Here is a 57671-nt window from a genome sequence, read left to right on the forward strand (position 1 = left end):
ATACTCCCGCCGTTGACGGGCATGGTGGGAGCCATGGTGTAGATGTAGTTGGTGAGTCCAAGGCAGAGGAAGGGGTGGCTCCGCTCGCCGCTATAGAAATTCAGCGCCGACCTCACCTGCGGCGACGATCCGCTATAGTCGATCTCGGCTTCGTCGCCGTCAATCGTCAGGCTGCAGTGAAGGAGGATAGGCTCCGAACCCTCGGCACCCTCGATGTAGTCGGCGAACGTGTACGTTCCGTCCTTCAACTGGCCGATGATCTCCCGCGCCTTACGTTCGGAGTACGAGAGGACTCCGGCGACACCCTCGCGAAACGCCGCGACACCCATCTTCTCGCACAGCTCGTTCACGCGGTTCGAAAGGAGTCTCATCGCGGACATGAGCGCCTCGAGATCGCCCCAGACGGCTTCGCCGATCCGGGAATTGTCCTTTATGATCCCGACGATATCCCTGTTGAGAACGCCTTCCCGTACGAGTTTCGCGGGACGCAGGCGCAGCCCCTCTTGGTAGACTTCGCTGAGGTCCGGCGAAATCGAGCCAGGGACCGCGCCGCCCACGTCCGAGGCATGGACAAACGACCATGCGTAGCAGACCAGTTCGCCCTGGTGGTAGATCGGTTGGACGAGATGGACGTCCATGATGTGGGTAGCGAGGCCTCCCGTGTTGAACGGATCGTTGGAGACGATCACGTCACCTGGCAGGATTTTCTCGTCGATCGCTTTCACCATGCCGCTGATTGAATCGCCCGATCCGTTGGTGACACCCGTCATCGTCGGATATGCGAAGAACTCGCCGTCAAGCGTGGCAAGCGCGACCTGGAAGTCCTGCGTCTGCTTCACGAACGTGGTGTGTGCCGTTCGATAGGCGACGGTGGACGCTTCCTCCGCCATGGCGGTGAAACGGTTCTTCATGATTTCTGTAAGGATAGGATCCATATCGAAAACCTCTGGATTACGTTAGTGGTCGCGCGTCATGACGATGTCGCCAAGAGGTCCGATCTCGACCCAGTAGTCGGGCGGAACGACCACCGTCGCGATTTCCTGCTCCACCATGGCGGGGCCTTTCGCGCGGAAGCCCGGTTCCAGCGAGCCCTGCGAGAAGACGGGTGCCTGAAAATACGTTTTGCCGTTGATCCGGAGACGACGATGGATGCGTGGTTCAACCGGGACAGACGGCCCGCTCCGACCCTTCGGCGCTGGCTTTTCCTGCTTTCCAGCGGTCCTGAGACGCAGCGCGTCGATGACCACGGGGAGGTCCGCGCTTGCATGGCCGAAAAGGCGCTCGTGCTCCGCGTGGAACCGCTCGAACGCGTTTTGCACCGACCCGATCTTGCCTTCGCTGAGTTCGAGTTCGACGGGTAGCGTGAACGACTGGGCGGCGTATCGCATTTCCGCGGTGAATGTCTGTACGATGACCGCCCCCGCCGAAATCTCGCCTTGGCGGGCGACCCACTCTTCTCCCGCTACCCTCAATTGCTCCGCGGCCTCTGCCAGGGCCGCGTCGGAAAGGACGGTGCCGTGCATGTTGCGCATCGTGTCGTGCAGGAGATCAGACACCAGGCAACCGAACGCGCAGAAAACGGATGGCACGCGCGGTACGACGATTCTCCTGACCCCGATCTCGTCCGCGAGAAGAGGACCGTGCACGGCACCCGCGCCACCGTACAGCATGAGCGTGCAATCGGTTGGGCCGACGCCGACCCTGGCGAGGAACGGCAAGAGCTTTGCCATCATGTTGGAGGTCGCCACCGCTATCGCACTTTCGGCAGCCTTCTCGACGCTGATGCCAAGCGTATCGGCGATCAGCTTGAAAGCCGTCTCGGCTCTCGCGACGTCGAGGGCGAGTTTGCCACCGAGAAGGCCCGTGTCGGGAAGGAGACCGCAGATAAGGTAGGCATCGGAAAGGGTCGGTTCGGTTCCCCCAAGGCCGTAGCACGCGGGTCCCGGTTTCGATCCGGCGCTTCGCGGGCCCACCTTGAGGATGCCGCCGTCGAGCCACACGACCGAGCCGCCGCCCGCGCCGATCGCTTCCACCGCCGTGGAGGGAACGAGTACGGGAAACTCACCGACCTCGGCCTGCGCCGAGATCATCGGGCGTCCGCCCTCGATGAGCGAGACGTCCGTCGATGTCCCGCCCATATCGAACGTGAGGACTCGGTCGAGATCAAGATACTCGCCGAGCGTTTTCGCGGCAGTCACTCCGGCGGCGGGGCCTGAAAGGAGTGTGTGTGCGGGTAGCGAGCGCGCTTCGCTGGCAGACATCATGCCGCCGTTCGACTTCATCACGAAAAGCTTCGCGTTTTTCAGCGACCTCGAAAGGAAGGTGTCGATCTTCTCCAGATAACCGTCCATCACGGACTTCACGTAGACGTTCAACAGCGTCAGGACGGCGCGCTCGTACTCCGATTGCTGGGGCCAGACGTCGCTCGACGCGACGACCTCCAGATCGGGATGATGCTTCGCCGCCAGCTCCAGAACGACTTGCTCGTGCCTGGGGTTCACATAGGAGTTCAGAAGGCTGACCCCTACGGCGGTCGCACCCTTTTGCCGTGCCGCATCCAGCGCCGAAATCACAGACGCCTCGTCAAGCTCCCGCTCGACCGACCCATCCGCGAGAACGCGCTCCGTTATCTCGAACACACGCTCGCGTGGGACCAGTGGCGTCACGCGGCGATTGAAGAGATCGATTGGCTTGTCGAGCCTCAGGCGCGCGATGCCGAGAACGTCACGGAAGCCCTTGGTTGTGAAAAGGGCGATCGGAGGCTGTGACCGCTCGATTACGGCGTTTGTGGAGATCGTGGTGCTGTGGACGACGAGAACGGGGTCGTCCACATTCACGCGGTGCCGTGCGACCACTTGGCTGATACCGTCGATAACCGCCTGCGAGAAGTCCGGCCGCGAAGTCGGTATCTTGAAGCTTTCTACGTCCGTGTAACCGTCGGTTTCCTTCTTCCAGACCGCGAAATCCGTGAAAGTGCCTCCGATGTCGATGCCGATTCTGAGCATAGTCTTCCCCTTGACGCCGTGGCGTCACTGCAACGAGATTGGTTATGAGGGTTGGGGCGGTGGCGTCAGCGCATGGCTACGCCACCGTTGGGATCAAGGGTTTGACCCGTGTAATGGCGACCGCCGGGACCTGCCAGGAACGCGATCGAGAGCGCAACGTCGCTCGGCTCTGCGAAGCGTCCAAGGGGCATGCGCTTGACCTCCTCGTCGTTGGCCCAGCCCTCGCGCTTGAACCGCTCGGTAGCGGTGGGGCCCGGGGAGACGGTGTTCACCCTGATGTGGGGCGCGAGCGCACGGGCCATCGCCTTCGTCAGCGTGACAACCGCACCCTTCGACGCGCTGTACACGCTATTCATCGGCAGTCCGATGTAGGCGGCGTCCGATGCGATATTGACGATCAGTCCATCCCCGCTCTGCCGCAGGAAGGGAACCGCGGCCTGCGAAACGAAGAAGGTGCCCTTGAGGTTCACGTCCATGATCAGGTCGAACTCGGCTTCGGAAACCTCTTCGAAGGGCGCTTTCACGCCGAAGCCACCTCCTGCCGAGTTGACGACGACGCTGAGGCCGCCCAATTCTTCGGCGGCCTGCCTGACCGCCGCTTTGCACTGATCGACAGACCGGAGGTCGACGGTGACGAGAGAGGCCTTCCTGCCCATCTCCACGATCTCCCTGCCCAGCGCTTCGGCCTCATCGTCGATGCGGACATCGAGAACGGCGATGTCGAAACCCTGACGTGCCAACTCCAGGCACGTCGCTGCCCCGATCCCGCGAACGCCGCCGGTCACGAGAGCCTTTGCACTAACGGTATCAAACATGTCAGTCTCCTATCCGTGATAGTCCGTATCGTTTGTTCAAATCACGCGAACGTCAGTCGAAGTTGCCCAACACCTTGCCGTTGCCGAAGGCATCGACGATCGCGCCGCGTACTGCCTTGGACGAGGGAGAGGCCAGGAAGGCGACCAGATTTCCGATGTCGCGTGGCTCGAGCCAGCCTGTCGTGTCGACGTCCGTCTTCATGGCACGTTCGGTTGCGACAGGACCGGGATTGACCATGTTGACGCGTATTCCGTGCTGCCCGAACTCCTGGTCGAGAGCTTTCGTCAGGCCGACGAGCGCGTGCTTCGAGGAGATGTATGCCGCCCGCCCCGGTCCACCGCGCGTGGCCCATATCGAACCGACGTTCACGATCTGCCCTTGGCCCGCGGGCAACATTCGTTCGATGGCGCGCTGGCTGCAAAGGAAGGCGCTACGGACATTGGTCGACATGACCATATCCCAGGTGGACACCTTGATATCCCCGAAAGGCTCGTAAGCCGTCGTGCCGACATTGTTGACCAGGAGCGACAGGGCCGCATTCGTCCTGTCGATTTCGGAGAACGCAGTAGAAACGCTGCGTTCGTCGAGTACGTCTATCTCCAGGGCATCGACTGCCATCCCGCGATCGGTCAGTTCGCGAGACAGCTCCTCCGCCTTGGCGAAGCTTCTCGATCCGACGAAAACCCGCGCGCCAGCGGCGGAAAGCGCTTCCACTGTTCCCCGCCCGATCCCGCTCGTACCGCCCGTCACAAGCGCGGTATGACCGTTCAGCGAGCCTGGAAGGATGTCGCCGGACATCACTTCGCGTCCTCGGGAAGGTAGGCGATGGCCTCGATCTCGATGAGGAGCTCAGGCCATGCGAGACCGGAGACTATGACCGTGGAGTTGGCAGGACCGTTTTGACCGAACAGTTCCACCTGGTGGCTTTGCACGTCCTTGTACTGCGAGGCATGCGTCAGGTAGGTGATCGTCTTGACGACGGAACTCAGGTCCGCTCCGACGCTTGCCAGAGCGACTTTCATGTTTTCGTACGTCTGACGCACCTGCGTCGCCGCGTCGCTTCCCGCCACGGAGCCATCCGCGCGGCATGCGACGAGCCCGGAAAGATAGACGGTGTTTCCCACGCGCACGACCTGATGCGCGCCTTTGAGTTTGTACAGTCCGTCGGGCGTATTGCGCTGTATTTCCATTTTGTCGGCTCCTTCTGCGGGTCCGGGGTCTATTTACGATCGATCACTGGATTCGCTTGAGAACCGTCAGTGTCCGAAGTTCTTTCGGCGGCTCCATGCGGCTCCCGACCAGCGACCACGAGGCTTCCCCGAGGTAGATCGTTCCCTTCGTGTCCACGGCTACGCCGTGCGGTGCGAGGAACTGGTCGGGGCCTTCCCCGCCATTCGGAGCCCCGAGGCGCGCCAGGCGATCACCGTTCATGGAAAAGAATGTCAGGCGGTTGCCCAGGTTCGGGAACTGTTTGAGGTACCAGAGCTCCGAGCAGAACTCGCCGACAAGCAGGGAGGGAGATCCGTTCAGAACCGTCGTCGCGAGACACGAGACGCGGTACATGTCGTTCCACTGCTCGATGAAAGCGCCGTTGCCGTCGAAAACCTGAATGCGGTTGTTTTCCCGGTCAGCCACGTAGAGCCTGCCCTCGTGATACACGAGGTTATGAGGCACAATGAACTGTCCGGGATCCGACCCGCTGCTCCCCCAAGATGCCACGTGACGTCCATCGGACGTAAATCGGTGTATTCGAGAATTGGCATATCCATCGGATACGAAGAGGTCGCCCGTAGACGGGTCGATGGCCACGTGGGTAGGCTTGTTGAACGGCTCTCCGCCGTCGAAGGCTGCGGGAGTCCCGGGTGTTCCGATCGTCATCAGGAGATCGCCGTGCGGCGTGAACCTCCGCACCGTGTGGTCCCAGCTATCGACCACGTAGACGCTATCGTCCTGACCGATCGCTATCCCGTGGGGTCCTTCGAATACCCCTTCGCCCCAGCTTCGGACGAAATTTCCGTCGCTGTCGAAAACGATCACGGGGTGTTCGCCACGCGTCAGGACGTAGACGTTGTCGGCGCTGTCGACAGCTACTCCGGACACTTCCTTATACGTCCACCCGGCGGGCAAATTCCCCCAGTCTGGGACCGCGCGGTACCGGACGCCGTTGTCCTCCAGATAGTCCGCGCTCACAGACCTGCCTCCTCGAGGGTGGCGAACTCCCGGGCGACATTGGGCGGCGCGACCGTCCGCTCGAGTGTCCCGTCTTCGAGGTAGGCGGGAAGCTCCGCGCGATCGATCACCTCGGCCTCCTGCCCCCGGTATCCCGTTCTCTCTTGGACGGACGGCTGCATGTAGTATGCCGCGCAGCACACCAGCAGGAGCAGATCCAGCCCCTTTCGATCATTCTCCAGCATCTCCCGAAGGGCGTGCGGGATTTCCCTGTCGCCAACGGCCGAAAGCGACGCCGCCAGTCTCGGCGCTAGTTCCGGCGCATAGGAAAGGACCCGGTCTACGGGCTTTCCCGAAAGCTCGATGTCGCTGGCCGACGGGAGGCCTTTCCAGCTCGGAAGCAGGACATCCGCGACCGCCGCCAGGGTCACGCGGTGTCCGGTTTCAAGAAGTTCTTCTGGTTGCGGTCTTACGGTCATGCTGTTACCTGATCCCTGCTGTTTTCCGCCAGATAGAGAGACGTGCGCTTCGCCAGTGCCGCGACGGTCGCGGCCGGGTTCACAGCTCCTGCAGTCACGAAGATGGAAGCGTCGATGATGAAGAGGTTCGGCACGTCATGGGTGCGGCCCCATTTGTCCACCACGGACGTCTCCGGGTCGTTGCCCATTCTGGCCGTCCCGAGGAGGTGCACCATTCCCGAGGTCGCCGGGTCTGAAACGTGGATTTCGTGCGCTCCCGCGGACTTGAGCGCCTCGGTCGCTCTCGCGACGTTGAACGCACGGATGCGGGAAGTGTTTTCCGATATGCTGTAGGACACTTTCGCGGCCGGAATGCCATCGGAGTCAAAGCCGTCGTCGCAAAGGGTGACCCTGTTGGCCTCCTCCGGAAGGTCTTCGGGGAGGATGTCCAGCGCGATACCGTGTCCAAGCTCGCGGTTGACGCGAAGATGCAGGTTCTCGCCCCATGGACTGTCGTCGTCGGGAAGGCTCAGGGCTGAATCCAGAGGCCCTCTCGTGGGAACCACTGCCCATTTCGAGCCCCGTACGAAGTCCCGGTCCGGGTCCGTACCGTAGAACTGCAGCGACGTGATGTTAGCGCCCGCGTGGCTGTGCCAACTCTTCAGGGGTTCGGCGAAGTAGCCGACTATGCGGACATATGGATGTCCCATGAAACGCTTGCCGACGAGCCCCGAAGAATTGGCGAGACCAGCGCCACTCCCCTTGGCGGTCGAATTCAGGAGAATCCGCGGCGTGCCCACACCTCCGGCGGCCATCACGACGACGCTTGCGTCGACGCGATGTTCCTTGCCGTCGCGGTCGAAGTACACCGCTCCGGTGGCCAGGCCGTTGTCGGACACCATAATTTCCCTGACCCTTGCTCCGGTTATGAGCTTCACGCCTTTCGCGACCGCCTTGCGCCAGTGCGTCTGGTCGGACGAGCTTTTGGCTCCTTCGCCGCATCCGGTCTGACAAGTACCGCGCAGAACGCATGGCCGCCGATCGTCGTAGTTTCTCGAGATGATGGCGTTCGAGCCGGGCCACCAGTGCCAGCCCAGTTCGTCGAACGTTTTCGCCATCCTTGTTCCCGCGGAACTCAGGGGCAGCGGAGGAAGCGGATAATCCTCGCCTTCGGGATATGCGGGGTCACCGCCCAGGCCCGAGATCCCGAACTCCCGATCCGTCATCTCGTAGAACGGCCAGATATCACGCCAAGAAATCGGCCAGTCGTCCGCCACGCCGTCGAGGGTGCGCACGCGGAAGTCTCCAGGTGTAAGCCTTGCCCACTGAGCGCCGAACAGCACGGAACTACCGCCCACGCCGTTGTACAGCATGATCGCCATATCGGATTCGGAGACGTCTATCGGATAGTCCGACGGCGCGCGACGAACATTCGGGTCCGCGCTCCATTTCGTCCTTCGTGCCAGCTCCCAGAACGGCGTACCGCCCGGATAAGCTGCGGGATCGGTCCATCCTCCCTGTTCGAGACAGGTGACCGTAAAGCCCTTCTCCACCAGGGTAAGCGCCATAACCCCTGCCGAAAGGCCACCTCCGACGATTAAAACATCACATGTCATGTCAAATTCCCCTCAGACCCAGACATTCGTCCGGCCCGGACTGCGTGCGGCTCGCTGGCCTGCGTCATCGTTTCCGCGAAATGGCATGCGACTGCCCGGCCATTTCCCATTCGTCTCAAGGCCGGGACGACGCGCGAGCAGACGGAGGCGTCAGGCATTCTTTGCTTCAGCCAGCACCGAGTATGGAAAGCGCATCCGCTCGGCGGGTTGACCCTCGACGGGACCTCGCCTTCCAGGACTATCTGTGTCCTGGCTTTCTCGAGCGCGGGGTTTGGCCTTGGGATCGCGGAGACCAGGGCGGCCGAATAGGGATGGAGCGGCGTCGAGCAGACGTCCCGGGATGGGCCTGTCTCGACAACCTCGCCGAAGTACATCACGGCCACGCGCTGGCTTATGTTCTGCACGATCGAAAGGTCGTGGGTAATGAACAGGAAGGACAGCGCGGTTTCTCGCTGCAGTCTGCGAAGAAGGTTGACGATCTGAGCCTGGATCGAGACGTCGAGAGCGCTGATTGGTTCGTCGGCCACGATCAGCTCAGGCTGGGAAGCGAGAGCTCGCGCGAGGCTTACGCGTTGTCTCTGACCGCCTGATAGCGCGTCGGGGTATCGCCCCGCGAAATCCGCGTTGAGGCCGACGGTCTGCAGAAGCTCCGCAACCTCTTCCCGACGCCTCTTCGGATTGCCGAGACCGTGAACGATCATGGGTTCCGCGACGGTCTCGCCGACGCTCATCCGGGGATCCAGCGTCGAGTAGGGGTTCTGGAAAACCATCTGCATGCGGCGGCGGACCCGGCGGCGTTCCTGGTTTGATAGCCGGGCCAGGTCCTTGCCGTCGAAGACGACTCGACCCGACGTGATAGGTGTAAGCCCCATGATCGCCCGAGCGAGCGTGGACTTTCCGGATCCGGATTCGCCTACGAGGCCCAACGTCTCGCCCCTCGCAACCGTGATGGACGCCTTGTTGACGCCACGGACGGTTCCGGGCGACTGAAAAAGCCCGCGCTTTTCCGTGAAATCGACAGTGACTTCGCTGGCGTCCAGAAGCGGCGCTGCATCATATGTGGTATCGAGCCGCATCTCAGCCTCCGACAATCGTGTTCTGAAGACCTGACGGTTCGAACGCGATCGCACTCCTGAATGCCTTCGTATCCCTTGACGGAGGCGGAACGCCGAAGCCATCTCTGAGAGGAACGCCGACTTCCGCTTCCTTGGAAAGCACCGGATTGAAGCACGCGACTTCGTGTTCGCCATGCGCGACGAGCGGTGGAACCTCATTCCAACACGAGGCCACGCGCCAGCGACAGCGCGGGGCGAACGGACAGAAAACAGGCATCTCCCGCTGATCCGGAGGAGACCCCGAGATCGGCACCAGCTCTTCGTCTTCGGATCCGATGCGCGGGACAGCTCGCATCAGTCCGACGGTGTAGGGATGCCGTGGTTCGGCGAAGAGCGTCTCGGTCATGGCGTGCTCTATGACGTGTCCCGCGTACATGACGGCAACACGCGAGGTCGTGCCCGCGACCACCCCGAGATCGTGCGTTATCATGACCAGGGCGGTTCCCGTCTTCCCGGAAAGGGTTTTGAGGACTTGCAGGATCTGCGCCTGGGTGGTGACGTCGAGTGCCGTTGTCGGCTCGTCCGCGATCAGGACCTTAGGCTCCAGCGCAACGGCCATGGCGATCATTACGCGCTGTCGCATTCCGCCTGAGATTTCATGCGGGTAACTGTCGAGGCGCATTTCCGGATCGGGTATTCCGACAAGCTCGAGCAGTTCCGATGCTCGTGAACGCGCGGCCGCTCTCGTCATTTTCTTGTGCGCTAAAAGCGTCTCGACAATCTGTTCCCCGATGCGCAGTACGGGGTTCAGGCTCGTCATCGGGTCCTGGTAGATCATGGCGATATCACGCCCGCGCATCCCAGCCAGCTTTGCCTCCGGAAGGCCCTGTATCTCGTTTCCCGCGACGATTATCCGTCCGCTTATCAGGGTGATTTTTTCGGGCAGCAGTCTCATCATCGCAAATCCGGCGGTGCTTTTCCCGCAGCCGGACTCGCCGACTATGCCGAGGGTCTCGCCCTGCGCAACGGAAAGCGTCACGCCGTTCACGGCGTAAACGGTCTCCTTTCCCGCGCGGAACTGGACACGGAGGTCCTCTATTTCCACGGCAGCATTTCGCCTCGTACCGCGCTGTGCGGTAGCAGTGTCGATGCTCATCACGAATCCAGTTCTTGAGAAGTGCGCTGTCGCGGCTGATGCCAGTCTTCTATCCGCGCTTCTGTTCCCACGTTTTAACGTGAGGGCATTAAAAACCTAATGTGTTGCTCTGTCAACAACTGAGTTGCCCTATATGGAACAAACGGTCGCTTTTCTGCGGTTGGCACAAGGAAAATGGGCGTCGACCGCGGCCAGCAGAGCCGGGTCAACGCCCATGTCCCTGGCGTCCTATTCTAGCGCGCGGATTGCGGATCGAACGCCTCTTGGAGACCGTCTCCGACAAGATTGAAGCTTATCGCGGTGATCACGATCGCCGCGCACGGAACGACGGTAAGAAGGGGCGCGACACGCATGTATGACGACGCGTTGGTCAGCATGGTTCCCCACTCCGGAACAAGCCTGTCGGCGGGTCCCAGTCCAAGGAACCCGAGCCCGGCAACCTGTACGACGGCCGAGGCCATCGCGAGCAGCGCCGCCACGATCAGCGGCGACACCGCATTGGGAAGCGTATGACGCATGAAAATCCGCATCTCCGAAGCGCCAACCGATCGTGTCGCTTCGATATATTCGCTGCGCGACACCTCTGCCAGGCTGGTGCGGAACAGCCTCGCGAACACGGGCACGTTCGTGACCGCGACCGCGATTGTTATCTGTACCAGGCCAGTTCCGAGCAGGGCGACGATGGCGAGAGCCAGCAACATACCGGGTATTGCCAGCCACACGTCGACCAGGCGCATGATGACCGCGTCCACTGTCCCGCGGAACGCGCTGGCCACGGCACCCAACACGCCACCAGCCAGAAGGGCCACGGTTACGGAGGAAATGGCAAGGAGAAGACTGGTGCGCCCACCATATAGAATGAGGCTGAGCTGATCCCTCCCCTGTTTGTCGGTGCCGAGCAGATGATCGACGCTGGGGGGCAGGAGCGCGTCCCCGAGCCCACCTTCATTTGGACCGTAGGGCGCGATCCATGGCGCGAGGAGACCCGCGGCGACGAACGCTAGTAGGAGAAGTGCTCCGATCACCGCCGGGGTATTCGCGAGGAAGCGAGACATGGCCTGCCTGAGGAAGGAGCTTTCCGACGGTGCTGCCTTCTCGGCTTGTGAAAGTGTGGTGACGCCTGTCATTCGAGTGCCAGCCTTGGGTTGAGAACAGCGTTGATCACGTCCGCGACGAGATTGACGAGCAGGAAGATCACCGCGAAGATGAGTATCGTCGACTGCACGACCGGATAGTCGTGCGAAGCGATCGACAGCACGACCCAGGACCCCACTCCATCCCAGGAAAATATCGTTTCCGTTATGGCTGCGCCGGAAAGCATCGTTCCGATCTGCAAGGCTATGACGGTTACGATCGGCGGTAGCGCGTTGAGCTGGATGTGCCTGCTGTTCAGGCGCGATCGGCTCAGGCCCTTGCCGCGCGCGGTCCTGACGTGCGGCGCTCGGCGGCTCGCGATGACGGACGAGCGGGTAATTCTGATAATCAGCCCTGCTGAGACACACGCCAGCGTTATCGAGGGAAGCAGTAGGTGCGTCAGTGCCGACCCGAAAGCGCTCAGGTTTAGCGAGAGAAGCGCGTCAACGGTGGCAAAATTCGTCACCTCCGGGAGGCGGTACCGTGGCCCGATCCTGCCGTCGACCGGCAGCCAGCGCAACCATACACCGAAACATAACTGGAGAAGCAGTCCGACCACGAATGTCGGCAGACTATGCAGAAAGACCGAAGAGGCGGTTATGCTGTAGTCCGTGATGGTATTCGCGCGGCGGGCCGACCAACGTCCGAGAGGCACCCCGACGACAACCGAAAGGATCAGCGCAACGATGCTGAGTTCGAGGGTGGCCGGGAAGCGGCTGAAAAACTCGGCTGCCACGGGTGTGTTGCTGACGTAGCTTGTTCCGAAATCACCGCTTGCAATGTTGGCGAGGTAGTTGAGATACTGCTGCCATATGGGCAAATCCAGGCCCAGCTGCCCGCGAAGCGCTTCGATTTGAGCCGCCGTCGCCGTCGGGCCGAGGATGAGCCGCGCGGGATCGCCGGGAACCATCCGGATGAAAGCGAACATAAGCACAGACAGGATCATCAAAGACGGTATGATCTGGAGTACTCGTTTCAACACAAAGGACAGAAGGTCTCCGGTCAGCCACAGCGGGGTGCGCCGCTTGCGCGGCACACCCTTCGACATGGTTTGGACTGTGTCTGATCCCTGCATTATCGTTCAACCGTAACGGTGCTGTACGTCTCCGCCACTCCAAGGAACGGCGATGTCACGAACCCCTTGACTGCCGTGGATGCCACGGCCGGGAAGTCGGGGCTCAGTAGCGGCATGAACGGAAGGTCTTGGCCGAGCCTGTTCTGGAAGGCGGCCCAGACTTTGGCTTCCTCGTCCTTGGTGGCCGAAGACGTCGCACTCTGGAGCATCTGTTTAAGTTCGTCGTCGCCATATCCCATCTCAGGCATCACCGAAGATCCAGCGGGGAAGCCAAAATACAGCATTCCGAAGAAGTTGTCAGGGCTCGGCCAGTTACAGACGTTGCCCAGCACCGACATCGGAACTTCACCCGCGAACACCTTTGTGAGGTAATCGCTCCAGGTCGTGGTCTTTGGAACGACAGTGAACCCCGCGGCCTCCAGGTCACGACGAGCCGAGTCGAATAGAGCCTGGGGGTCGGGCATGTACGGACGGGAGACATTCGAAGGATACCAGAATTCCAGCGTGCGCTGTTCGGGCTTGAGTGCCGAAACCAGCTCCTTCGCCCCCGCCGCATTGTAGGTCGGGATGTTTCCGGTCACGGCGAAGGGGAACCCCTTGGGAAGGAATCCGTCCGCAGCAGCCGCATTTCCGTCGAACAGCTTGTCGACCAGCAACTGCCGATCGATCGACGTCCCTACTGCCTGTCGGACCTTGACGGCGTCGAACGGCGGGAACTTCTGGTTGAAGTAGATCTGCGCCATGCTGCAGCCGTTACGAGGCAGAACCTGGAGCGTGTCGTCGTCCTTGGCGAGCTTGATGTTCTGGGGGCTTAGAATCTGGGCCACGTCCACCGAGCCGGACTGCAGCGCGTTGAGCGTGGCCGTCGGGTCGGTCATGATGCGGAAAACGAGTGTCCCGACGTTGCCCTGTTCCTTTGCGTTCCAGTATTCCTCGTTCTTCACCAGTTCGACTTCGGAGCCCCGCTTCCAGTCCTGGAAGACGAATGGACCGGTGCCGACGAGGGCCTTGTCCGATCCCTGGGCGTACGGGATGTTTGCCCGGTCGGTTACGGAGTTGTCCGCCTTTCCTTCACGCAGCGCTGCGGGGCTCGCGATCGCGAAAGCCGGAAGAACTTGGGAGATGAGGAACCCGGAGTTTCGCTTCTTGAGATGGATGGACACCGTCGTCGGGTCATCGACGACGACCTTGTCGACGGACTGCTGCAAGCTTCCGATTTTCCCGTACGAGTATCCCGTCAGGGTATCCGGCATCTTCAGCCAGCGGTCGTAGTTGAACTTGACCGCGTCGGCGTCGAGCGGCTCGCCGTCATGGAATTTCACGCCCTTCCGGATCTTGAAAGTGTAGACGAGACCGTCGTCGGAAACCGTGGGCAGGGCCTCGGCGAGTACAGGCTCCACCTCGTTCAAACTCCCCGGCTTCAACCTCACCAGGCCTTCCATAGCCTGGCGTGCGACGGCCTCGGTGCTGGAATCTCCAGAGAAGGCGGAATCGGTGCTCGATATGTCGCTAGGTAGGGCGACGAGAAGTGTTTCGCCCTCTTGCGCGAGCGCGGGTCCGAATGCCACCGAGCAGGCAAGCGCTGCTAAGAATCCTATCGTTTTTCTCATTTTTTCAGTTCCCATTATTTTATGCGTTGAAAACAACCCGTCGCGAAGACGCAAAGGGCCAGCCGTGCGACCCGTCGGTCGCACGCCATTCTCAGTCTCAGTACTGAACCGTTTTTAGGCTATGAGCGCTTCAGCGGCGGCCGAAGCGGCGTCCTTAACCTTGGTGGCTAGCTTCTGAATCTCGCTTCTCCGTTGGTCATTGGCCGGAAACGCCACCCCGAGAGCGATTTCCACACCCTTCACCCCGGGGATGGAGGCGGCAATACCGATCGCGCCCTGTGTTCCTTCCTCGTCCGACACAGCAAAGCCAGCGGCGCGGGCCTCCCTGATATTGTCCCGAAAAACATCCGGGCTGACGATGCTTTTGGGAGCCACCCTTGGAAGACTTCCGTCATCCAGCAAACTCGACTGGATGACTTTTTCGAAGTCAGCGTCTGCCATCGTTGACAGGATGGCTTTCCCGACCGCTGAAACGTGAAGGAATTGCTGGTCGCCCGGGCGGACGGCAACCTGAAGCTCCGACCTGCCATGATCCACACCGATGAAAACCACTCTATGGTCGGCTCTCATTCCGATTTGGGCGGTGCTCCTGGTTTCAACCGCTAGCTCGTGGAGGATCGGCTCGATCGCGTGTGCGATGGTCGCCGCCGAAAACCTGCTCGCAAGCGCCACGCACGCGGGCCCAACGAAGTACCGCCCGGTGTCGGCGTCGGCTACGAGAAAGGACGTCTGCTTCAAAAGCGCAAGGGTGCGCGAAGCGGTCGACTTGTTCACGCCGAGAGCGTTCGCCGCGTCTGTGACGCGGATACCGTTGTCAGCCCCAGGCTCGGTGAACAGTCGGAGCGCGGCTAGGATATTGTTCTCCGGTGAAGCCATCATCGATCTTTCGAGTTGCGCTGCATGCAACATTGTTGCGCTAAATCGTATAACAGCGTCTGCAGGCTCCGTCAATTGGGATCGCGTGAAGCGAAGACAACGCAGTATTCGGTGATGTGATTGCGATAGGGGCTAGCCTGTCGAGTGCGGTTGCTACACCGACCAAACCCGTGTGACTTGGGTCAGCATGGCGTAGAGGGCAGGCTGCCGAAAGCGCGGTGCGCCCGCGCCACGGACTCTTCGAAGATAAGCCAAGCTACGTTGAACACCTAATGCGGTTTATCCGAGCGAACGGAAGCACATCGTCGAGTTCGCTCGACCGAAATTAAGTCGCGCATTTGCCCTGACCTAATTGGTCGTTAATCGCGACGGCCCAACCGATACAAGGTGTGCACCTTGCCTTCCGCTTCTGCACCAACTGTTTCCGCGGACGCTGTGTTTTCGATCCGAAACTGGGACAGGAGGACGTTGAGCGAACCGGCTTCCGCTGTGAGCTGAGCGCCAGCCGCAGCGGACTCCTCTGCGAGCGCCGCGTTTCGTTGGGTCTCGCCGTCGATAGACGCTACCGCCTCGTTGACGCTGTCCAACGTTGAAGACTGTTCCCTTGCAGCAATCGCGATAGCCGCAACATGCTTATCTATCTCCGTGACATCAGCTATTATTTTCGTCAGCCTTTTCGCGGACTCGTCTACGAGCGTGACCCCCTTGCTCACTTGATTACCGGAACTTGAGATCAAATCCTTGATCTCACGCGCCGCCGAAGCCGAGCGCTGGGCCAGCTCCCTCACCTCCTGGGCAACTACCGCAAATCCGCGTCCGGCGTCCCCTGCTCTAGACGCCTCAACCCCGGCATTCAACGCGAGCAGGTTGGTCTGAAAAGCGATCTCATCAATCACCGAGATGATCGTCGTAATCTGTTGAGAAGACCGTTCTATGTTTTTCATCGCCGTGATCGCTGCCGTGACGACTTCTCCGGCAGCCTCCGCTTCCGACCGGGCTTGCGCAACGAACCCCGTTGCTTCGGAGGCTCGGACAGCGCTTTCCTGGACTGTCGCCGTTATCTCGCCAACCGCGCTCGCAGTTTCCTCGAGAGAGGCTGCCTGACGCTCGGTCCTGTTGGAGAGCTCACTCGCGGCCGAACTTATCTCACGGCAATTTCTGCCCATTCGCTGTGCGTTTTCACTGACACCGATAAGGGTGGCTAGAAGCTTCTGTACGGAGATGTTGTAATCGAGCCTGAGGCTATCCAGGTCAGCGCGGAACGGCGTCTCGATCTGGCCGAGTAGGTCGCCGTCGGCCAACCGTTTGAGCGCCGCCCCCAAGGTTGCAACGGCGTGCTTCGTTGCCTCCGCGTTTGCGACGTCGATCGCATCGCGGTTACTCCTCTCGGCATCGGCTGCTTGCCGCGCGAGCTCGTTCTCGCGCGTGAGCCGCTCGCGTTCCACTTCGTTGTCCCGGAATACGGAAACCGCCTTGGCCATACTGCCGAGTTCGTCGCGTCTTCGGACGCCGGGAACATCGGCTTCGGTCTGACCCTCGGCCAACGCAATCATCCGATCCCTGAGGCGAACGACAGGAGTTGTCAGGTATCTCGATGACGTGAAGATCGCCAACGCAAGAAGCGCGGTGAACAGGATGCTTATTACGACGAGGCTGTAGAGACTTGTGCGGTCCGCGTCGTTCGCAAGTTCACCGCTCTTTGAGTCGACCGTCTCGGTGAATGCGTCAGTCCAGACGCGCACGGCTCCAACCTGTTCGGCGATTAACGGGTCAGCCTTCCTCAAGAGTGCGTTGGCGGCGACGGCGTCGCCCTTCAGCGCAGCCTGAACTGCCTGATTGGAAAGCTTCAGTATTTCATTCGACGCCGCGATGAACCCGTTGATTTTCGTGCTCTCGTCCGGAACGAGACGTTTGACGAGGCGCAGCTCCTTGGAGAGCATTGCCTTGTTGTTCTCGTAGTACAGCGCGAATTTCTTTATACTCGGATCCGCTGTGTCGTACGACAGAACCTGATAGGCGTTGTAGCTTAACGCGGTGAAGTATTGGCTTGCGCGAGCCATATGGATCGCCGCAGCTTTGTCCTCCGCTATAAAGCTGACGTAACTTTGGGACGCGGCGCGGTACTTCAGAGAAACGAATGTCAGCCCGGCTATTCCGATCAGGCATATCGGAAGGATTGCCACCAATATTTTCGCTCGTATGCTCACGTCGGTTAATAATGACATCTCTTCCCCCGTAAAATGTCGTTTCGTCGAGCGGTGGTAGGTGACGAAGTTACACTTCGTCTTTAAGCGTCTCTTTCTGCGTGATCAGTCGAGCGGAGTGGTGTCCGGACACGAAGGCCCACAGCCAGCTCAGGGCTACGGCCATTCGGCTCCTCGTGCCGATCAGGAAGTAGATGTGGGCGAGCCCCCATATCCACCACGCGAGTGTCCCTTTGAGCTGGACCCGGCCGAAATCGATCACGGCCGAGTTCGGGCCGATCGTTGCCAGGTTTCCTAGATGCTTGTATTTGAACGGTGCCGGCGGCTCACGACGCCGGACACGCGCATTAATCACCTTGGCCACGTATTCGCCCTGCTGCTTGGCCGCTGGAGCAACCCCCGGCACGGCGGCTCCGTCTTCGGTTTTCACGGATGCGGTGTCTCCGATAACGAATATCTCCGGGTGACCGTCCACCGTGAGGTCTCTCCCCACGATCGCCTTGCCTGCACGATCCTTGTCGGCACCGACCCACGCGGCCGCTTTGGAGGCTTGCACGCCTGCAGCCCAGATGACGGTCCGACTCGGGATGAATTCGTCACCCAGAGCGATCCCCTCCTCGTCGCATCGTGTAACCGGATGTCCCGTTCGAACCTCGACACCCATCGCCGCGAGTGCCCTTGCGGCGTATGCCGATAACTGTTCCGGAAAAACGGGGAGCACCCGGTTACCCGCCTCTACCAGCAGTATGCGGGCGGACGACGTGTCGATACTACGAAACTCGTCGACAAGCGTCCTGTGGGCGAGTTCCGCTATGATCCCCGCGAGCTCGACCCCCGTTGGTCCCGCTCCGATGATACTAAAGGTCAGCATCGCCCGGCGGATCTCGGGATCGCTCTCGAGTTCCGCTCTCTCGAATGCCAGTAGCAGACGCCGGCGGATCGTCGTGGCGTCTTCGAGGGCCTTGAGACCGGGCGCGAACGGCTCCCACTCGTCACGCCCGAAGTACGCATGACGCGCCCCCGTTGCCAGAACGAGCGTGTCGTAGGGAATGGTGTTACCGTCCTTGAGGGACACGATGCGTGCCGCCTTGTCGACGCCCACCACCTCTCCGAGGAGTGTCGAGACGTCTTTCCGTCGACGGAAGACCGCTCTTATCGGCCATGCGATTTCCGATGTCGCAAGCACGGTCGTCGCGACCTGATACAGCAGCGGTTGAAACAGATGGTGGTTGCGTCTGTCGATAATCGTAATCGACGTATCGGGGCACCTCAGGTCCTTCGCCAGTTGAAGTCCGGCGAACCCGCCCCCGACGATAACGACACGATGCTCAGCCATTCCATGCTCCGTTCGCGAGTTCAAAAAAGCGCGCCCCGGAGATCGGAGCGCGCGCAGGGGCCCATGAAAGCCGGAAGCTCAGTCGCTGAGGCGGTTGTTGACGGTAATCGACGGGGAAGTGACAAGAAGCGGCAGCAGCGGTTCCAGGACGCGTTTGACGTTGGGATGTTCGCCGTGCGCGGCCGCCGCCGTCTCGTTCGCCCATCCGTCGAGGATGAAGAACGTATTGGGATCGTCCGACCGCTGGTAGAGGTCGTAGTATAGGCAACCCGTTTCCTCGCGCGCGGGTCCGACAAACTCCAGCAGAAGCTCTCTGACGCGGTCCCGATCCTGCGTCGTCGTCTTGAATTCGACGATGAGGTGCTGTTCCTCTGTCTTGATGGCCATGCGATTTTGCTCCTAGTTGAACACGATAACCGGCTTGATCACGCGGCCCGCTTCCGCGTCGGCGATCGCCTCGTTGATTTTTTCGAACGGATACTTCGTGATCAGCTTCTGGAAGGGGAAAAGACCCGCAAGGTTCAGCTCGACCATCTGCGGAATGAACAGCTGCGGAATTTGATCCCCGAGGATCGCGCCCTGGATCTTGCGGTTGAACACCATTAAATCGAGCGGGATCGGGATGTCCTTGCCGAGTGCGTCAAGGCCGAGAAGGACGACATGCCCGCCCGCTCTGGTGCACTTGATCGAGTTCAGGATAACGGGGATGATCCCGACCGCGTCGATCGCGAAGTCGGCACCGCCGCCCGTCAGCGCGTGGATCTGCTCCACGACGTCGGCGTCCTTGCCGTTGATCGCGTGGGTAGCCCCCAGTTCCCTCGCCATGTCTAGCCGCTGCTGGTTCAGGTCGACGATGATGATCTTGCTGCAACGACGAACCTTCGCCGCCATCACGGCTGCCATTCCGACCGCCCCCGCCCCGAAAATGGCGATCGTCGACCCGATCTCGGGTTTCATCGCGTTGATGACCGTCCCGGCACCTGTGGCCATACCGCATCCCAGTGGCGCGGCGTTCGTGAGATCGAAATTCTCCTTGGGCAGCAGCGCGGCGTTGTTCTCGGTCGCGAGGATATGGGTAGCGAATGAAGACTGTCCGACGAAATTGCTTCCGATCCCGACCTCGTCGCAGAGCAGCGCCTTCTTCCCGTTCGGCCTGAGCCCCGTGAGGTTGTACTGCGTGTAGTTCTGGCAGTTCATCGGATGGGAACGACGGCAGTCGGCGCAGAAGCCGCATGAGCTCTGACTGAGGGCGACGTGGTCGCCGACCTTGAGGCTTCGCACATCCGCTCCGACCGCTTCGACGACACCTACCCCTTCGTGACCGGGAATGACGGGAGCCGGTGGGCCGAAGATGCCGTCTCGAAGAAGGAGATCGGTGTGGCAGATGCCTGTCGCGACCGTGCGCACCAGGATTTCGTTGCCTTCGGGATCGGCGAGCTCTAGCTCGCGGAACTCGAGGGGTGCCTTGGGCTTTACGGCGACGGCCGCTGTGATCTTCACCATTATGTTCTCTCCTGCCTTCTTGCCTTGACTGCGGCCGAAATCGAAAACCGCGGGACGACCGGACTCAGACGCGTCCGGTACGGGCCCCGTAGATGATCGCGGCGAGTGCGATAATGCCGCCCTGTACGATCAGCTTTCCGGGTTCCTGGATGCCGAACACGGTCAACATGGCGAACAGGAAGCTGAACGCGACGACCGCGACAAACGGACCCGCCACACCGCCCCGGTCCACCCCGAACGTCACGCCACCGAGGATCGTCGCGGCCAGGGCGTTCATGAAGGTGTCGAAACCGGGCTTGATCGTTCCGACGGCGAGCGCGGAGACCTGTACGAGGGCGGCGATCCCCGTGAGGAACCCCGCCAGAGTATGTGATACGAAGATCGTCCGGGCGAGCGGGATACCGGTGGTTTCCGCGGCCCGCGGATTATCACCAACCGCCCTGAAGTAGCGGCCGACGATCAGGTAGCGAAACGCGAGAGAGACGAGAACCGTGACGCCGAGCCACACGATCACCGAATAGGAAAGTCCGTGGATGTTCCCGTTTGTCAGCACTCTAAGCCAGCTCGGCGTCGAACCGGGGGCACGACCTGCGCTCATGTATTGAACGACGCCGATTAGAATAGCGGAGACGCTCAATGTCGATATCACCGCCGACGCCCGGACGTATGCCACGAGGACGCCGTTTACCAGACCCACTGCCAGGCCGACGACGATTGGCATCAGGACCGTGACGTAGGGCGGATAGTTCTTCAGGAAGCCCGAACTGGCGAAGTAGATCGCGAAGGCGAACACTCCGCTGACGGAGAGGTCGATGGACCGCACCCGCATAACCAGAGACTGTGCCAGGACGGCAATACCGAGCGGTGCCGACTGCTTGAGGATCACGAACCAGTAGTTCGGGTTGATGAGCGTGGCGCTGACGAGGGGCGCGACCGCAATCAGGATCGCGAGAACGTAGTATGCCGGTGGCAGGCCAAGCACCCACGAAACCGCACGTCTGGCGTTGAGCGCGCGGGGTGGAGTCTCGTGCTTCGTTTCACTCGTTGTCATCGAGAAGTCCATCTCTTTCAAAGTCCGATTGTCTTGCGGCGCTGCGAGACCACGAGCGCGAGGAGGAGCAGGCCCTTGACGACCGACTGTAGGAAGGCGGAGACGTTCGCGAGGTTCATCACGTTGTTGACGATGCCCAGAATGGCCGCCCCTACGACCGTACCGAGGATGCTTCCGATGCCACCCGCCAGATGCACGCCGCCGAGTGCCGCCGCTGTGACGGACTCTATTCCGAACGTGGCACCGCCTTTGGGATCGCCGGATGCCAGTCGCCCCGCCAGGAACATTCCCGCGGCGCATGCGAAGAGCGCTGAAAGAACATAGGCTTTGATGACGGTACGTTCCACCGGGACACCGTTCATGCGGGCGTTGAAGTCATTGCCACCTGAAGCGAAGAGGTACAGACCGAAGGGCCTGCGGTAGAGGAGCCATGCCGCGGCGAGGGAGGCCGCGATCAGCCAGAACAGCGAATTCGGGACCGGACCGACCGACCCGGCAACGGACGCCGACAACCAGTCGGGGACGCGACCGCCCGGGATGGGAAGGATGATAAGTGCCAGTCCCTGCCCGATCCCCATGGTCGCGAGAGTCATGATGATGGGATGGACGTTCAGCCGCGCTACGCCGTAGCCGTTGGCGAGACCGAAGGCGACTGCGACGGCGATACAGAGAAACACGCGGACGACCTCGGGCAGGTCTAGGGTCATGATGGTGGTCGTCACGCTGATAATCGAGCCCACCGAAACGTCGAGACCTCCCGTCAGGATCACGAACGTCTGACCGAGCGCCGATATGACCAGCACCGTTGATTGGGCCAGAAGGTTCGAGAGATTCTCGGGAGCGAGAAATCCCGGCAGCGTTATCACCGCGGCGATCAGGATGACCAGAAGGGTGCCGATCGAGAGAACAATCGCTCCCGCGCGGTACGGAACCTTGAGAAAATTCGTCACGATATTCATCATATCCCCTTCAATGGACCACCGCTCGCGGATCTTCTGCGGAGCTGGAACCGAGCGCGGTCCCGAGAATGCTTTCCTCTGTCGCATCGGCCGCTGGCATCTGCCCGACGATCTTCCGGTCGTGAACCACCAGGATGTTGTCGCAGAGACCGATGAGCTCGGCGTGTTCGCGCGAGGAGACGATCACCGCGCCTCCGCGGTCGCTGAAGTCGCGGAGCAAACGATAGATTTCGGCCTTCGCGCCGACATCGACGCCCCGGGTGGGCTCCTCGATGACGAGGATGTCCACCCCCGAGAGAAGCCACCTTCCGAGCAGAACCTTCTGCTGGTTGCCGCCGGATAACTTTCCGACTGGCGCGCCCGGGTCCGCCGCGGCGACGCGCAGCGATTTGATGATCTCGCGCACCTTGGAGACGGACCGCCAGGCGACGCTCGCCATATTGCGGTTGAGCTGCTTCCCGAGAGCGATGTTGTCGTAGATGGGCAGTCGGAGGAACAGGCCCTCCTGTTTGCGGTCCTCCGGAATGAACCCAATTCCGGCGGCGATCGCGTTCGGGAAGCCCGAGGTCACGTTCACGGCGCTCATGGCGGATCCGCCTGCACGGCGGCGAACTGTAACCGCCCTCGCCGTTTCAACCCCGACGACCGACCGCATGATCTCGCGCTGTCCCTGTCCTTCAAGACCTGCGAGACCGATGATCTCGCCCTTCCGGACGGAGAACGCCACAGATGCGCCACCGTCGTGCAGCTTCAGTCCCGAGACTTCCAGCATGGGCTCTCCGGTCTCCTGTGACCGCGGAGGGAAGAAATTCTGGAGCTCGCGCCCGACCATTGTCGCGACGAGCGAGTGGAGATTGAAGTCCTCCGCCTTCGCGGTTTTCACCCACCCGCCGTCTTTCATGACGGTGATGACATCGCAAAGCTCGAAAACCTCGTTCATGCGGTGCGAAATGTAGACGACCGCCTTTCCTTGGGCTTTAAGGTCGCGGATCACCTTGAAGAGGTGGGCGACATCCGTCGAGTTGAGCGCTGCCGTGGGTTCGTCAAAGATGAAGATGTCCGCGTTCGAGGTCAGTCCCTTTGCGATTTCCACCGCCTGTTGCTGCGCGACCGTCAGCGTATCCACGATCGCGGTCGCGTCGAGCTGCGGGAACACGTCGGCAAGCAGCTCTCTGGAACGGCGGACAACCTCGGCGCTATCGATCGAACCGTCCTTTCGACGCGGCTCGTGTCCGAGAAACATGTTCTCCGCCACGGTCAGGTTGGGAATCAGCGTGAATTCCTGGAATACGGTCGACACGCCAGCCAAACGAGCCTCTTTGGGCGACTTGAAACTCACGTCCTCGCCGCGAAGCCGAACGCTCCCGGTAGTTGGCTGGTACACGCCCGCGAGGATACGCATCAGCGTTGATTTACCGGCCCCGTTCTCGCCCATGAGAGCGTGCACCGAACCGCGCTCGAGTGAAAACCGAACGTCCGAAAGTACGCGCGTCGCACCAAAAGACTTGTTGATGCCGACCATCTCGACAAGCATGCTCATAAACACTTCCATCTTCGAGAGGGATGCGGGCGCGGACGTTCCGCGCCCGATCGTTCTTAGGCCTTGAAGTATTCGAGGAGTTTCTCGTTCGGCATCTCGGTCGGTGCCCAGTAGGCATCGGTCAGATCCGCGCGGTAGAACTGGGAGAGGTTCTCGTCGACGATCGGCTTAGGACGATTTGTCCAGTTGCGCTGGATCGGCTTGCCTTCGAGGAGGGCGAAGGAAGCGCGAAGTGCCGCCGTGGAAAGCGCGGGCGGGCAGATCGGGCCAATGGAGGAAAGCTTCTCGTCGTTCCACCTGCGCATCCATCCGTTGAGGGCCTCGCCGGTGATCGGAGGGATGGTGGAAGCACCCGCCTCCTGGAGCGCATCGAGCACCCCGAGCGACATGTTCGCGCCGTCGGTCCACACGCCGGCGACGTCCGGATCCGAAAGATACAGGCTCTCTGCGATCTTCTTCGAATCTTCGTAAGACCAGCTGCCGTGCTGGGTGGATGTGATCTGCAGACCCGATTTGCTGAATACCTCCATCGCCCCGGCATAGCGGTCTGCGTCGATCGGATGTCCGGCGATGCCCCGGAGGACCCAGATCTTCCCCTGATTGCCAAGCTTGTCGACGAGGAATTGCGCCATTACGCGGCCGAAGTAGAAGTCGTCGCCCTGCACCTGCACGGTGAACTCTTCGGTGTCGACGCGGCCGAGATAGACAACGGTCGGGATACCCGCGGCGGTCGCCTTCCTGATACCCTCGACGGCGGAACCGGTCGTGAGCGGGGCGATGATGATCGCGTCAACCTTTTGCGCGATAAGGTCTTCGATGTCGGCCACCTGTTTGGACGCATTCAGATCGGCGCTGCGGAACTGGTAGTCCGCCACGCGGTCCTTGTTCTTGCCGATCTCGTACTCGGCTTCGAAAGCTGTCTGGTAGGTATGGGTTGAACCTGCCAGGCCGTAGTGGCTGTGGCCGATTTTCCATGGGCCGGGCTTGGCAAATTTTCCCGCTTCGACGATCGGGTTGTCGCCCTCGGAAGGGAAGGTATCAGGAAGGATGTTGATCGCGTCCTCGGCACGGAGAAAGCTTGGCATCCCGAAGGTTCCGGCTACCGCCAGCGCACCGCTGGCCTGCAGGAAAGTACGTCTTTTCATGGGTCTCCTCCTCAACCGCTCTGAGCGGCGAAATTGTCTGATTGCGCGAGAGCCTCTTATTCTCCTGCTGCCGCCGGACTCTCCCAAGAACGGCAAGTGCATCTTTATAAATCATCAGACAATCTGTCAATGACATTGCCGAGGGGTAGTGCAATGGATGGTATAAGTCATTGTAATGCTTCGAAATAAGATGTGTGTCGAGCGCTTTGAGCGGTAAATTCCGATATGACGAAACATTCTTCGGGCAACGTGTAGGCACAGGTTTTTCGGTTATAAAGCATGGCCCGACAGGCCAAGTCGCGCGCCGTGCTCAAACGCATCGTGGCCGCAGGAATCGAGCAGTGGCTATCGGGGGAAACTCCCAATCCAATGCTCGAAATCGAGCCCGAAAAATCACGTGAAGACGAAGATTCAATCCAAATTAACTACCGTCGGGAAGCCTACGATGTCAGTCTAGGAAGGGTGGGACGAGCCTTTTTCAAAGCCGCCAGAGCCGCTAAAACTCCCTCTGCCTTGGGCTTTTTGCCGCCTACTCCGACCAGCACGGGGCGATTTCTGGTCCGCCCCTCACCCGGATTTCCTCAACAGGATGAAGTGAGGGCAGACTCATAGGGGTAACCCGGCGGCACACGCCAGGTCAGGTCGGCCTGCGTGGCCAAACATCGATAGCAACTGCACGGGCCTGCCGCGCAGCCAGGTCACTCGATCGCGACCGGAATATGAGGAATGATCTGCGCCACCAACCATTACGATTGACTGATTGTCTGAAAATGAATAAATCTCCAGCAGTCGGAGGATTGTGACATGAAGCAAGCGTATGCCGCGGTATCGCGGGAGAAGTCGAAGCCCTTGGTGCTCGAGTGTATCAGCATCGACGAACCCAGAGCGGACGAAATACTTGTCCGAATCGTAGCCTCGGGGGTGTGCCATACGGACATGGTGGTCCGTGATCAGGGTTATGACGTCCCGCAGCCGGTTGTCCTCGGCCATGAGGGATCGGGAGTGGTAGAGGCGGTTGGCAGTGGCGTTACGAGCCTGGCCCCCGGAGACCACGTCGCGCTAAGCTACGCGTACTGCGGCAAGTGCGAGAAATGCCGCGGTGGCACACCCTACTACTGCGATGACTTTTTCGGCAGAAATTTCCGTGGAACTCGTCCCGACGGCACATGCCCGATCCATGACTCGCACGGCAAACAGATCAGCGGCTGCTTCTTCGAGCAGTCATCCTTCGCCACCTATGCCATTGCCTCGGAGCGTAACGCGGTCAAGATCTCCAAAGATGTTCCCCTGGAACTGATAGGACCGCTCGGATGCGGCATCCAGACGGGCGCGGGAGCGGTCCTGAATTGTCTGAAGCCCCGAGAGGGTTCTTCCATCGCGATTTTCGGTGCGGGCGCGGTGGGGATGGCCGCGGTTATGGCCTCCAAAATTGCAGGTTGCGCCACGATCATCGTTATCGACCTCAACGACGATCGCCTCGAACTTGCCGTTGAGCTCGGCGCGACGCACACCGTGAATGCCCGCCGTGCGGACAGCGTTACTGCTATCAGGAAGATCGTTCCCGACGGTGTGGACTTCAGCCTCGAGTGCACGAGTTCCCCGAAGGTGTTTCGCCAGGCGGTGGATTGCCTCGGCACTCCGGGCACGTGCGGCCTCGTCGGTTCTTCGGCTCTCGGTACCGAGGGCGTCATCGATATCGGCAGCTTCCTGTTCGGGCGCACGCTGGTCGGGGTCGTTGAGGGCCAGAGCATTCCCTCCGAATTCGTGCCGCAGCTGATCGCTTACTGGCAACAGGGCCGTTTTCCCTTCGACAAGCTGGTGCAGTTCTATGAACTCGACGAGATCAACGAGGCGATGGCTGACTCCGAAAGCGGGAAGGTCATCAAGCCAATTCTGCGGATGAAGCACACCGTCTAGCGATCTCGGCCGCATACACCGTTGCCAGCGGTTCGGAAGCCAATACGCCCTCCCAAGGCGATGCCGGGGCGGGGTCGCGAACAAAGCGGCCTCGCCCCGGTGTGTTTCAACCTGCAGCCACGTCGCGGCACGGACGATAGCGACGGCGGAGGCGCACGAGTTCGCATGCGCTTTTCATGGCCTGCAAGGCGCGCTATCTTGATATTGGAGAACCTTTGGTTGGGGAGCTCTATGGCGTCCTGCGGATTGAGTCGGCAAAGCCTCTATATTTGTTAGCCGCACCGTTCCGACATCCACGCGCTTCGCTGTATCCGTCGCGCCAATTCCGACCGTCTATGGTTTGATACGCCGGACATTCGGACGCGCGGGGACGGCGCGCCCTTCGACGCTGGCCTTTGCGGCCACATCGGCCCACACCTGTTCGCTGTCGGCTGATACACTGTACATGTTGCGGAGCGCTTCCGCGCTATGTGGCACGCTTGGCAGGGAGGACACCGGTTTCTTCGCAGGGTCGATCATTTCCATCTCTGTGTTGGGAGTATGGAGGACCGGCGACCGAGATGACACTTGGCCGCCGACGTGGAGTCAGGACTGCATGCCGCCCATGCAGACATACTTCATGGACAGGAAATCATCCATCCCGTATCTGGAGCCTTCCCGGCCAAACCCGGACTGCTTCACGCCGCCAAACGGTGCCACTTCGGTGGAGATGAGACCCGTATTGACACCCACCATCCCGTATTCGAGCGCTTCGGTGACTTTCCAGACATTCCGGAGATCATTCGCGAAAAAGTACGCCGCAAGCCCGAACTCGGTGTCGTTGGCGAGTTCTATGACTTCGTCCGCTGTCTCGAATTTGAAGACCGGAGCAAGTGGTGCGAAGGTTTCTTCGCGAGCGACCTTCATTTCCTTGGTCGCGCCGGAGAGAAGGGTCGGTTGGACAAAAGTCCCGCCTCGCTCGTCTCGTCCGCCCCCTACCACGACCTTGGCTCCCTTGCTGACGGCGTCGTCGATATGGTTGTAGAGCTTGTTCACCGCATCGTCGTTGATCAGCGGTCCGATTGTCGCCCCCTCCTCGAAACCGTCCAGCACCCTGAGAGCAGAAACTCGGGCGGCGAGCCTCTCGACAAACCTGTCGTAGATTCCGCTCTGAACGTATAGGCGGTTCGCGCACACGCACGTCTGACCCGCGTTTCGGAACTTCGACAGCATCGCGCCCTCGACCGCCTCGTCCAAATCCGCGTCGTCGAACACGATGAACGGAGCGTTTCCGCCAAGCTCCAGGCTGAGCTTCATTATTTTCTGAGCGCCCTGCGCCATCAGGATGCGGCCGACTTCGGTCGATCCCGTGAATGTCAGCTTCTTCACGATCGGGTTCGAGCAGACCTCCTCCCCGAACATTCGGGCGTTATCGGTCGGCAGAATGCTGACCAGGCCGTCGGGCACTCCGGCACGTTGCGCGAGGATTGCAAGCGCAAGCGCCGACAAGGGCGTCTCGGCGGCGGGCTTGAAGATGATGGCGCAACCCGAGGCGAGTGCGGGAGCGATCTTGCGGCAGACCATCGCCGACGGGAAGTTCCACGGCGCGATGGCGGCTACGACGCCGACGGGCTGCTTGATGACGATCAGGCGCTTGTCGGCCTGGTGCCCGGGGATCGTGTCGCCGTAGACGCGCTTTGCCTCCTCGCCGAACCATTCGATATAGGACGCTCCATAGGCGACTTCGCCGCGCGCCTCGGCCAAGGGCTTCCCCATTTCGGACGTGAGGATGATTGCAAGATCCTCGGTGTTCGCGGTCACGAGATCGAAGAACTTGCGCATTATGCCCGCCCGCTCCTTCCCGGAGCGCGCCGCCCATTTCTTCTGGGCGGTCTTGGCGAGATCGATGGCGGTGCGGACGTCCTGGAGACCAGCGCTCGGCAAGGTCGCGATAAGGTCCCCGGTAGATGGATTCTGGACCCTGACGGTCTTGCCGCCCTCTCCGTCTTTGCGCCAGTCGCCTCCGACCAGCATCTCCTCGCGGACGAGAGAAGGGTCCTTCAGGCGGTCGAGTAGCGCGCTGGAGATAGCCATGGGTATTCCTTTCGATGCAACGTTCAAATCTGATTGCGGATGTGCGGGGAGCGGGCATAGATCGCGACCATGGGTACGATCAGAAGTCCCACGACCGCCTGCTGTGCCGGGAAGCTTAGGCCCAGACCGACAAGAAGCGATGTCAGGACCGTGAGCACGAGGACTCCGAGGACGGTCGCGCCGTATCCTCCGGCTCCTCCGAGAAGGGACGTTCCCCCGATGACAACCGCCGCGACGGTGGTGAACAGATATGGATCGCCTACGCCTACGAAGCCACCCCCGGAGAAGCCGAGGAGGAGCATACCGGTGATCGCCGACATCGCGCCGCTGGCGCTATGTATAACGGTCCAGATCCTGAACTCAGAAATTCCGAGGCGAGCAGCCGCCGTCCGGCTTCCGCCGACGGCGTAGAGGCTGCGCCCGAACCAGGTGTTGTACATGATCCAGCCAAGGCCGATCGCGACCGCGGCCCAGATGACGATTACCGGGGGGAACGGGAGCCCGAAGAACTTGCCGTTGAAGGCGGAGAGGTTCCTAAGCCAGTCCGGCACGGGCGCGAAGACCGTCCCTCCGAACTGGGAGCCGAGCGAGGTGTAGATCTGGACCGCGCCGACGGCCGCGAAGCCCACTCCGAGCGACATGATCAGCGCCTGCCCCTGGAGCCGGAAGCTTAGGGCTCCGTTGGCGGCCCCGACGAGTGCCCCAAGGATCAGCACGACGATCATAGCGACGGGCGCGGGCAGTCCGGCCACCATGAGACTGGGAAGAAGGATGTTTGCGCCGCCAATTATATAGGGGATCGACAGGTCCAGAGCGCCGACTAGGGCGCATAGGGTTTGACCGACGGATGCCAGCCCGAGAAATGCGGCAAGCAGAAGGATGGAGCGCGCGTTCTGGGACGAGACGAAGCCCGGAACGAGCAATGCTCCAAGGGCGAGAAGACACGCGAGGAGCGCGAACCCTATCGCGATGCTCTTGTGGGTTCGGAAGGGGCTGGCGCTCCGGGCCATTGCGACTTCTGTGTTCATGACGGTGGAAACCATTTTGATTGCTCCTTCACGCGACGGCGCGGCGGCTTGTTACGAAGACGTTCACGAGAAGCGATCCGACGAGGATCAGGCCGAAAGCCATCTGCGTGACGAATCCGGAGACCGTGCCGAAGTTGAAAGTGGAAAGGAGGTACGAGATCAGGAACATGTTGATCGCGCCGAGCGTCGATCCGAGCGCGCCGCCGCGACCGCCGGAGAGGCTCGCGCCGCCGAGGACGAGCGCCGTGACTGCCTGTAGCGTATAGGTGCTCCCCTGGGTTGGGTCACCCGACGAAATGAGAGCGGTGTAGCTCAGTGCCGCCAGCCCCGCGAACGCGCCGCCTACGACATGGGCAATGATCCGGACGACGTCGACAGGAACGCCGCTCGTGTAGGCCATGCGCTCGTCGGCCCCCGTCATTCTGAGGTTCCGGTAGAACATCGTACGTCGCAGGACACCCCAGACAGCGAAGGCCGCCACGAGCAGCAACAGGACGGGAGAGAAGACGCTCGTCCCCGCACCCCACGACAGCATCCAGTCCGGTGCCACGCCGCCCGGTCGCGACATCACCATGAGATTGACGCCGGAGAGGACGAGGAAGCCCGAAAGCGTCACGATAATCGGCGCGACGCGTACGTAGATAATGACGAGCGCCTGCACGAATTGAAAAGCGGCACCCAGTCCGACGGCCCATGCGATAACGGCGACGGGGTTCGTGATGCCGTTGCCGACTAGCCACGTGATAAGGGTGACGTTGATGAAGCCCATCAGCGGACCGACCGAAAGGTCTACCGCTCCCCTGCCCGCCATGACGATCGGCGTGATGGCCAGAGCGGCGAGGATCAATGGCGTGGCCACGAGAATCGCCCCTGCCAGACCGTTGTTCGTGAAAAGGCCCTGACCGCGGAACGCCACGGCGAGGAGGAGGACGAGGAAAAGCCCGGCTGGAACGAACAGCGAGCGGTCCTGCGTGACTTGGCGGATTCCGGACGAGGACATCATGCGGTCCTTTCGAGATCGAATTCGACGGAGGCGTGCTTGGATTTTCCGAACATGGAGGCGAGGATCGGCTCTTCCGCGATCTCGTTCCCTTCGAGGGAGCGGAACAGCGTCCCTCCGAAAAAGACGTCGACCCGATCCGCGAAACCGATGAATTCCTCAATCTCGCTCGACAGGTAAACGACGCTTCCGCCCTTGTCGGTAAACAGGCGAAGCTCTCGATAGAGGTCGCGCTTCGTGCCAAGATCGACGCCCCGCGCCGGGTCGTTGAGGACGATGACCTGGGGATCGTTGGCGAAGGCGCGCCCGATCAGGACCTTTTGCTGGTTACCGCCCGAGAGCGACGTGATCTTGTTCGACGGGCTACCGATCTTGATGCGGAGCCGATCGACCTCCCGCTTGAACATCGGCTTGAGCGTGGCTTTCCGGATCACGCCGAGCGCACCGAGGTTCTTCCTGTAGACGCCGATCGCGAGGTTTTCGAAGATGCTCTGCTGGGGAAAGATGCCCTCGCGCTTCCGGTCTCCGGAAACATAGCTCACGCCGAGGTTCGCCGCGTCGTCCAGCGTGCGCAATGAAACCATCCGGTCGGTGTCGGCCGAGCGAACCTGCACGTCACCGCCGAATGGCTGGACGATACCCGCCAGAGCACGGACGAACGCGTCCTGCCCCTGACCGTCCAGCCCCGCCACGCCGACGATGCTTCCCTTGGGGAGATCGAAGTCGAATTTTCCGGCCGTACGGTGCACGGCCAGATTTCGGGCAGTCAGGATTGCCGGAGCCGCTGACTTCGCCCTCGAAGCGTACTCCGCTACGTCGCCGGACCGGCGGTCGGCAGGTGTCATCATGGAAAGCAGGTTCTCTTCGGTGATCTCGTGCTTCTCGAGAGTGCCGACGGTAATGCCGTCGCGCAAAATGGTCGCGCGATCCGCGATGCGGACGAGTTCCGCGATACGGTGGGTGACGATCAGTACTGTCGCGCCTTCGCTTCGAAGGCGGTCGATTTCAGAATGGAGGCGAATGGTGGAATCGAGGTCCAGGGCTGCCGAAGATTCGTCGAGGATGAGAACGCGTGGCCGCCGCAGGATGGCGCGCGCGATCACGATCCACTGTTTCACACTGAGGGGAAGGCTGCCGACGACCTCGTCGAGATCGACCGGCTTTCCGACGAGCCGGGTCAGGATTTCGTCCGCCTCGGCGCGGCGGTCGCCGCCTGTCGTTTGCGACTTGAAAACCCCGTCACGACCGACATAGAGGTTGTCGAACACGCTTGCTTCCTCGGCGACAAGAACCTCCTGAAAGATCGTCGTTAGACCGATCCGCTTTGCGTCGATCGGCGAGAGAACCCTCTCTCCGAGGATCGAGACCTTGCCCGTGTCGGGATGAAGCACACCCGACATCATTTTCGCCATCGTGCTCTTGCCGCTACCGTTCTCGCCGACAATGGCGTGAACCTCTCCGGCACGGGCCTCGAAGTCGCATTTCTTGAGCGCCTTCGTTTCGCCGAACGCCTTCGCGACATCGACCATTCTTATTGTGATTTCGCTGTCCATCGCGTTACTCCCATCCCGCAACGTCCGCCAAGAGCGGTTTCCGAATTTGGAAATGCCTGCCCGGCGTCTCCTTTGCCGGGCAGGACAAGCTCACTTCGACACGGCCTTCCAGGGATCGGCGGGGCGCTCGAAGTACTGGTCGGCCACCGCCGCCGGGAACCACCCGTCGGCCTTCGGCTCGACGAAATCCGTCGAGTTCACGTCGCAGTCCTCGGGAATTGCCGCTCGTACGTCGTCGATGGTGTAAGGAAGGACCGGGCGCAGGAAGGACTGAACCTTTGGCCCCTGCCCCTGGAGTGTGCGGAGCATGATCTCCCACATCTGCTGCATCTCGCGACGCGGCGGCCAGATGTGGAAGCTGGCATCGATCCAATCGGGATTTTGCCGCCAGTAGCACGCCGCGGAAGCTTCGCCGCCGAGCGTGATCGGCACCATGTCACGGCCCGACTGGAGCATGGCGTTCAACACGCCGTTCTCCTGTGCGCCCTGTGTCAGGATGCCGTCGATCTGCGCCGGATTTGTCGCGAGGAACTTCTGCACCTCGACCTGCGCGACCTGGTCCGTCCACTTGCCTGCTACCTCGCCGACGATCGTGATGTCGGGATATTTCGCAAGCGTTTCCTTGGCGGCCTTGTCGAAGCTGTCCGACGAAGCGAAACCGGGAATGCCGGACACGAGTAGCACATTGCCCTTCTTGCCGATCTTTTCCGCGAGCCAGGTCGCCATCTCGCCGCCGCCCTGGGCGTGGTTGGCAGCGCCGTTGATCGCGTATGGCGACGTTACGTACCCCGAAAACGAGAAAACGGGCACGCCCGCCTTATAGGCGTACTCGATGGTCTGGTTCAGCGCGGTTACGTTCGAGCAGCAGATGATGATGGCGTCCACGCCGTCGTCGACCATCTGGCGCATCTGCTGGATCTGGACCGCGTCCTTGAGGTCGGACTGCGTGACCACGACTTCTGATACGAGACCCGCTTCCTTCGAACGCGGCAGCAGATCGTTCATGACCGCGTCGAGGGCCGCCGCCCTCCAGGTGTTCCCGGCATAGCTGCTCGCGTAGCCGATCTTCCACGGCGGCCCCTTCTTGGGCTTGAAGTCCTTGTATGCGCTTGCTCCCAGCGGAATTTGCGGATCGACGATTTCGTAGATCTTCTGTTCGCTGGCGGGGAGTTGGTCGACCCCCTCGGCATGAGCCGTGGTCGTCAGGGCGCTGACCGCGATCAGCGCCCCCATCGTTCCGTTCAGAATGCCTCTCATTGGATGGTCCTCCCAGAGACCGGTCTTCAGGCGACCTTGGCTTTGGTTTCGGATGCCTGCTGAATCTCCTCGAGGATCGGAAGCAGGTACTTTCTGAATTCCGTGTAGTCTTCGGTGACGGGGAAGTGCCCGAGCTTCTCCATCGTCCAGAACTTCGAACCCTTCACGAGGTCCGCGGCGATCTTGGTGTCGGCCGGGGAGGTATTGGGATCGTACTCGCCCGTCAGGAAGTAAAGCATGCACTTCGACGTATCGATTCTGCTGGCTTCCTCGGGCGACACGTTGTGGTCATAGTAGTAGTAGTAGAGGTCGCCCGCGAAGATGCCCGGTCCGCCACAGCTGTATTCCCACTGAATCTCCCGGACGTTCGCTTCGGGCGAGTAGGGAGAGATGTTCAGCATCATGGCCGCGCCGATAGACGTGCGGTTGACGTTGGGATTGTCGAATTCCTTGCGGATGCCCGCCATGCCGACGTCGACGTATTCGGCCGCCGAACGCAGTGCACCCTCGACCGAAATGGTGGCCCGGAAGTTGTCGGGATAGTTCGAGGCGAGGTCGATCGCCAGATGGCCGCCCATCGAGCTTCCCATGTAGACCGGGCGATCGAGACCGAGAGCTTTCGAGAGCTCGAGCTGGAAGTCCATCATGAACTTCTTGGTCATATTGTATTCCTTCTCCCACCAGCGCACGCCGTGAGGAGGAAGCGACTTGCCGTGATACGGCAGATCGAACGCGATGACCCGGAAGTTCTTGGTAACCTCGGAATCGCAAAGTGCATGACGGTACTGACGGCCGTCGGAGCCTGCAGTATGGCCGACGAGCAGCGGAATCCCCTGCCCCGCCTCTTCGTAGTAAACGCGGTATTCGATGCCTTCGATCGTCAGATAGACGTAACGGCCGGTGATCGGATCGTGCTTGGTCATGCTGCTACTCCTTCCGGGCGGGCATCGCGCATCAAAGTCGTCATGCGGTTGAGCGCGGGCAGATAGGCGAAGGTTTCGTTGTTGTTGCTGAGATGCAGACCGTGCTTGATGTTCGACGACTGCAGGCACTGGTAGAACGGCAGAGGTTTCTTCTGCAGGAGCGCGTCCCACTGTTCGGCCGTGCCGCGGATTACGATCCTGCACTTGTCGTCGTCGTAAGCCGCCTCCTCAACCTTCGTCATCTTGCCGTCCTCGAAATGAAGGGCGACGCAGCGGGTCGGAAAATCGCACTTGATGATACCGTTAAGATAACGGGTTTCGCGCTTGAACTCGAAGTCCTCCTGCGCGAGCTTTACGAACTTCTCGAGATCGATAGCCAATTTCGGCTCCTCCCTAGTTAAACGGCGCGGTCAATTCCGCGCCTTCAAATTGAGCCGCCACTCCCACGCGGCGGCGAATTCAGATGCCCATGTCGTTGAAGACGTCCTGGGCGTGGCGGAAGCTGTCGATACCCGCCGGCACGCCGACGTAGATCGCAACCTGGAGGAAAATCTCCTGGATCTCCTCTTTCGTGACGCCGTTGTTGATCGCGCCGCGTACATGACCCTTGAGCTCGTGCGGCCTATTGAGAACCGAAATCATCCCGAGGTTGAGGATCGACCGCGCACGGCGGTCCAGGCCGGGACGGTTCCAGATGTTGTCCCAGCAATACTCCGTGACAAGCTCCTGCATGGGCCAGGTGAAATCCGTCGCCTTGTTCAGCGCGGCGTCCACATAGGCATCGCCCATGACTTCCCGACGCGTGGCCAGGCCACTCGCGAATTCTTTGGACGGGACAGGCCGCTCCTTCCCGTTGGTTTTCACTTTTGCTGCATCAGCTGCGGTCATTAGACAACGCTCCCTAGCTATTCCGTTCAACTGCAATCAACCGATTTGCAGACAATCTGTCAATCCATTTCGCGCTGCGGCGCGCGTTGTTCAGAGACTATTGTCGAGATAGGCGATGATCTTCGTGTGATCCTCCGACGGCCCGAGCTTTGCCTGGGCGGCGTCCCAGGTGTCTGCCGTGCTGGCGAGCGCCTCGAGGCGCAGGCCGATTGTCTTTGCGAGGTCGGCCGCGATCCGGATGTCCTTAGCCATGAGGCCGAGTGCGAAGCCCGATCCGAATGTTTCCGAGAGGATGAACTGCTTCATCTTGACCTCGGTCGCGTTGTTCTTCCCTGAAGAAGAGTTGAGGATGTCCACGATGGTCTCGGGTTCGAGACCGAACGCACGGCCAAGAAGCACGCCCTCGATCGCCGCGAGAACACCCGCTCCGGACACGAAGTTGTTGATAGCCTTCATCGCATGGCCCGACCCTACCGGGCCGGTGCGGAAAACTTGCTGGCCAACCGCTTTAAGCAGCGGTTCGACCGCGTCGATGTCGCTGTCGGCCCCGCCCGCCATTATCGTCAACGTGCCGGATACCGCGCGTTTGACTCCGCCTGATACCGGGGCGTCGACAAGTCGAAGATTGCGGTTGGAGAGTTCCGAACCAAGTTCCCTGGTGTCGTTCGGGGCCGAGGAGCTCATGTCGATCACAACGGCGTGGGGCTTGAGGCCTCCGCAGGCATTGCCCTCCAGCAGGGCGTCGCGGACGATTTTTCCGTTCGGCAACATGGTGACCGCGACGTCGGCACCGAGCATCGCCTCGGAGATGGTCTCCGCGGCCCGTCCGCCGGCCGCGGAGAGTTTGGCCTTGGCCTCTGGCGACAGGTCGAAACCGACGACCTCAAAGCCAGCCGAAATAAGGTGTTGAGCCATAGGCTGGCCCATCGCGCCTAGCCCTATGAAGGCCACGCGCGTTGCGTTGATCGTCGCTGACAATTTTTCCTCCGAGCACAGACGGGCAGAGAAGCGCCCGCAATCATCGGAGACAGAGTAAAAAGATTATCAGACAATCTGTCAATCGAAATCTTACGGAGTGTCGGACGTGTTCTTCCTGAGGTACTCCAGCGCAACCTTCGCCGCTTGGTCGATATGGAACTTGCAAGCGGCCGCGGCGAGAGGACCATTCCGGTTCTTGATCGCGTCGGCGATCTCCTTGATCTCTTCGATGCTGTGCGCCAACCGTCCCGGTTGCGTCATCGACGTCATGCGCAGGAGGTTGATCCGGTTGTGCAGCGACGTGAGCATCTGTCGGACGAAAGCGTTTTTACTGCCGTCCATCAGACAATCGTAGAAAACGTTTTTGGCTTTGATGAGTCGAGCGCCCACGCCACTCGCGGCGGCCGCCTCGAATTCGACGACCGCCGCCTGCAACGTCGCGATTTCCGCGGCCGTACCGTGCTCTGCGAACTGTTGCCCGGCGAACCCTTCGAGCAGAGCTCGCACGGTATAGAGCTGTGCGGCTTCCTCGTAGGTGATCGTGCTGACGACTGGCCCCTTGTGGGGATAGCTCGTTATGATTCCTTCGGCTTCAAGCTGCCGCAGCGCCTCTCGCACGGATGTCCTGCCGACACCCAGCATCTCACATAGCTCGCGCTCAACCAACCGCTGGCCGGGCTTGAACCTTCCGCTGGCGATGGCCTGTCGTAGCGTTTCCTCGACTTTCACGCGCAACGTCGCGCTCTGTTTTGCAATTTGTAAGTCCGTCTGCATACCCTGCCACCAACCTGCGGATCGCGCCGCGCCAATGTATCCCACACATATGAAGGCATTTTCGCGGGATTTCAATGCAGATTGTCTGACAGCTTTTGTCGAGATCGTGACGGCAGTCGCTTAGGCACGCCTGCTCGGTCTCCGGAAAACGCTCCGCACGTGTCATTAACCCGAGTGAAAACCCCGGATCTCTCTGATCAGCAGCGATTGGCTGCATACCGGATCTCGACACAGAAATTTTGGCGACGCGGCTTTCCGGGGCGCGATGTCCAACAAGCCCGGTGACTCCGATCCCTACGGATGCGCTTTGCCAGTCAACCAAGCGCCGGAGGTGCCGTGCGCGAGCTGATCGGTGCCGGAGGACTTTCGATTATCCCTCTCTCTTCAGGGTTATCACGGTGAGTTCGGACGGGACGCCCAGTCTCAAGGCGAAACCGATCCATAATGCGCTGCCATTATTGACGTATAGCTTCATGCCATCCACGTCGTAGAGACCCGAGACAAACCCGCCGTTGAAAGTCGCGATGAGGCGGTCGAAGCCCACGATCATCCCGCCATGGGTATGACCGGAAAGCTGCAACGCGATCCCCTTTCCGGCGGCTTCCCTTGCACGCTTCGGCTGATGGTCCAGGAGCACCACCGGAGCGCGCTCCGGCGCGCCGCTTAACGCTTGCGCGAGATCTGGCCCTGGCAATCCGAAATTCTCCGCAGAAAGGTCGTTGACCCCCGCCAGTACAAGCTCCGCTTTGCCGCGGCTCAGCACGACATGGCCGTTATCGATCCTGGTCATGCCCAGTTCCTCGAACTGCTTCATCCAAGCGTGCTGTCCGAAGTAATACTCATGATTGCCGGGTATGACATAAACGCCGTCCCTGGCTTCGAGTTTCGACAGAGGCGCAACGTCGCGACGGCGAGCCTGCAAATCCCCGTCGATCAGGTCGCCGGTCAGAACGACAAGATCGGCTTTTTGCTCATTGGCCAGCGTCACGGTGGTCTCGACCCAGTCAGCCTGGAATAGACGACTGATATGGAGGTCGGTTAGCTGCACAATTCTGTAGCCTTCGAATTCCTCCGGCAAGCCCTTGATCCCGATGGTGACGTTCCTCACTTCCGGGACCCGGATGGCCTGCATGACGGCATAGCTCGAAAGGGTAACCGCGACGAAGCCCGCGCAATACCTCGCAGCGACACCAATTCGGACCCACCGACGTCTAACGGTCGCCGTTGCCAAGGCGATCACGTCCAGGACAAGCTGGAACACCGCCACGACAGCACTGATCCCGACAGCCAGTTCGCCAACACCATCACGGCACGCGGAACTTCCGGCGAGAACATCGTCCCGAAGACCACAAGACTCAAGAGACTGTGCTGAAACACCACCATAAGCGCCGCCGAAACGGCGATGCGTAACCAAAGCGGCCAAGGGAGCGGCATTATGAACCGGGCGACGACGAAGAGGCACAGAGATGCTTTGATTAAATGAAACATCGCCGCAAACTACAGCTTGGCGCGGCTTGTGTTGAGCCGAGTATTCTCAACGCGGCGGTGAGCGGCATTCACCGTCGGTTGCGAGGCCATATCGCACGTCCGCCACGCGAGAAACACCGTCTACGCCGTTGCGTCAGAACCTGGTTCCGAAGTGGTTGGGATTGATCTGTTCAACAACACCTTCCCGGCTGCGCACGGAGGTTTCGCTTGGAGGCAACTCGGACGCTATAGCTGTGACCGTCTGCGGTTTGCGGATGCTTAACTCTCTGCCCACGACGTTTAGGCGACGGTTTCGCTATCAGGCCTTGGTCTTGTCCACGCGTAAAGCAGTTTCGCCCCGGCAGAACCGGGGCGAAACATATTCTCGGTCCAGGCCGCTACTTCAGTGCAGCGGGGAGCCAGAGAACGAGTGAAGGCCATACGAGAAGAGCTAGAAGGAAGATGATCTGGATGACCATGAACTGCCCCATCCCGCGGTAGATCGATCTCAGGCTCCACTGCGGCACGACGTTCCTCAGGAAGTAGGCGGACATCGCGACAGGCGGGCTCAGGTAAGCCGTCTGGAGGTTGACTGCCACCAGCACGCCGAACCAGAGCAGCAGTTCCGGCTTTGTAAGGCCGAGGTCGAGCTGTAGCACGATGGGTGTGAAGATCGGCAGGAAAACCAGAACGATCGCGGGCCATTCGAAAGGCCAGCCAAGAGCGAAGATGATCGCCATGATGATGACGAGCTTCCACATGTCGCTGACCGGAATGCCTGTGACGACATCGGTTATGATGGCCGCCCCGCCGAGCTGGGTGAAGACAGCGCCGAAAACGTTGGACGCCACGGCCAGCAGCAGAACCATGCTGGACGTTACCACTGTAGCGATCGCGGCGTTCTTGAGGGCCGCCATGCTGAGCTTGCGGTAGGCCAACGCCAAGAGCGTGGCACCTGTCGCTCCGCAGGAAGCGGCTTCGGTCGGCGTCGCCAGCCCCGAAAGAATCGAGCCCAGAGTCGCGACGATCAGGAGGCACAGCGGTAGGACGCCGACAATGAACTCGCGGCCGATCTCGAGAACGCTACCGACACGTTCCTCGACCGGTAACGGCGGACCGACGCGTGGATTGATGTAGCTGCGGGCGACGGCATAAACCGCGTAGCAGAACGCGAGCATAAATCCCGGACCGATCGCGGCACCGTACAACTGGTTGACGGGAACACCGAGCGTCGGCCCCATGACGACGAGCATCACGCTCGGCGGAATGAGGATTCCGAGCGTGCCGCCCGCGGCGATGATCCCCGCCGAAAGCTTCTCGTCGTATCCCGCTTTGATCATCATGGGTCCGGCCATGATGCCCAGCACCGTAACAGCAGCACCGACGATGCCCGTCGCCATCGCGAAGATGGTGGCCGTCAACAGGACGGCGAGATACAGCGAGCCGTTCAACGGAGCCATTATCTGCCGCATGGAGCCGAAAAGACGGTTCATGAGCCCCGCCTGCTCGGTCATGTAACCCATGAATATGAACAGTGGCACGGCGGGCAGGATGTCGTCTTTCATCGTGCCGAAAATCTGGAGATACGCCAGACTGAAGGTAATGTTGACCCCGATCCCGATCGAGCCGAATACGAGCGCGATAAAAAGGAGGGTGAATGCGATGGGGAAGCCGACAAAGATAAAAGCTAGCATCCCGCCGAGCATGGCAATACTTAGAATGTCGTTAACGCTCATGGCCCGGCCTTTCAGAGCTCGATTTTTTCATGGGTCTCGAAGGCCTGCCCTGTCTTGACCGCGAACAGCGATTTGAGCAGCTCCGAGAGGCCTTGGACTAGGAGGAGTAGCGCGGCCAGCGGGATCACCCCGCGAAACGGCCAGATGACGGGCATCCAGAGACTGAGCGTCGATTTCTCGTTTATCTCGTAGGCGTAGATGAAGTCGTCGAGCGACATGTAGAAGACGATCACCATGACGGGAAGGAAAAGCGCGACGTAGCAGACCGCGTCGATGGCTCCCTTGGTTCTGGGGGTAAAGTTTTCCCAGAAAATGTCCGTGCGGACATGCGCGCCTTTCAAGAGCGCATAGGAAGCGCCGAGCATGAAGATCGAACCGTACGACATGACGGTGACGTCGGCCGCCCATATGGTGGGCGATCCGAGAAGATATCTCGACACCACCTCGATGGTGTTCGCGAGTACCAGAGGGGCGGTAAGAATTGCGACGAGAATAACGAATTTCTCTGTGAAACCGTCAATGATACTGATCACCCGCAGGGCGGCGGGCGGAAAGGTTGGTACGGGATTGCTCACGTGCTGTCTCCGGAGGTCTTCGAAAAAAGGCGCGGCTTAGCCGCGCCTAATGGCTTCCTACTTGGCCTCCGGCCAGTAGTGGTCCGCGCCGATATTGTAAGGGGCCTGGATGAGCCGCTTCGCCGGAACAACCTTGGACGCGTACTCGCGCTGCGACTCGTATACCTTCTTGAAGAAGGCGTTGTTCTCGCTTTCCCGCTTCGCGATTTCGTCCCACGAAGCGAGGATGTTCTGCAGCACGTCGTCGGGTGTCCGGTGAACGGTGACACCGTCTTCGGTCCGCATCTTCTCAAGCGCGTCGGCGTCGAGTTTGCCCTTACGGATGTGAGACCGCAAAGTCGCTTCGCTAGCTGCCGCCTGCATGATAGCCTGAAGGTCGGGAGACAGCGAAGTCCAAACGTCGCCGTTCACGAGGAAGTCGACGATCGTCGCCGGATTGTGCGTCGACATCGGATAGAAGTGCTTCCAGATTGTTTGGAAGCCGATGCCCATGTCTTCAGCCGGACCGACGAATTCCGCGCATTCGATAACGCCGCGCTCGCCAGCCGGAACGATTTCGCCGCCGGGCATATTCACGGTCGACATACCAGACGACGCGAAGACCTCAGCGGTGACGCCCGTCTGCCGGCACTTGCGACCCTTCAGGTCGGCCCAGCTTTCGACCGGACGTGCAAACCAACCCAACGCCTGATTGGCGCTCGTGACTGAAGGGATGACCTCGATGTTCGTCTTGAGTTCCACGCGGTAATAGTCGCGGTAGAGATCGATGCCGCCCCCTTCGTAGAGCCAGCCCACATAGTCAAGAATATCCATGCCGAACGGGCCGCCGGCGGCGTCTCCGAACAGTGTGCCCGCACGGTGCTTCCCGACCCAGTAGGCCACAGTCGAATGACCGCCGTCGATCACGTTTTTGTTCACCGCGTCCAGAACCTCGAAGGCGGGGACGATGGTGCCCGCTGGCATGAACTCGATCTTGAGGCGGCCGGCCGAAAGTTCTCCGACGCGCTTTGCCCAGGTCTCCGCGGACATGTAGATCGTGCTCGATGCCGGATATGCCGACTGAAAACGCAGCGTTCTGCTTTCGGCTTGAGCCGAATCAGCAGAAATCGTGATGAGCGCGGCCAAGCCGCCGCAAAGAAGCGATCCGAATTTCATGATTTCCTCCGTGATTGCACCGCCAACACCCTCCTCGGCTTGACGGGACCCCTATGGTATGACCTCATACCATCGCTATACCAAACAGGTCGCAATTCGGCTGTCAAGTCCGGTGGCGATGTTCACAGGCTGCGAGCGGACTGGAAGGTGTCCGCGTACACATTCACAAGGGAGGAAGGGATACGAATGTCATCGATTAGCGAGGTACGACTTCTTGCGTTCGACGTATTCGGCACAGTGGTCGATTGGCGAAATAGTGTCGCCCGTCACGTCGACGGTTTCTTCAAGCGCGAAGGGCTGGACATCGACGCATTGGAATTCGCGACCGACTGGCGGTCATTGTACCAACCCGCGATGGAGCCTGTCCGAAATGGATCGCGACAATGGGTTACCTTGGACATTCTGAATTTCGAGAACCTGGAGGCGACGTTGATCCGTCACGGTGTAGAGCCAGGGCGATTCGGCAGACGTGAGCTGGACGATATCAACCGGGCGTGGGAACGTCTCGACCCCTGGCCCGACTCCGTCGAAGCGATCAAGCGACTCAAGAAGAAGTTCGCCGTCGCCACGATGTCCAACGGCCACATCGCGGGAATGCTCTGGCTTTCGAAATATGCCGATCTGCACTGGGACGCCATCCTCGGCGCGGAAATGGCAGAAAACTACAAGCCGCATCATGACGTCTATCGAAAGTCAGCCGAGCGAGCCGGACTCACGACCGGAGCGGCGGCTATGGTAGCCGCGCACAACGACGACCTTCTTGCAGCACAGGCGTGCGGGTTGAAGACGATTTTCATCCACCGAAGGGAAGAGCACGGCCCGTTACAGACAACGGATCTGGTGCCGGAAGGCGAGTGGACGCTCGTAGCCGAGAGTCTCGGTGATCTCGCTGATCAATTAGGATGCTGAAGGTCGTCACGCAATTGCCTGGCTTACCGGGACCTCGTGCTCAGGACCACGCTCTGTTCCTCGAGATTGAGCGTGATCGTGATCCCAATTGGGTTGCGCGGATTTGTGGATGATAATGCCCACGTAGCTTATCCATTTCGGAGTTGCGAAATTTTCGCGACAGACTCCGGTGCAATCACGGCCCTCCCTCCCGCAAAAAGGCATTGTCAAATAAAAGGTATGACCTTATACGTCGTATCTGTCGATTGGAGGGTCGCGGAGGAGTGGCGGACAGCCGTGCTGTCCGGGCAACCGAAGCAGTTCGAGAAACCTTCCTGTACTCGGAGCGCCGCCACCGGACGCTTTGTAATGTTACATTGAGGAGAGCTGCATTGTCGTTCGACTTCAGCCCTATTTTCGATCGCTGGCCCATGCTTCTCAGCGGGGCGCTCATGACCATGTTGCTGGCGACCGCAGCTACGGCTTTGGGTTTCGTCATCGGTACGCTTTGCGCCGTCGGCAGGAACTCTTCCTACCGGGCAGCCTCAGCCATCTGCGCGGTCTATGTGGAGACGATAAGAAATACCCCCTTCCTAGTGCAGATCTTCCTTATTTTCTTCGGCCTTTCCACACTCGGATTCACTTTGGGTGCGGTTACGGTCGCGATCCTTGCGCTGACCATCAACGTGGGTGCCTATACGGGCGAAATCATGCGCGCCGGCTTTAACTCGGTCCATTCGGGTCAATGGGAAGCAGCCGAGTGTCTGGGACTGTCGCGACTTCAGACCTACTGGCACGTGGTTCTCTTTCCCGCGGTTGAACGCGTGTATCCGTCCCTCACAAGCCAGTTCATCCTCCTGATGCTCGCATCGTCGATCACCTCGCAGATATCCGTGCCTGAACTCACGGGTAACGCCAACTTCATTCAGGGCGTTTCGTTCAGGCCGTTGGAAACGTACCTCGTAATAGGCGTCATCTATTTCGCCCTGTCCGTGGTCATGCGCCAGGCGTTCAATGGCATCGGCATGCTGATCTTCCCTCGCCGTCGCCGCCTCGGCACAGCTCTTTGAGGTTCATAATGGTCTCCTCGTTCGGCACGATACACATCCAGTTTCTCCTTGAGGGAGCGGTATGGACGATCATCCTTTCCGCCTGCGCCTTCATCGGAGGGGGCGTCATGGGACTGATCATCGCCCTGATGCGCATCTCTCCGGTTTGGACAGTCCGCACCTTCGCCGCCGCATATATCCAGCTGGTACAGGGCATCCCGCTTCTCGTTCTGATGTTCACGGGATTTTTCGGCTTGCCAGCCATTGGCGTACCCGTGTCGCCTTTGATGGCGGCCACGATCTCGATGACGGTGTGGGTAGGCGCATACCTCGGGGAGTTCTGGCGCGGCAGTCTCGAAGCGGTGCCGAAGTCGCAGTGGGAAGCCGCCGAATGCCTCGCCCTCAGCCGGGCCCAGCGGATGTTCAAGGTCATCATCCCCCAGGCCGTGAGAAACGCCACGCCCGGGACCGTCGGTTTCATGGTGCAGATCATAAAGAACACGTCGCTCGCCTCGGCGGTCAGCTTCGTGGATCTGACGAGGGCGGGCCAACTTATCAACAACTCGATCTTCGAGCCCTTCATAACCTTCGTCGCGGTCGCGGTGATCTATTTCCTGCTTTGCTTTCCCCTGTCCGTTCTCAGCCGTCGACTGGAACGCCGGATGGCTCGCGGAATGGCAAAGGCATAAGCGAGAGACAAAATGAACAACGCTACCGAAAACAAGCCCGTGATCGTACTGCGGGACGTCGAGAAGAGTTTTGGACAGGTCAAGGTCCTGCACGGCGTCAGCTTCGAGGTGCAGCGCGGACAGGTCACCGTCCTGATAGGGCGCTCAGGGTCGGGAAAGAGCACCGCTCTCCGCTGTATCGACAGGCTCGAAACGGTCAACGCAGGGTACATTGAGGTCTGCGGTCACGTTGTAACGGACCCTGCCCTGGAATTGCGCAAACTGCGCCTCGACGTCGGCATCGTCTTCCAGAGCTATAATCTCTTTCCGCATCTCACCATCGGCCAGAACATCATGCTGGCACCGCGGTCCGTCAAAAACCTACCCAAGACCGAGACAGTGGAGCTCGCGCGAGCTTGCCTCGAGCAAGTCGGCCTCGGCGACAAGTTCGACGCTTACCCGGAACAGCTTTCGGGCGGGCAACAACAGCGGGCGGCGATCGCGAGGTCGTTGGCGATGCAGCCCAAGGTCATGTTGTTCGACGAGGTGACCTCGGCCCTTGACCCGGAACTCACGGGAGAAGTGCTCAAGGTTATCGAACGTCTGGCAGCTGGCGGCATGACAATGGTCATAGTTACACACGAGATGAATTTCGCGCGCCGTATCGCCGACCAACTTGTCTTCATGCATCAGGGCAAGATCTGGGAAAAGGGACCGGGAGCGATCCTGGACGCTCCACAGACGCCAGAACTGCAGCGGTTCGCCGCTCAGGAACTGTGACGGAACGCATCCGGCACGGCTTGAAGGAAAGTGCGGCAACCGCCGCCCGAGTACCGGATCAACAGCGCGGATAGCGCGAACCAAGGGAGAAGGAAATGTTCAATCGACGCCGAGGACTCACCATGGCGGCAGTGGCTATGGCGAGCCTCTTTGTAGCTGCGCCGTCATTCGCCGACGTACTGGACAACATCAACTCGTCGAAGAAAATCCGCGTGGCCACCGATCTCGGTATTCCCCCGTTTGGCATGCTTGACGGCTCCATGCAGCCCAGCGGCTCCGACGTCGATGTCGCGAAGCTGCTCGCCGCCGACTGGGGCGTCGAACTCGAGTTCATCAACACGACAGGCCCTACCCGCATACCTAATATCAACACGGACAAGGCCGATGTCGTCATTTCATCACTGTCCGTGACCGAGGAACGAAAAAAAGCAGTCGATTTCACCCGACCGTATTCGTTCATTCGTACCGCGATCATCGCGCCTGCGGATGACCTGGCGAAGGAATGGAAGGACCTCGCTGGCAAGTCGGTGGCCGTGGTGAGAAGCACGACGCAGGATATCGCGCTGACCGAGAAAGCGCCCGAGTTCGGCTTCACTGTCGTGCGCTATGACGACGACGCGACGACCATCACCGCAGCTGTTTCGGGACAGGCAACTTATGTCGGCCTGGCGGATCCGCAGATGCGGGCGATCAACGAACGCTCACCGGGCAAGAAATTCGAGGCGAAGATCGTTATCAACCAGTTTCCGATCGCGATGGCCGTCAAGAAAGGCGAGACGAAGCTGGCTGAGAAACTCAACGAGTGGATCGCCACAAATATCGAGAACGGGAAGCTGAACGCGGCCTACAAAGCCCATCACAACATCGACATCCCGGCGGAAATACTCAAGTAATTCGAAGCGGACAGGCCTATCGCCATTTTCTGCACCGTTGAGCCCGACGTGACCGCGTTGGGCTCAACGACGTTGAACTTGACGCGCTATGTCAGTTATGCCTCGCTGTATAGAAAGGGCGCTGGCCGTCGCGCGAAGTTCCGAGCCCGGCGCTCCAGCGACGTGGCGGGTAGACCCGCTTGCCCACGAGGTGTGTCCACACACCCGAGACTCGCAACGCGAAAGAGCTGATCTCGCGCCCCGACTTTTAACCTCAGGACCGGAACGAGAAGCCAACCTATACGATAGACGCTTGCAGTCGAATTCGGATGCGTGGGGCACGGACCGTCTAACCGTCATCGGCAGACGGAATCAAATATCACCGCATTAAATCCGTGTGACGCAGACGGGTGTCCGCTTTAGGGCCATGATCGACTCAGAAGATCGTCAGTGGGCGTCGTCGCTACGCGCTCATCTACGTTGGCGAGCTCCGATGGGATTGATGCGGCGCGCATGGAGCGGTCGACGACCGACACGGCTCGAACCCGCAAGGCGCTCTTGCCTCGCGGGTTACGGACGCTCCCGTGTTCGACGTCGGTCTGCCGGGTCGAACATCGTGTTCAGGACCCGGCAGCGTGGCCTCGGTATCCAATTACCGCGGGGATCACTTCTCGTCGGCTAGTTTCGTCGAGGTTTTCGAATCGAACGGGAAGAGCAGCCCGGCAGCAAGGAACCCGCCATCGACGTTGAGCGTGTGACCGGTGATGTACCTCGCCTCGTCGCTAGCAAGGAAAACGGCTGCGTCGGCAATTTCTTCAGGCTCGCCATAGCGCCGCTGCGGGACCAACCGATGATATGCCTCGCGTGTCTCGAGCGTATGCATCGTTTTTGAGACTTCGGTAAGGATGGGGCCCGGCGCGATCGCGTTGACGTTGATGCCGTAGTCCGCCAGCTCGACTGCCATGACCTTGTTGAGAAGTTCAACCCCCGCTTTGGACGCCCCGTAAGCCGAACGCCCCACGCCTCCCTTTTGCCCGGACAGCGAAGCGATATTGATGATGCTGCCGCTCTTCCGGGAAACCATCGTCTTCGCAACGGACTGGGACACGAGAAAAGTTCCCGTCAGATTGATGCGTACGACCCGTTCGAACTCCTCACGCGAGCTCTCAAGGAAGAGAGTCGTAGCGCCGATGCCAGCGTTGTTCACGAGAACATCGATCTTTCCGAATGCAGAGATTGCCTTTTGGACGAGGGATTCGACGTCGGCATCGACCGAAATGTCCGCTTTCACTGCGATCGCGTCACCGCCGATTTCCAGAGCGGTGGCCTTGGCTGCATCTTCGTCGCGGTCGCTCACGACCACCTGCGCACCTTGCGCTGCGAACGCCGTGGCGATCGCCTTGCCGATACCCCGGGCCGCACCGGTTACAATAGCGGCTTTGCCTGTCAGGCGCATACTATTCCTCCCAAATCAATCAACGTCGTATAAGGTATGATGTATAACCTCATTCCTTTTATGAGCGCTTCATGGGGGATGTGTCAAGCACCCGTGATGTCGCCCGCGTCCTTATCGAACACAGCTTCAAGCACCAGATTGGCGGCGGTGCACATCCTCTAGTTCGAGCGCATCGCGGCCGAGGCCTGCCCCGATCGCGATGCGGGATTTTTAGAGCGGTGCACGACCAAGCAGCGAAGCAAAATGCTGTGCACCATATGGACGAGAGCCTCTGTCCGGACGCGGGCACCGCTGATAGTTCCCAGTTAGAGTGCAAGCTAGAACGTTGCATACTTTGATACTTCACAGTGGATTACAGCAATTACCTAATCCGATATATGAGGCTCTCAATCCTCCTAAAATGCTTCTGGCATAAATGCTGATTGACTCATTATACCAGCTAAGATAGTACCTCATACATCATATCACTGGGGAGGAGCCTGAAGTGACAGCGATCGCGTTATTCGGAGCGGGCGGGAAGATGGGCTGCCGTCTCTCCGCAAACCTGAAGGGATCGGCATTCGAGGTACGCCACGTCGAGCCGAGCGAAACGGGCCGAGCTCGCTTGAGCGGCGAACTCGGCATCCAGGCTGTAGAGGCCGACGTCGCTCTCGAGGGCGCGGATGTGGTCATCCTGGCCGTGCCCGACACTGCCATCCAGAAGGTGGCTGCATCGATCGAAGCTAAGCTGAAGGCGGGCACCATCGTTGTGGTGCTTGATGCGGCCGCTCCGGCGGCGGGTCATCTCCCGCACCGTCCCGACCTGACGTACTTCGTGACCCATCCATGCCATCCGCCGATTTTCAACGACGAAACCGAACTGGACGCGAAACGTGACTTTTTCGGAGGCGTCGCCGCGAAGCAGCATATCGTTTCAGCGCTGATGCAGGGGCCGGAAGAGCATTGGGCGGTTGGCGAGGAAATCGCCCGGGTAATCTGGGCACCTGTGATGCGCTCCCACCGGGTAACTGTCGAGCAGATCGCGTTACTGGAGCCGGGGCTGTCAGAGACGGTGTGCGCTTCTTTGCTGTTCGTGATGCGGCAGGCGATGGACGAATGCGTCCGCCGCGGCGTGCCAAGGGAAGCGGCACGCGACTTCCTTCTCGGTCATATGAACGTGCTCGGTGCGGTGATCTTCGAAGAGACGCCGGGCGTGTTTTCGGATGCGTGTAACAAGGCCATCGAATTCGGCATCCCGGCGCTGATGCGGGACGACTGGAAAAAGGTCTTTGAACCCGAGGAGATCGCGGAAAGCATCCGGCGGATTACATGAGCCCTACGCCATAATACCCTGGAGGTATCGCATCATGCGACCCACGATCATAGAGGCGGCGGTCAACGGGCCTTGGACCCGATCAAGACAACCGGGAATACCCTTATCTGTAGACGAGATCATATCGGAGGCGATTTCCTGCGCTCATGCCGGGGCGTCGGTCATTCACTTCCACGCCTACGATGACGAAACGGGAGAGCAAACCACCGACCTGTCGGTGATAGAAGCGGTCATCGACGGGATCCGCGATCAGGTGGATGTCGTCATATATCCGGCCATTCGGTACATGAGCAACGCCGACGCCATACGACCCGAGTCGGGGAAGCTTCGCTACGACCATTTCGACGCGCTGGGACGTAGCGGCAAGATAGACTGGCTGATCGTCGATCCCGGCTCGACAAATCTCGTCCGCACGACGGACCGAGAGCTGGAGGACGCTGTCGTTGACATCAACAGTCCCCGGGCCATACAGCACGGACTGCGCGTGGCGGCGACGCACGGCCTGAACCCGACAATGGCAATCTATGACCCGGGCTACCTGCGCCTCGCTCATATCCTGGCCGGGCGCGAGCCGCGCCTTCCGAAACCTGTCTACAGGTTCATGTTTTCAGAGCAGCTAACCTTCGGCTTCCCGCCGCGAGAATATGCTCTCGATGCGTATATGCGCCTCTACGCCGAAATCGGGGTGTCGTCGCCCTGGATGGTGGCGGGATTGGGCACGAACGTCCTTCCCCTCGTCCCGAAAGTCGTGGAACTCGGAGGACACGTCCGCGCGGGTCTCGAGGATTTCGAACTCGGCACTCCGATGACGAACCTCGCCCTTGTCACCGCAACCGCCAGGGCGATCGAGGACGCGGGCGGGTCCATCGCCACGACCGCGCAGACGCGCGAACTAATCACCTGACCGATCGTAACGCCAACTTTCTCGGGAGGAGAAAATGAAGGCATCTCATATCGTTTCCACGGCCGCTCTTGCAGTCGCCGCCGCAATCGCGAGCAACGCCCATTCGCAGGAGTACAACGAGCACAGCCTCAAGCTGAGCTACGTCGTTCCGAAGAGCCATTCCTACGGCGCTGGCGTCGAGTTCATGGAAAAGTGGCTCGACGAGAATTCGGGCGGGAAACTCAAGCTTAGAGGCTACCCGGACGGCCTGCTCGGCGCGGAAGTGCAATCCATTTCCGGTGCAAAGGGCAACGTGATTCAGCTGGCGGTCGTGTCGACCGCTGCGGCGGCCACCACCGCCCCGGAGTTCGGCCTGTTCGACATGCCATACCTGTTCCGCACTCACGCGGAGGCAGATGCCATTCTGGACGGCGAGATCGGACAGGGCGTTCTCGCCAGGCTCGAATCAAGCTCCCTTGTCGGGCTTTGCTATTGGGAGAACGGCTTCCGGCATGTCACCAACAACAAGCATCCCGTTGCCAAGCTCGAGGATTTTCAGGGCCTCAAGATCAGGACGATCGAGAATCCGGTGTTCATCGACACGTTCAACACGCTCGGCGCGAACGCCGTGCCGATGGCATTCACCGAGGTCTACAGCGCCCTCGAGACGGGTGCCATCGACGGACAGGAGACGCCGCACAACAGCATCTACACCAGCCGCTTCTTCGAGGTTCAGAAGTTCGGAAGCGAAACCGGGCACATCTACGGCGCGGCGGTGGTCTTGGCGAGCAAGACGTTCTGGGACCAGTTGAACGACGACGAAAAGGCGCTGATGAAACGAGGCTGCGAGGAAGCCAGGACGTTCGAGCGGAAAAAGAACCGCGATGACGATCCAAAGCTCAAGGAACAGCTGTCCTCGGAAGGAATGGAGATCAACGAAGTCGCACCGGAGGAGATTGCCCGCATTCAGGAAGCCCTCAAGCCCGTGTACGAGAAGCACGCGGACCGCATCGGCAGGGCGACGGTCGACGGCGCGCTGAAGGCGCTCGAGGATCTGAGGAAGGCCAACTGAGCCTTTGACGGGCGCGGTGTGACGCCGCGTCCGTCCATCCTGGGAGGACAAGAGATGCAGAAGCCTACTAGCCTGATAATGTGGACGATCCGCATTGCGATCGCCTTTCTCTTGATGGGAATGGTCGCGCTCACATTCACCAACGTGGTGCTCAGATACGCCCTCAACAGCGGCCTGTCTTACTCGGAAGAACTGTCGAGATGGTTCTATATCTGGCTGGTTTTCGCGGGCTCCATACTCGCCCTCTACGAGCGGGGCCACATCGCCATGGAAGGGCTGTTGCACGCGCTGCCGCGCTCGCTTCAATCGGTGTGCAATATAACGAGCGCCCTGATCATGATCGGAATTTCGTGGTTGATCCTCAAGGGTAGCGCCGAGCAGAGCTGGTTGAACCTCGGAGCCACAGCGCCAGCGACGGGGCTCCCCATGCTCTTCTACTACCTCCCGGGCGTGATCTTCGGGGCGGCGTCGATCGCCATACTCGTCTTTCAGATAATCGAGGTCACCCGCCACGGCGGGCCCGGCCCGGACGCCAGCCAGTCCGGCTATCTCGCGGAGTGAAACGACATGATCATTCTGGTCTTTCTCGGGTCGCTGCTGGCGGCCATGGCGATAGGCATGCCCATCGCTTACGCATTGCTCGTCTCGGCAGTCGCCATGATGTTGCAACTGGGACTGTTCGACTCCCAGATCATAGCGCAGAACCTTATCGGCGGGGTCGACAGCTTTCCGCTGATGGCCGTCCCTTTCTTCATGCTTGCGGGAGAGGTGATGAACCGGGGCGGCCTGTCCCGCCGCATCATTGACCTTGCACTGTCGATCGTCGGTCACAAGTCGGGCGGGCTCGGTTACGTCGTGATCATCTCCGCCACGCTGTTGTCCGCGATCTCGGGTTCCGCCATCGCCGACGCCGCGGCCCTGGCCGCTCTGCTGGTTCCCGCGATGGTCGCCGCCGGACACCAGCCCGCGCGCGCCGCGGGGCTGGTTGCCTCATCCAGTATCATCGCGCCCGTGATACCGCCCAGCATCGGTCTTGTGCTGTTCGGCGTCACCGCGAACGTCTCCATAACGGGTCTCTTTCTGGGCGGCATCGTTCCGGGCGTCGTGATGGCGATGGGCCTTGCCGTCACCTGGTACTATCTCGCAAGCAAGGAGAAGGTCGTCCTTCCGGAGCGCGCGTCCGGAAGGACGATTCTCATAAACGCCCGTCGTGCGGGTTGGGCACTCCTGATGCCCGTCATAATCATCGTCGGCTTGAAACTCGGAGTGTTCACTCCCACGGAAGCCGCAGTAGTCGCGGCGGTCTATAGCATCTTCGTCTCCGTAGTAATCTACAGGGAGCTGACCTTGTCCGCGTTGCTGGACGTTTTCGTTGCAGCGGCAAAGAGCACTGCGATGGTGATGTTCCTAGTAGGTGCCGCCGTCGTTACGTCTTGGCTGATTGTTATCGCCGATCTCCCGGTCATGCTCGGCGACATGCTGGAGCCTCTTGTCGGGTCACCGCAATTCCTCATGTTCGTGATCGTCGTCATCGTGCTTCTCGTCGGAACCGCCATGGACATGACCCCGACCATCCTCATCCTGACGCCCGTCCTCATGCCGATCGTCAGGGAAGCGGGTATCGATCCGATCTATTTCGGTATCATCTTCATCATCACCAATTCCATCGGTCTGATTACCCCGCCCGTCGGGACTGTCCTGAATGCCGTAACCGGTGTGACCAAAATCAAGATGGAAGACGTCATAAGAGGCGCGAACCCGTTCCTCCTTGCCCACACTGCGGTTCTGTTGCTTTTGCTCCTTGTGCCGCAAATCGTTACGCTTCCGGTGTCCTGGATGCAATGACGTCGCCATCGCGCCGGCTGGACCAGCCGGCGCGTTCGCCTCCGTAGAAAGGGTCGAAAATGGGTCGCGAAATTTCAGCGGGAGCACTCCTTGGCCTAGCGCCGATAGCGAGGAGGAAACTGTCCGACGAGGTGTTCGAGAAACTGATGGGGCTGATCGAGACCGGGCAGTTGAAGCCCGGTGATCGGGTGCCTTCGGAGCGCACGATAATGGAAACCCTTCGAGTGGGGCGGCCCGCCGTAAGAGAGGCGATGCAGGCGCTCGCCACGAAGGGACTGATCGAGATAGCGCATGGGGAACGCTCGCGTGTTGCGAGACTGAGCGCCAAGTCCGTGATCAGGCAGGTCGACATCGCCGCGAAAATGCTGCTGTCGGGATCCCCGGCGTCGCTGGAAGAGTTGAAGTCGACACGCCTCCTGTTCGAACGTGGAGTGATACGGGAAGCGACCTCTAAGGCGACGCCCGCCGATTTCGCCGAACTGCGGGATGCGATCCGCAAGCAGAGGCAGGCACTCGGAAGTCCAGCCACCTTCGTGGCGGCGGATATGGCCTTCCATACACGTATCGCCAGGATAACCGGGAACTCGATATTCGGGGCGGTCAGCGAGGCCATGCTGGACTGGTTGATGCAATTCCACACCGAACTTCTCCACTGGTCAGAAAATGAAGAGGTGACCCTCTCGGAGCACGAAGACATCGTGCGCTCGATGGAGACCGGGGACGCCGACGCAGCCGAGGCAACGCTCGTCCGACATCTGGAACGGTCTAGGCGACTTTACGCATTCAGGGAGTGCCGGTTCTCACACCGTGGCATTTGATTAGGCAATCAGACGTAGTCGATGTCGCGAAGCTGAGCCACGAGGGGGTCTTTTTCAACTCCAGTTGGCGACTTCTGCGACAAGCAGGCCTTCGATCTCGCACTCTTTGAACCACTCGCGCCAGACGGCGACGCGCTCGACTATGTCGCGGTAGCTTTACTCGATCGCCCCGATTTCCTCCCTGTAACGCCGCTCGTACCACAGTAGACAGAACGCGTCCTGCAGGCTCCGTCCGCAAGACGTCGCCGGGTTTGCCGACAGCGTGCCGCCAGTCGAATTCCCAGTGATGGAGGCGACTTCTGCCGAAGCGATAAATAGCCGTTCGCAGGGTGCCGACGATAGCTCCGCGACGAAGCGTGTTTGTACCCATCGTGGCGGTTTTCTGCCCATCGACGCGAAGAATATGGTGACGGGCTGTAACGCCAATGCTACAACATCATACCTCATACCAATGGAGATTTGTCGTGGATTATGTCCGTTTAGGAAACAGTGGCCTCAAGGTGTCGAGGCTGGCGCTCGGGTGCATGAGCTTCGGTGAGCCCGACAGGGGAGCGCACCCCTGGACGCTCGGATATGAGAGTGCCCTTCCCTTGTTCAAGGAAGCGCTTGACGCCGGGATCAACTTTCTCGACACCGCCAACGTCTACTCGGACGGATCCAGCGAGGAGATAGTCGGACGGCTCGTCCGGGAAAATGTGAAACGGGACGAAGTCGTTATCGCCTCGAAGGTCTATCAGAGAATGGACAAGAGCGCTAATGGCATGGGCCTTTCGCGCAAGTCGATCATGTCCGAAGTCGACAACAGCCTCCGTCGTCTCGGGACAGATTACATCGACCTGTATCAGACGCACTTCTGGGACAACGAGACACCGATCGAGGAAACCCTGGAAGCCCTTAACGACGTCGTCCGGGCCGGGAAGGTCCGCTACATCGGCGCTAGCAACATGTACGCCTGGCAGTTCGCGACGTCCATCCAGATCTCGAAACACCGCAATTGGGCCGCGTTCACATCGATGCAGCTTCACCTCAACTTGATCTATCGCGAGGAACAGCGCGAGATGCTGCCACTATGCAGGTCGGAAGGCATCGGCGTTATGGTGTTCAGTCCCCTCGCCCGGGGTCTTCTCACAAAAGACAGCAACGAGAAGTCCACGCGGGCGGAGACCGACCTAGTGACCGGACGCTGGTACGAGAAGACGGCGGCCGCGGATCAGGCTGTTGTCGACGAGGTCCGCGCCATTGCCGAGGAGCGGGGTCTGCCCCGCGCGCAGATCGCGCTTGCGTGGGTTATGCGTCAAAGCGGCGTGACCTGCCCGATCATCGGCGCGACCAAGTCACAACATCTCCAGGACGCGATAGCCTCGTTGGACGTCACGTTGTCCGACGAGGAAGTCTCGCGCCTCGAAGCGAATTACATTCCACATGCGGTTGTCGGATTGATGTAGGTTTCTCTCCATCAATCTTAGGTCCGCGGGGTCCGAACGGGACCTCCCGCGGATCTGGGGTGAACCGCTTACGAGGACCATCTGGTTCAGCTCCTGGGAGCTGCCGCGCGACGAAGGCGATCATTTATGGCCAGGCCGATCCCGGACGCGGGTACGGGAACGATGGCTATTCCGCTGGCACTCAGCCGGTCGGCTTCGTCCAGTATCCTGTAGAGTGCGGCGGCAAACTCGGCCAAGTCTCCACCGGGACTTAGATTGAAGACGCGCACGCAGGTTTCGGAACCCCTTACGCTTCGCTGGCCGAAAGTCAGTAGTACCTCGTCGCCTCGGACTTCCGTGGCTTCGAGACGGACCGGTGTCCTCGGCGCGTAGTGCGATGACAGCATACCGGGGGCGATGATGGCAGGGGAATGCTCCGGGATGGTGACAGCCATTCCGACGGCTGATTCCACCTCCTCAAGCGATACGGCACCGGGTCTGAGGAGTTCGATACTGCCCTCGACAACCCTCAGTATGGTCGATTCCAGGCCCAAGACAGTTGGACCGCCATCGACGACCACGGGCAGTTCGGAGCCGAAGTAACCGGCGACATGCTGCGCCGTTGTTGCACTCACCCTTCCGGAAAGGTTGGCACTGGGTGCGGCGAGCGGCCTTCCGAAAGAATTGATGAGGCGGTTCGAGAAGCCGACGGGCACCCTCACCGCGACGGTGTCCAGCCCGGCGGTCGTTATCGATGGCAGTCGGTTGACGGGATTTGAATGCAGCACAAGCGTCAGCGGACCGGGCCAAAAGACCGTCGCAAGCTGCTCGCTCAAAGGGTCGAGACAGGCGTAATCGCCAACCATTTCGATATCGCAGCAGTGACATATGAGCGGATTGAAACTGGGTCGCCTTTTGAGATCGTAAATCCGCGCAACCGCTTCCGGATTGGTCGCGTCCGCGGCCAGTCCGTAGACCGTCTCGGTCGGTATGCCTATCGCTAACCCCTCGCTGAGCGCTTCCAGTGAAGCCCTGAGCGCCGCCGCTTCGTCGTTTCGCGTATCCAAAAGCATCTTCGCAAACCTCGTTTTAAGACCGCGTAATAAGCGCAAAAAAATCGCTTGTCAAAATAGGTATGACCTCGTACCTTCTCGTCCGGCCGATTGAGGAGTTGGCGTTGTGGAGGTCCGATGGTCGATATAATTCATGAGAACGCCACTGAGGCGAAGTCGCCGGGCGGCATCCCCTTTCTGCTCGAGGCGGAGAACGTCGCGAAGGCCTTCCACGGCGTCCCGGCCTTGCGGAAGGGCGATCTCAAGCTGCGCCCAGGAACCGTTCACGCACTATGCGGGGGCAACGGCGCTGGAAAGTCGACGTTCCTCAACATCGTCATGGGCCTCTTACGCAAAGACGATGGCACGATCAAAATCAAGGGACACGCGGTCGATTTCAAATCAGCCAGCGAAGCGCTCGGACACGGCATCGCGATTATCACCCAGGAGCTTTCGCCCGTACTCGAAATGACGGTAGCGGAGAACATCTATCTCGGCCGTGAACCGAAACGGTTTGGCGCGTTCATCGATTTCGGTGCCCTTGAAACGCAGGCCCAGAAGCTTCTGGACGACATCGGCTTTCCAATTCGTGCGAGCGCGAGGATGTCGACGCTTAGCCTCGCCGAAACGCAGCTGGTCGAAATCGCGAAGGCGCTCAGCTTCGACGCCGATATCGTGATCATGGACGAACCGACTTCGGCTATCGGCGAACACGAGGTACACATCCTTTTCGCGGCGATCGAACGTCTCAAAAGCCGTGGCTCGGCGATCATCTACGTCTCGCATAAACTGTCGGAAATATTTGATATAGCGGACGAATTCACGGTCTTCCGAGACGGTGAGTTCATCGTCAGCGGTCTTGTGAGGGATGTCAATCGCAAGGAGCTTGTGACGCATATCGTCGGACGCGAGGTGAAGTTCGTCGAGAAGGAGCGTCCCAACGCGGGTGCGCCTATCCTGCTCGAAGTCAGAAATCTATCGCGAAACGACGAGTTCCGCGACATCTCGATAAACGTCGCCGCCGGCGAAGTTCTCGGTATCTACGGCCTCCTCGGGTCCGGAAGAACCGAGTTTCTGGAGGCGGTCTACGGCATGGAAAAGCCGACCTCCGGAGAGGTTCTGCTCGCCGGGAAACAGGTACCGAGGGGAAGCCCGCGCGAGTCGATACGGATGGGCATGGCCATGGTGTCCGAAGACCGCAAGGACAGCGGCCTCGTACTGTCGTCGTCTATCGCACACAACATCACCCTGTCCGCCCTTTCGTTGATGGCGGTCAGCGGATTCGTGAAAAAGCAGAAAGAAAAAGAGGTCGTTGAGGAAATGATCCGTTCCCAACGGATCAAGACCAGCTCTTCCGAACTCAACGTCGAAAACCTCAGCGGCGGAAACCAGCAGAAGGTTGTCTTCGCGCGGTGCCTGACCACCGACCCCCGACTGCTTATCTGCGATGAGCCGACCCGCGGTATCGACGAAGGTTCCAAGCAGGAAATTTACGCGTTCCTGCGCGACTTCGCTACGAA

Annotated in this window: 53 protein-coding genes (2 of these 53 cut by a window edge); 15 read left to right on the forward strand and 38 right to left on the reverse strand. The window is 60.2% G+C overall.

Going from position 1 to position 57671, the window contains the following annotated elements; all coding sequences use genetic code 11:
* The 22 genes from BLX89_RS21400 to BLX89_RS21515 form a co-directional block, all read right to left on the reverse strand.
* Nucleotides 1–935, reverse strand: the 5' end (the start) of a protein-coding gene (locus tag BLX89_RS21400) for a hydantoinase B/oxoprolinase family protein (protein WP_075293010.1). 1024 nt of this gene lie to the left of the window's left edge; 935 of the gene's 1959 nt are visible here — the first part of the coding sequence; the start codon lies at nucleotides 933–935; the stop codon falls past the left edge of the window.
* Nucleotides 936–956: 21 nt separating this feature from the next.
* Nucleotides 957–3005, reverse strand: a complete 2049-nt coding sequence (locus BLX89_RS21405) for a hydantoinase/oxoprolinase family protein (protein WP_075293011.1) — start codon at nucleotides 3003–3005, stop codon at nucleotides 957–959.
* A 65-nt stretch (nucleotides 3006–3070) separates the two neighbouring features.
* Nucleotides 3071–3820, reverse strand: a complete 750-nt coding sequence (locus BLX89_RS21410; protein WP_075293012.1) for an SDR family NAD(P)-dependent oxidoreductase — start codon at nucleotides 3818–3820, stop codon at nucleotides 3071–3073.
* A 52-nt stretch (nucleotides 3821–3872) separates the two neighbouring features.
* A complete protein-coding gene (locus tag BLX89_RS21415; RefSeq protein WP_075293013.1) occupies nucleotides 3873–4619 on the reverse strand; it encodes an SDR family NAD(P)-dependent oxidoreductase in 747 nt (248 codons plus the stop codon).
* A complete protein-coding gene (locus tag BLX89_RS21420; RefSeq protein ID WP_075293014.1) occupies nucleotides 4619–5011 on the reverse strand; it encodes a RidA family protein in 393 nt (130 codons plus the stop codon). Before BLX89_RS21420 ends, BLX89_RS21415 begins: the two co-directional genes overlap by 1 nt.
* A gap of 43 nt (nucleotides 5012–5054) precedes the next feature.
* Entirely contained in the window at nucleotides 5055–6011 is a 957-nt protein-coding gene (locus BLX89_RS21425; RefSeq protein WP_198935181.1) for a peptidyl-alpha-hydroxyglycine alpha-amidating lyase family protein, read from the reverse strand.
* On the reverse strand, nucleotides 6008–6469 hold the full coding sequence (locus BLX89_RS21430; protein WP_075293015.1) for a hypothetical protein: 462 nt from the start codon (nucleotides 6467–6469) through the stop codon (nucleotides 6008–6010). Before BLX89_RS21430 ends, BLX89_RS21425 begins: the two co-directional genes overlap by 4 nt.
* Nucleotides 6466–8016 (reverse strand): GMC family oxidoreductase, encoded by a 1551-nt coding sequence (locus tag BLX89_RS21435; protein ID WP_198935182.1) that lies wholly within the window; start codon nucleotides 8014–8016, stop codon nucleotides 6466–6468. The genes BLX89_RS21430 and BLX89_RS21435 overlap by 4 nt, the downstream gene beginning before the upstream one ends.
* 44 nt (nucleotides 8017–8060) lie before the next feature.
* Entirely contained in the window at nucleotides 8061–9140 is a 1080-nt protein-coding gene (locus tag BLX89_RS21440) for an ABC transporter ATP-binding protein (protein WP_075293017.1), read from the reverse strand.
* 1 nt (nucleotide 9141) lies between these two features.
* Nucleotides 9142–10275: an ABC transporter ATP-binding protein gene (locus tag BLX89_RS23990; protein ID WP_083637800.1), complete on the reverse strand. Its 1134-nt coding sequence runs from the start codon at nucleotides 10273–10275 to the stop codon at nucleotides 9142–9144.
* 233 nt (nucleotides 10276–10508) lie between these two features.
* Nucleotides 10509–11402, reverse strand: a complete 894-nt coding sequence (locus BLX89_RS21460; RefSeq protein ID WP_075293018.1) for an ABC transporter permease — start codon at nucleotides 11400–11402, stop codon at nucleotides 10509–10511.
* Nucleotides 11399–12484, reverse strand: coding sequence for an ABC transporter permease (locus BLX89_RS21465; RefSeq protein ID WP_083637803.1), 1086 nt, complete (start codon nucleotides 12482–12484; stop codon nucleotides 11399–11401). Before BLX89_RS21465 ends, BLX89_RS21460 begins: the two co-directional genes overlap by 4 nt.
* Entirely contained in the window at nucleotides 12484–14094 is a 1611-nt protein-coding gene (locus tag BLX89_RS21470; protein WP_075293019.1) for an ABC transporter substrate-binding protein, read from the reverse strand. The genes BLX89_RS21465 and BLX89_RS21470 overlap by 1 nt, the downstream gene beginning before the upstream one ends.
* A gap of 114 nt (nucleotides 14095–14208) precedes the next feature.
* A complete protein-coding gene (locus BLX89_RS21475) occupies nucleotides 14209–14973 on the reverse strand; it encodes an IclR family transcriptional regulator (RefSeq protein WP_075293020.1) in 765 nt (254 codons plus the stop codon).
* 356 nt (nucleotides 14974–15329) lie between these two features.
* Nucleotides 15330–17195 (reverse strand): methyl-accepting chemotaxis protein, encoded by a 1866-nt coding sequence (locus tag BLX89_RS21480; RefSeq protein ID WP_075293021.1) that lies wholly within the window; start codon nucleotides 17193–17195, stop codon nucleotides 15330–15332.
* A gap of 49 nt (nucleotides 17196–17244) precedes the next feature.
* Nucleotides 17245–18510 carry an NAD(P)/FAD-dependent oxidoreductase gene (locus BLX89_RS21485; protein WP_075293022.1) on the reverse strand — a complete coding sequence of 422 codons (1266 nt, stop codon included), beginning with the start codon at nucleotides 18508–18510 and terminating at the stop codon, nucleotides 17245–17247.
* A gap of 78 nt (nucleotides 18511–18588) precedes the next feature.
* Nucleotides 18589–18897, reverse strand: a complete 309-nt coding sequence (locus BLX89_RS21490; RefSeq protein WP_075293023.1) for a putative quinol monooxygenase — start codon at nucleotides 18895–18897, stop codon at nucleotides 18589–18591.
* 12 nt (nucleotides 18898–18909) lie between these two features.
* On the reverse strand, nucleotides 18910–20013 hold the full coding sequence (locus BLX89_RS21495) for an NAD(P)-dependent alcohol dehydrogenase (RefSeq protein WP_075293024.1): 1104 nt from the start codon (nucleotides 20011–20013) through the stop codon (nucleotides 18910–18912).
* Nucleotides 20014–20077: 64 nt separating this feature from the next.
* Entirely contained in the window at nucleotides 20078–21076 is a 999-nt protein-coding gene (locus tag BLX89_RS21500) for an ABC transporter permease subunit (RefSeq protein ID WP_075293025.1), read from the reverse strand.
* A gap of 5 nt (nucleotides 21077–21081) precedes the next feature.
* Nucleotides 21082–22023: an ABC transporter permease gene (locus BLX89_RS21505; RefSeq protein ID WP_075293081.1), complete on the reverse strand. Its 942-nt coding sequence runs from the start codon at nucleotides 22021–22023 to the stop codon at nucleotides 21082–21084.
* A gap of 10 nt (nucleotides 22024–22033) precedes the next feature.
* Complete coding sequence (locus BLX89_RS21510; protein ID WP_198935183.1) at nucleotides 22034–23563, reverse strand: sugar ABC transporter ATP-binding protein; 1530 nt, start codon at nucleotides 23561–23563, stop codon at nucleotides 22034–22036.
* A gap of 56 nt (nucleotides 23564–23619) precedes the next feature.
* A complete protein-coding gene (locus BLX89_RS21515; RefSeq protein ID WP_075293027.1) occupies nucleotides 23620–24708 on the reverse strand; it encodes an ABC transporter substrate-binding protein in 1089 nt (362 codons plus the stop codon).
* A gap of 279 nt (nucleotides 24709–24987) precedes the next feature.
* On the opposite strand from BLX89_RS21515, the gene BLX89_RS24715 reads away from it, so the two are divergent.
* Both BLX89_RS24715 and BLX89_RS21520 read left to right on the forward strand, forming a co-directional pair.
* Nucleotides 24988–25320, forward strand: coding sequence for a hypothetical protein (locus BLX89_RS24715; protein ID WP_158025988.1), 333 nt, complete (start codon nucleotides 24988–24990; stop codon nucleotides 25318–25320).
* Nucleotides 25321–25512: 192 nt separating this feature from the next.
* Nucleotides 25513–26625, forward strand: a complete 1113-nt coding sequence (locus BLX89_RS21520) for an NAD(P)-dependent alcohol dehydrogenase (RefSeq protein WP_075293028.1) — start codon at nucleotides 25513–25515, stop codon at nucleotides 26623–26625.
* Nucleotides 26626–27210: 585 nt separating this feature from the next.
* On the opposite strand, the gene BLX89_RS21530 is transcribed toward BLX89_RS21520, so the two are convergent.
* From BLX89_RS21530 to BLX89_RS21595, 14 genes are all read right to left on the reverse strand, one after another.
* Nucleotides 27211–28698 (reverse strand): NAD-dependent succinate-semialdehyde dehydrogenase, encoded by a 1488-nt coding sequence (locus BLX89_RS21530; RefSeq protein ID WP_075293030.1) that lies wholly within the window; start codon nucleotides 28696–28698, stop codon nucleotides 27211–27213.
* A gap of 23 nt (nucleotides 28699–28721) precedes the next feature.
* The gene (locus tag BLX89_RS21535) at nucleotides 28722–29741 is read right to left on the reverse strand and encodes an ABC transporter permease (RefSeq protein WP_075293031.1); all 1020 of its coding nucleotides are present in this window, start codon (nucleotides 29739–29741) and stop codon (nucleotides 28722–28724) included.
* Between the two features lie 13 nt (nucleotides 29742–29754).
* Complete coding sequence (locus BLX89_RS21540) at nucleotides 29755–30729, reverse strand: ABC transporter permease (RefSeq protein WP_075293032.1); 975 nt, start codon at nucleotides 30727–30729, stop codon at nucleotides 29755–29757.
* The gene (locus tag BLX89_RS21545) at nucleotides 30726–32279 is read right to left on the reverse strand and encodes a sugar ABC transporter ATP-binding protein (protein ID WP_075293033.1); all 1554 of its coding nucleotides are present in this window, start codon (nucleotides 32277–32279) and stop codon (nucleotides 30726–30728) included. The genes BLX89_RS21540 and BLX89_RS21545 overlap by 4 nt, the downstream gene beginning before the upstream one ends.
* A gap of 90 nt (nucleotides 32280–32369) precedes the next feature.
* Nucleotides 32370–33536: an ABC transporter substrate-binding protein gene (locus tag BLX89_RS21550; RefSeq protein WP_075293034.1), complete on the reverse strand. Its 1167-nt coding sequence runs from the start codon at nucleotides 33534–33536 to the stop codon at nucleotides 32370–32372.
* Between the two features lie 26 nt (nucleotides 33537–33562).
* A complete protein-coding gene (locus tag BLX89_RS21555) occupies nucleotides 33563–34459 on the reverse strand; it encodes an alpha/beta fold hydrolase (protein WP_075293035.1) in 897 nt (298 codons plus the stop codon).
* Nucleotides 34456–34839: a hypothetical protein gene (locus BLX89_RS21560; RefSeq protein ID WP_075293036.1), complete on the reverse strand. Its 384-nt coding sequence runs from the start codon at nucleotides 34837–34839 to the stop codon at nucleotides 34456–34458. Before BLX89_RS21560 ends, BLX89_RS21555 begins: the two co-directional genes overlap by 4 nt.
* 79 nt (nucleotides 34840–34918) lie before the next feature.
* A complete protein-coding gene (locus BLX89_RS21565) occupies nucleotides 34919–35347 on the reverse strand; it encodes a carboxymuconolactone decarboxylase family protein (RefSeq protein ID WP_198935184.1) in 429 nt (142 codons plus the stop codon).
* A gap of 90 nt (nucleotides 35348–35437) precedes the next feature.
* Nucleotides 35438–36325 carry an NAD(P)-dependent oxidoreductase gene (locus tag BLX89_RS21570; RefSeq protein ID WP_075293037.1) on the reverse strand — a complete coding sequence of 296 codons (888 nt, stop codon included), beginning with the start codon at nucleotides 36323–36325 and terminating at the stop codon, nucleotides 35438–35440.
* A 90-nt stretch (nucleotides 36326–36415) separates the two neighbouring features.
* Nucleotides 36416–37099 carry a GntR family transcriptional regulator gene (locus BLX89_RS21575; protein ID WP_075293038.1) on the reverse strand — a complete coding sequence of 228 codons (684 nt, stop codon included), beginning with the start codon at nucleotides 37097–37099 and terminating at the stop codon, nucleotides 36416–36418.
* Between the two features lie 370 nt (nucleotides 37100–37469).
* Nucleotides 37470–38522: a metallophosphoesterase gene (locus BLX89_RS21580; protein ID WP_342587610.1), complete on the reverse strand. Its 1053-nt coding sequence runs from the start codon at nucleotides 38520–38522 to the stop codon at nucleotides 37470–37472.
* A 442-nt stretch (nucleotides 38523–38964) separates the two neighbouring features.
* Nucleotides 38965–40302, reverse strand: coding sequence for a TRAP transporter large permease (locus BLX89_RS21585; RefSeq protein ID WP_075293039.1), 1338 nt, complete (start codon nucleotides 40300–40302; stop codon nucleotides 38965–38967).
* A gap of 11 nt (nucleotides 40303–40313) precedes the next feature.
* Entirely contained in the window at nucleotides 40314–40877 is a 564-nt protein-coding gene (locus BLX89_RS21590) for a TRAP transporter small permease subunit (protein WP_075293040.1), read from the reverse strand.
* Between the two features lie 57 nt (nucleotides 40878–40934).
* Nucleotides 40935–42002 carry a TRAP transporter substrate-binding protein gene (locus BLX89_RS21595; protein ID WP_198935185.1) on the reverse strand — a complete coding sequence of 356 codons (1068 nt, stop codon included), beginning with the start codon at nucleotides 42000–42002 and terminating at the stop codon, nucleotides 40935–40937.
* A gap of 216 nt (nucleotides 42003–42218) precedes the next feature.
* On the opposite strand from BLX89_RS21595, the gene BLX89_RS21600 reads away from it, so the two are divergent.
* The 5 genes from BLX89_RS21600 to BLX89_RS21620 all read left to right on the forward strand — a co-directional run bounded on the left by BLX89_RS21600 (nucleotide 42219) and on the right by BLX89_RS21620 (nucleotide 46310).
* Entirely contained in the window at nucleotides 42219–42941 is a 723-nt protein-coding gene (locus tag BLX89_RS21600) for a haloacid dehalogenase type II (RefSeq protein ID WP_075293042.1), read from the forward strand.
* Between the two features lie 410 nt (nucleotides 42942–43351).
* Entirely contained in the window at nucleotides 43352–43990 is a 639-nt protein-coding gene (locus BLX89_RS21605) for an amino acid ABC transporter permease (RefSeq protein WP_075293083.1), read from the forward strand.
* A gap of 8 nt (nucleotides 43991–43998) precedes the next feature.
* Nucleotides 43999–44658: an amino acid ABC transporter permease gene (locus BLX89_RS21610; RefSeq protein ID WP_075293043.1), complete on the forward strand. Its 660-nt coding sequence runs from the start codon at nucleotides 43999–44001 to the stop codon at nucleotides 44656–44658.
* A gap of 12 nt (nucleotides 44659–44670) precedes the next feature.
* Entirely contained in the window at nucleotides 44671–45417 is a 747-nt protein-coding gene (locus BLX89_RS21615; protein WP_075293044.1) for an amino acid ABC transporter ATP-binding protein, read from the forward strand.
* A 95-nt stretch (nucleotides 45418–45512) separates the two neighbouring features.
* The gene (locus BLX89_RS21620) at nucleotides 45513–46310 is read left to right on the forward strand and encodes a transporter substrate-binding domain-containing protein (RefSeq protein ID WP_198935186.1); all 798 of its coding nucleotides are present in this window, start codon (nucleotides 45513–45515) and stop codon (nucleotides 46308–46310) included.
* Nucleotides 46311–46953: 643 nt separating this feature from the next.
* On the opposite strand, the gene BLX89_RS21625 is transcribed toward BLX89_RS21620, so the two are convergent.
* Nucleotides 46954–47745 carry an SDR family NAD(P)-dependent oxidoreductase gene (locus tag BLX89_RS21625; protein ID WP_075293046.1) on the reverse strand — a complete coding sequence of 264 codons (792 nt, stop codon included), beginning with the start codon at nucleotides 47743–47745 and terminating at the stop codon, nucleotides 46954–46956.
* 484 nt (nucleotides 47746–48229) lie between these two features.
* Here BLX89_RS21625 and BLX89_RS21630 point away from each other — a divergent pair, with 484 nt between their 5' ends.
* The 7 genes from BLX89_RS21630 to BLX89_RS21660 all read left to right on the forward strand — a co-directional run bounded on the left by BLX89_RS21630 (nucleotide 48230) and on the right by BLX89_RS21660 (nucleotide 55120).
* Complete coding sequence (locus BLX89_RS21630) at nucleotides 48230–49057, forward strand: phosphogluconate dehydrogenase C-terminal domain-containing protein (protein ID WP_075293047.1); 828 nt, start codon at nucleotides 48230–48232, stop codon at nucleotides 49055–49057.
* 34 nt (nucleotides 49058–49091) lie between these two features.
* On the forward strand, nucleotides 49092–49961 hold the full coding sequence (locus tag BLX89_RS21635; RefSeq protein WP_075293048.1) for a beta-keto acid cleavage family enzyme: 870 nt from the start codon (nucleotides 49092–49094) through the stop codon (nucleotides 49959–49961).
* Between the two features lie 34 nt (nucleotides 49962–49995).
* A complete protein-coding gene (locus tag BLX89_RS21640; protein WP_075293049.1) occupies nucleotides 49996–51012 on the forward strand; it encodes a TRAP transporter substrate-binding protein in 1017 nt (338 codons plus the stop codon).
* A 54-nt stretch (nucleotides 51013–51066) separates the two neighbouring features.
* A complete protein-coding gene (locus BLX89_RS21645; protein ID WP_075293050.1) occupies nucleotides 51067–51573 on the forward strand; it encodes a TRAP transporter small permease in 507 nt (168 codons plus the stop codon).
* Nucleotides 51574–51579: 6 nt separating this feature from the next.
* On the forward strand, nucleotides 51580–52857 hold the full coding sequence (locus BLX89_RS21650) for a TRAP transporter large permease subunit (protein ID WP_075293051.1): 1278 nt from the start codon (nucleotides 51580–51582) through the stop codon (nucleotides 52855–52857).
* Nucleotides 52858–52916: 59 nt separating this feature from the next.
* A complete protein-coding gene (locus BLX89_RS21655) occupies nucleotides 52917–53675 on the forward strand; it encodes a transcriptional regulator NanR (RefSeq protein ID WP_075293052.1) in 759 nt (252 codons plus the stop codon).
* Between the two features lie 464 nt (nucleotides 53676–54139).
* Nucleotides 54140–55120: an aldo/keto reductase gene (locus tag BLX89_RS21660; RefSeq protein WP_075293053.1), complete on the forward strand. Its 981-nt coding sequence runs from the start codon at nucleotides 54140–54142 to the stop codon at nucleotides 55118–55120.
* Between the two features lie 86 nt (nucleotides 55121–55206).
* Here the strand turns inward: BLX89_RS21660 and BLX89_RS21665 are convergent, their stop codons facing one another.
* Nucleotides 55207–56172, reverse strand: a complete 966-nt coding sequence (locus BLX89_RS21665; protein ID WP_075293054.1) for an L-threonylcarbamoyladenylate synthase — start codon at nucleotides 56170–56172, stop codon at nucleotides 55207–55209.
* 117 nt (nucleotides 56173–56289) lie between these two features.
* Between BLX89_RS21665 and BLX89_RS21670 the strand changes: the two genes are divergently transcribed.
* Nucleotides 56290–57671: the 5' portion of a sugar ABC transporter ATP-binding protein gene (locus BLX89_RS21670; RefSeq protein ID WP_075293055.1), read on the forward strand. It continues 148 nt past the right edge of the window; the window shows 1382 of its 1530 coding nt (coding positions 1–1382); the start codon lies at nucleotides 56290–56292; its stop codon lies beyond the right edge, outside the window.

Source organism: Pararhizobium arenae, from assembly GCF_001931685.1.
Lineage (GTDB): Bacteria > Pseudomonadota > Alphaproteobacteria > Rhizobiales > Rhizobiaceae > Pararhizobium > Pararhizobium arenae.

Coding starts and splice junctions, on each gene's coding strand:
- BLX89_RS21405 (WP_075293011.1), bottom strand. CDS start 3,005: ATGCTCAGAATCGGCATCGACATCGGAGGCACTTTCACGGATTTCGCG.
- BLX89_RS21410 (WP_075293012.1), bottom strand. CDS start 3,820: ATGTTTGATACCGTTAGTGCAAAGGCTCTCGTGACCGGCGGCGTTCGC.
- BLX89_RS21415 (WP_075293013.1), bottom strand. CDS start 4,619: ATGTCCGGCGACATCCTTCCAGGCTCGCTGAACGGTCATACCGCGCTT.
- BLX89_RS21420 (WP_075293014.1), bottom strand. CDS start 5,011: ATGGAAATACAGCGCAATACGCCCGACGGACTGTACAAACTCAAAGGC.
- BLX89_RS21430 (WP_075293015.1), bottom strand. CDS start 6,469: ATGACCGTAAGACCGCAACCAGAAGAACTTCTTGAAACCGGACACCGC.
- BLX89_RS21435 (WP_198935182.1), bottom strand. CDS start 8,016: ATGGCGCTTACCCTGGTGGAGAAGGGCTTTACGGTCACCTGTCTCGAA.
- BLX89_RS21440 (WP_075293017.1), bottom strand. CDS start 9,140: ATGCGGCTCGATACCACATATGATGCAGCGCCGCTTCTGGACGCCAGC.
- BLX89_RS23990 (WP_083637800.1), bottom strand. CDS start 10,275: ATGAGCATCGACACTGCTACCGCACAGCGCGGTACGAGGCGAAATGCT.
- BLX89_RS21460 (WP_075293018.1), bottom strand. CDS start 11,402: ATGACAGGCGTCACCACACTTTCACAAGCCGAGAAGGCAGCACCGTCG.
- BLX89_RS21465 (WP_083637803.1), bottom strand. CDS start 12,484: ATGCAGGGATCAGACACAGTCCAAACCATGTCGAAGGGTGTGCCGCGC.
- BLX89_RS21470 (WP_075293019.1), bottom strand. CDS start 14,094: ATGAGAAAAACGATAGGATTCTTAGCAGCGCTTGCCTGCTCGGTGGCA.
- BLX89_RS21475 (WP_075293020.1), bottom strand. CDS start 14,973: ATGATGGCTTCACCGGAGAACAATATCCTAGCCGCGCTCCGACTGTTC.
- BLX89_RS21480 (WP_075293021.1), bottom strand. CDS start 17,195: ATGTCATTATTAACCGACGTGAGCATACGAGCGAAAATATTGGTGGCA.
- BLX89_RS21485 (WP_075293022.1), bottom strand. CDS start 18,510: ATGGCTGAGCATCGTGTCGTTATCGTCGGGGGCGGGTTCGCCGGACTT.
- BLX89_RS21490 (WP_075293023.1), bottom strand. CDS start 18,897: ATGGCCATCAAGACAGAGGAACAGCACCTCATCGTCGAATTCAAGACG.
- BLX89_RS21495 (WP_075293024.1), bottom strand. CDS start 20,013: ATGGTGAAGATCACAGCGGCCGTCGCCGTAAAGCCCAAGGCACCCCTC.
- BLX89_RS21500 (WP_075293025.1), bottom strand. CDS start 21,076: ATGGACTTCTCGATGACAACGAGTGAAACGAAGCACGAGACTCCACCC.
- BLX89_RS21505 (WP_075293081.1), bottom strand. CDS start 22,023: ATGAATATCGTGACGAATTTTCTCAAGGTTCCGTACCGCGCGGGAGCG.
- BLX89_RS21510 (WP_198935183.1), bottom strand. CDS start 23,563: ATGAGCATGCTTGTCGAGATGGTCGGCATCAACAAGTCTTTTGGTGCG.
- BLX89_RS21515 (WP_075293027.1), bottom strand. CDS start 24,708: ATGAAAAGACGTACTTTCCTGCAGGCCAGCGGTGCGCTGGCGGTAGCC.
- BLX89_RS24715 (WP_158025988.1), top strand. CDS start 24,988: ATGGCCCGACAGGCCAAGTCGCGCGCCGTGCTCAAACGCATCGTGGCC.
- BLX89_RS21520 (WP_075293028.1), top strand. CDS start 25,513: ATGAAGCAAGCGTATGCCGCGGTATCGCGGGAGAAGTCGAAGCCCTTG.
- BLX89_RS21530 (WP_075293030.1), bottom strand. CDS start 28,698: ATGGCTATCTCCAGCGCGCTACTCGACCGCCTGAAGGACCCTTCTCTC.
- BLX89_RS21535 (WP_075293031.1), bottom strand. CDS start 29,741: ATGGTTTCCACCGTCATGAACACAGAAGTCGCAATGGCCCGGAGCGCC.
- BLX89_RS21540 (WP_075293032.1), bottom strand. CDS start 30,729: ATGATGTCCTCGTCCGGAATCCGCCAAGTCACGCAGGACCGCTCGCTG.
- BLX89_RS21545 (WP_075293033.1), bottom strand. CDS start 32,279: ATGGACAGCGAAATCACAATAAGAATGGTCGATGTCGCGAAGGCGTTC.
- BLX89_RS21550 (WP_075293034.1), bottom strand. CDS start 33,536: ATGAGAGGCATTCTGAACGGAACGATGGGGGCGCTGATCGCGGTCAGC.
- BLX89_RS21555 (WP_075293035.1), bottom strand. CDS start 34,459: ATGACCAAGCACGATCCGATCACCGGCCGTTACGTCTATCTGACGATC.
- BLX89_RS21565 (WP_198935184.1), bottom strand. CDS start 35,347: ATGACCGCAGCTGATGCAGCAAAAGTGAAAACCAACGGGAAGGAGCGG.
- BLX89_RS21575 (WP_075293038.1), bottom strand. CDS start 37,099: ATGCAGACGGACTTACAAATTGCAAAACAGAGCGCGACGTTGCGCGTG.
- BLX89_RS21585 (WP_075293039.1), bottom strand. CDS start 40,302: ATGAGCGTTAACGACATTCTAAGTATTGCCATGCTCGGCGGGATGCTA.
- BLX89_RS21600 (WP_075293042.1), top strand. CDS start 42,219: ATGTCATCGATTAGCGAGGTACGACTTCTTGCGTTCGACGTATTCGGC.
- BLX89_RS21605 (WP_075293083.1), top strand. CDS start 43,352: ATGCTTCTCAGCGGGGCGCTCATGACCATGTTGCTGGCGACCGCAGCT.
- BLX89_RS21610 (WP_075293043.1), top strand. CDS start 43,999: ATGGTCTCCTCGTTCGGCACGATACACATCCAGTTTCTCCTTGAGGGA.
- BLX89_RS21615 (WP_075293044.1), top strand. CDS start 44,671: ATGAACAACGCTACCGAAAACAAGCCCGTGATCGTACTGCGGGACGTC.
- BLX89_RS21620 (WP_198935186.1), top strand. CDS start 45,513: ATGTTCAATCGACGCCGAGGACTCACCATGGCGGCAGTGGCTATGGCG.
- BLX89_RS21625 (WP_075293046.1), bottom strand. CDS start 47,745: ATGCGCCTGACAGGCAAAGCCGCTATTGTAACCGGTGCGGCCCGGGGT.
- BLX89_RS21635 (WP_075293048.1), top strand. CDS start 49,092: ATGCGACCCACGATCATAGAGGCGGCGGTCAACGGGCCTTGGACCCGA.
- BLX89_RS21640 (WP_075293049.1), top strand. CDS start 49,996: ATGAAGGCATCTCATATCGTTTCCACGGCCGCTCTTGCAGTCGCCGCC.
- BLX89_RS21645 (WP_075293050.1), top strand. CDS start 51,067: ATGCAGAAGCCTACTAGCCTGATAATGTGGACGATCCGCATTGCGATC.
- BLX89_RS21650 (WP_075293051.1), top strand. CDS start 51,580: ATGATCATTCTGGTCTTTCTCGGGTCGCTGCTGGCGGCCATGGCGATA.
- BLX89_RS21655 (WP_075293052.1), top strand. CDS start 52,917: ATGGGTCGCGAAATTTCAGCGGGAGCACTCCTTGGCCTAGCGCCGATA.
- BLX89_RS21665 (WP_075293054.1), bottom strand. CDS start 56,172: ATGCTTTTGGATACGCGAAACGACGAAGCGGCGGCGCTCAGGGCTTCA.